Consider the following 57,671-nt stretch of genomic DNA (forward strand, 5'->3'; position numbering starts at 1 on the left):
AGCTGATCCAGAAACAAGATATCAAGATCTACCCAAACCCTGTATCTGATTATGCCTACATAGAAATAGGTATGCAATTCCAGAATGCAGATATTTTGGTGTATGACATGGGTGGAAGACAGCTTCAGACGGTGAAAACTAAGAATAAGGTGACCAAAATTAATACCCAGTCGTTAGTTCAGGGGGCTTATCTGGTGGTGATTAAAACCGATACCAATAAAACAGCGAGTGCAAAACTGATCAAAAAATAAAAACTAATTATGAAGAAAACGAATTATATAAAAGCCCTGGGCCTTGTCCCTGTTTTTTTAGGGGCACTGGTCTACGGACAGGCAGGCGTAGGAGAAGCTGTTACTACCCCTATTGCCTCACCATCTATGGCTGCAATGTCACAGTATTCTGATGTGCCAATGTCTCTGGCTACTGGATTACCGGATATCGGGATTTCCCTTTCTGATGCTCCGACTTCAGGTGGGGTGAAATGGCCGCTTGGGTTAAGCTATAATGCAAGAAGGACAGATAATACCGAAGAACTGGCGAGTGATGTAGGCCGTGGATGGTCATTTTTCGGAGCAGGAGTGGTTTATAAAAAAATTGTCATGGGTCTGGACGAATGTTATGACAATGCAGGGGCTATGTATTATCAAAAAAATGAGTTTGATGATCTTTACTATTATAATCTGCCAGGGCTTTCAGGAAAGTTCAGAATCAAAAGAGACATAGCCACTAATACTTTTACATTAGTGAACTTAGTGCCCAACGGAGCTAAGATAGAATATGTGAGAGACAGCAATACATCAACTTTTAAAGCAGATAGTTTTACGATAACAGCAGATAACGGATATAAATATTTTTTTGATAAACCGGATCTAGGAAGGTACGATTGCGGAATAGATAATCTTATCATTATGGAATATAAACCGGCCTATTACCTGACCAAAATTTTATCTCCGATAGGGGCTGAGGTAGCCGTATTTACCTATGATGAAAAGACAAAATATAAGGAAAACAGTACAAATTATCTTATATTCCTTCAGAATAAGCTGAAAGCCATCACCAGCAGAAGCGGGCAGACGGTTTTTAATTATTCATATGATGAAACGCTGGAAGGCAAAAAAGAGAGCGATAAAACAGCCAGTGATCCGTACAGCCTTCAGAAAATTATTTTTAAAAATCCTGCGGGAGAAGAACTGTCTTCTTATGTATTTAACTATACCATGGTTTCAAAAGGTAGTGGTATTTCAAATAAAGAAAGGGTTCTTAATTCTGTGTTCAGAAATGATAAAAACAACAGTCCTGTTGAAAAGAACAGTTTTGTATACAATGAATCTTCCGGTTTAGGACCTCTTAAAAGAATAATTACCCCTTCTGGCGGAGTTACGGAATACAACTTTGAAAATGGAGAGGTTTATTTTAACTTTAATGATCCTTATTATTTACACTATCTGACTGTAACATGGGATATTATTAATCCAGAAATACAATACCGGGAAGGAGTAGGCAGCGGGCCGGTTGATACCAATGAGACTTTGCAGTACAATTTTACAGTACCCGGGGATCCTTCAGAGAAAAGGTACTTTAAATTTATTTTTCAAATTGATGAGTATAGCTATCCTCTGTCTCCTGAAATTCCGGGTGTTCCTCCAAAACCAAGAAAGGACAAGCTTAAGGTTACCCTGAAAAGAAACGGGGAAATTATCATTCCTTCTTTTACCATAACTGCAGAGTTCTATAAGGAACAAAATATCAATGGTTATCCCGGAAATTATACCATTGAATTGGAGTCAATTGAAGGGGCTGCAGGAAAAGGAGAGTTTGGAGCATCTGTGATAAAATTACGTCCAGGTCCGTTTAGAAATGCAAAACCTTCAGGCCAAACCAGAATTAAAAATATAAAGTATTATAAAAATACAGCTGCTGCCAGTCCGGATAGGACGGTTAATTATGATTATGAATCTGTTGAGCAGTCTAACAGTACAAGTGGTTATCTGTACGAAAATGAAAGAGAAGATGAAGGAGATTTTATAAACGGGTATATCATCCACAGAAATGTAAAAGTCTCAGAAACAGGCAAGGGATATGTACGTCACTACTTTAGAACACCGGATGATTACCCTAAGTATCAGACCGGGGGAACAGTAGGAACTCCGCAATATTTCTGGCCTTATTACAATGTGACTAAAAGCGGGTTAATGAGAAAGAAAGAAACCTATAATGAACAGAATACACTTTTGACAGAGGAGGTTTATGATTATGAACTCGATAATTATGTAAACGAAGAATATGATATGAGGTTTGGAGATAAGACTACTTCAAAACCTGCTTACATTAAAAAGAATATGATCACCGCAAAAGCATTTTTTCCCAATAACGGTATGTTGGAGTCCAGTTCAGAAACCTGGATGAACACAAACCAGAAACCGTATTATACAAAAAGTACGGCAGATGGAGAAACCTCAGAACAGTTCATTACTTATCCTTCCGGGCAGGCAGGATACAGCCACCTGGTGACTGCTAATATGACAGGAATTCCTATAATAAACGAGGAAAAGAAAAACGGAAAAATGACCTCTAAATCGATAACCCATTACGAATCTCCATCTCTTCTTCCAACATCTGTCCTCGCGACCAATATTGCCGATGGCAGTACAAAGCAGAGCGCTTCTCTGGATGCTTATGACGACAAAGGAAATGTACTTCAGGTGACTTCTGCGGACGGGATTTCTACGACATTGATCTATGGCTATAACAAAACGCAGGTTATTGCCAGAATAGAAGGAGCAAAATATAATGATATTAAAAACAACTCACTTATTACCACGGCTATTGCTGCATCAGACAGCGATAATACCAACCCGGGATCAGAAAGTGCGTTGATTACAGCTTTGGATAATCTCCGTATGGACAGTTCAATGACGGCATACAGAATTACAGCATATACCTATGATCCAATGGTGGGGCTTACCACAACAACGTCTCCGGATGGCCAGCGTGAAATGTATGAATACGACAGTGCCGGAAGATTAAAAACCCTGAAAAGAGCAGAAAAAGATGCTTCAGGAAATACCGTGTACAAAACGCTGAAAGAATACAAATACAACTACAAACCGTAAAATGATGAAAAGAATTTTAAGCCTGTTCGGGATATTGTCAGCGGTAGTTTTCTCTGCACAGAACAATCTCACCAATACCGAAAATTATACCTATACCAAAGAATGCCTGAATGCAGACTGTACCAAAGTTTCAGAAAGTGTACAGTATTTTGACAGCTTCGGCAGACCATTTCAGGCGGTCAGCATAAAATCCAGTCCTTCAGGAAAGGATATGGTACAGCATATTCCGTATGACAGTTACGGAAGAAAAGTAGACAGCTGGTTTCCTGTTCCCATGCCTACATCGGGCGGGGCAGTTCATGACACAGCAGCCGTAAAAAGCAATGCAGTGAGTTTGTATGGAGACAACCGTCCGTTTTCCCATACCGTATTGGATAATTCGCCACTAGACCGTGTTTTGCAACAGATTTCTCCGGGGCAGGACTGGCAGAACCATCCGGCAGCTTTTGCCTATGAAACCAACATCAACGGTGAAGTTAAAAAATATATGGTTTCTTCTTCCTGGACTGAAGGGAGAACAGAATCGGTACTCTCACTTCCGGGAAGCTATCCGGCTAATACCCTGACGAAAAATACCGTGACCGACCAGGATGGAAAAGTCTCTGTAGAATACAAAAACAAGCAAGGACAGCTGATTCTGGCAAGAAAAGGAGCGGGAACACCGGACGTCGCAGATACCTATTATGTCTACAATGAATTTGGGCATCTGGTCTATGTTATTCCTCCGCTGGCTTCGGCCTCAGGATCAGTATCTCAGGATACTCTGGAAAAGCTTTGTTACCAGTACCGCTATGATGGCTGGAATCGCCTGGTGGAAAAAAGACTTCCGGGTAAAGGCTGGGAATATATGGTGTATGATAAAGCAGATAAGCTGATTCTTACCCAGGATGCCAATCAAAGAACTTCGTTCAGCTGGATGATTTATAAATATGATGCATGGGGAAGGCCTATTTATACAGGAATACTAACGGCTAATAATACCAGACCAGGTATGCAGAGTCAGATTAGTGACACATCTGTTATTGAAAGCAGAAATACCACAGGACTCACGGCCAATGATATGACTTATTATTACTCCAATATGTATTGGGGACTGAATACCCTGTTATCAGTCACTTATTACGATTCTTATCCTCAGCAGTATGGTTTTAATCCTCCTTTTCCGTCAACGATTTTGGGAGAACCGGTACTGACTGAAACTCCTGATGCTGATGGAAGAAGCACCAAAGGTCTTCCGGTGATGAGCCTGGTAAAAAATATAGAAAATGACAGCTGGACAAAAACCTATACCTATTATGATCAAAAAGGAAGAGCAATAGGAACCTATTCCATCAATCATTTGGGAGGCTACACCAAAACAGAATCCAAACTGGATTTTGCAGGATTAACTCTACAAACCAAAGCCTATCATAAAAGACTGGCCACAGATACTGAGAAACTGATCACCCAGACCTATGATTATGATGCTCAGGGAAGACTGCTGGTACATAAGCATAAGATTGATAATAACCCTGAAGAGATTCTGAAGCAGAATACTTATAATGAACTCTCCCAGATTGTCAATAAGAAAGTAGGGGGAACCAATGTTTCATCTCCTCTGCAGAGCATTGATTACACCTATAATATCCTTGGCTGGCTGACGAAGATCAATGATCCTGCCAATCTGAACGGGAAGCTTTTCGGGTATGAGATGAAATATTTCAATCCTCAGAATACCACAAGCACCTCAGGGAAATATGGTGGGAATATTACAGAAATAGATTGGAAAACAGTCACAGATAATGTATTGAGAAGATATGATTATCAGTATGATGCCTTAAACCGGTTGAAAAAAGGAATATATTCTGAACCGGGTTCATCTGTTCCGCAGAATGACTTTTATAACGAGGCAATGAGCTATGATCTCAACGGAAATGTAAGTTCTCTGCAAAGAAATACTAAAGGAGAGGGAACAGCACAACAGATTGATAACCTTATCTATACTTACACCGGAAATAGGCTGCAGACAGTTGTTGATAATACTGGAAATTATATGGGCTATCCTGATAGTTCCGGCAGTGCGATTTCATATGACGACAATGGAAACATGACTGATCATATTGACAAAGGGATATTAGAGATCAAATATAATTATCTGAACCTTCCGGGGAGAATGAAATTCAGTACTACCTATGTAATCCGGAATAACGAAACAGGAGAAGATGAAACAAGAAATGTAAGATCGGAATATATCTACCGTGCTGACAGAACCAAACTTAGAAAGAAATACACTTTTGAATTTAGAAAAAATAATACAGAACGCACCAACACAACAGATTATCTGGATGGATTCCAGTATACCATCAATCATCTGAACACGGTCTCTCTGGATTTTGTTCCTACCTCGGAAGGATACTACGATTTTAAAAATAATAAGTATATTTACAACTATACCGATCAGCTGGGAAATGTACGGTTGAGCTATCAGAATAATGGCTCAGGAGCAGCAGTTCTTGAAGAAAACAACTATTATCCGTTTGGATTAAAGCATTATGGATACAATTCTACATCAGGAAACCCTGACTACCGATACCAATACAACGGTAAAGAGCTGCAGGATGATACAGGAATGCTTGATTATGGCTGGAGACAGTATATGCCGGAATTAGGAAGATGGAATGGGATGGATCAGCTTTCAGAAGCTTATCGTTCTTTTTCCCCGTATGCTTATGTTGTTAATAATCCTATAACATTAGCCGATCCTGATGGTAGGTTAAGTCAGGATTTTATGGACATGGTTAATAAATCTAGTCATGGAACTGTCTGGACAAACAGAGATGGGAACTTTTACAGTAACAGAGGAGGAGCAATGGATGGCTCAGGGCGTTCTCTAAATTCAATACAGGCAGCTAAAGAGAATGATGGAGGCGGTGGCTTTTGGGGAGGTATTAAAAATTTCTTTGGAAATATTTTTAGTAAAAAAGAAAAAGGAGCGGGTATTTCAACCTTTTTAGCTGGTGCAACAGTTAGTAGAGTTACCACTGGAATTGTTCAGATTGGTGAAGTAACTAATATAGGAGGAGCTTCATATTTGAAAGGCTTGGGTACAGGAGTTATCTCAACAGGAGCTATGACTTTAGGAGCTATTTTATACCCTACAATGATTGCAGAGCCGGAATTTGATTGGACAAGAAACTTTGACAAAACTATAGATGTACCGATAATTACAACGGATGTAAATAAAAACGGAATACTGTTATATAGAGGAGTTTCTTCTAATGCACATACTAAAACGCAAGCTATAATGTATAATGAAGCTTTATTTGGTATTGCCATTCCTAACGGTTTAAGACCTGGAGAAACTGCACATTGGGATATGGATGCTCATGCAATGGGTGATAATTATTCTGTTTTTACATCTTGGACGTTAGATTCGACTGTAGCAAGAGATTTTGCCACAAGTTATGGAACAGCATCAGGAGTTATACTTTCTAAAAGATTTAAAGTAGGTGTTAATGCTATCCCAAATATCTCTATTAATGCACAAAAAATGCAAGAAGGCGAATGGTTAATTTTTGGACCTGTAATTAGAGCTAATGTTCAACACATAAAACCTTAATTAATGAAAACAAAAGAAGAAGTATTCACTTTAATAAAAAAAACAGTTAATCTTCCTGGGGAAATTAATGATTACCAATTGAGGTTAAGTAGCGGTAGATTTGAGAGAGAAAATTTAATTGGAATATATAAAATAAGAAGAGGTATTGCGACTCGCCAAGAGAACTTTAAGCTTGCTGAGCAAATGAGTTTCTTACTTATTGGATTAGAAAATGATACAGGAATTCTATTAAAAGGTGCAAATATTTATGGTAAAAACTATTTTGGCATGTATTATTTAAGTGAGGATTGGAATAAAGTTATTGGATATTTAGAAAGTGAAGTTGATGAAAATGGAAATCTAATAAATTAATATGGAAGAAAGAGAAATAATTATAAAACAAATTGAAGAAAAATTATCAATTGAATTAAGACCAGAAAACATTTCCAAGATGAGCTTGGATGAATATAGAGATTTTATTATTTCTATGTTTGAGTATATAAATCTAAATATCTTTTAGCATCCTTAGACTTTAGAAAATTTGCAAACGATTTTGTATATAATTATGAAGATGATGGTTATGAAGATAATTGTGGCGAACGAGTAAGGTTTTTTATGGATGAATTAGCGATTTTATATACTTATCATCCACCATTTTTTTGGATTCTAACTTTGAGGATTTTAAGCATAAAATGAAAAAAGATATCTCAAAAGGTAATGGTTTATAAAAATGAATAGTGTATTAGATTTGGCAATGTTCCAAATATGTTGATATCCTGTATTAATAAACATTAATAAAGAAAATTTCAAATAAAATAATTAAAAACAGGTAATTATTTGAATTACCTGTTTATTTCAAATAGTCAAGATCAATTCATTAAATAATTATTAATGTCAAATACAGAAATAAAATCTCTGCTACGCAAAGTCTTCTGATTTTGATCCACTAAACAAACAACTGGGCTCTCTTGAAAAAGAAAGCCTGGTTTCTTATAAAAGGTCTTTAAATTCTTATTATTTGGACATAATAAGTGCATCCCCGTTCATCTCAGAAAATAATAGACTGTTTCATCTTTGAAACAGTCTATTTTTGGTAGAAAGAGTCATATTGGTAATATAATTTTAGAATAATGGTATATTTACAACTATACCGATCAGCTAGGAAATGTACGGTTGAGCTATCAGAATAATGGCTCGGGAGCAGCAGTTCTTGAAGAAAACAACTATTATCCGTTTGGATTAAAGCATTATGGATACAATTCTACATCAGGAAACCCTGACTACCGATACCAATACAACGGTAAAGAATTACAGGATGATACAGGAATGCTTGATTATGGCTGGAGACAGTATATGCTGGAGTTGGGAAGATGGGGAGTAATAGATCCTCTTGCAGAACAGATGAGAAGGCATAGTCCATATAATTACGCATTTAATAATCCTATAGAATTTATTGATTCCGATGGAAGACTTCCTTCTCGTTTAGCAAGCTTTTATGGTAAAAACTCTGCATTTAACTGGGAGTTTGATCCAACGACAAGTGTTAGTGGGCTTGCATGGAATGAAAGGTATTCAGGATCTAATTTTATGGCTGATGATGGTGCTATCGGATCTTTTATGTCATGCTTTACTAATAATAATAGTATTACAGGATTTACCGTTACAGGTTATATGGCAGGAGCTATGTTTCAGTCTATCATGGCAGGAACCTCGATTGATTCTATTCTTGGAGGGTTTAATTCTTTGAGGGATCAGATGATTAATGCAGGTATTGATAAACCGGAAAGTATAAAAGCAAGTTTTAGTGATGCAAATAAACTTTTAAATGCTGGAGTATTTGGTAATCTTAATAATATACTAAACTATGTGGCTAAGCAAAAAGAAGGTTCAAAAGTTTTTTTTGAAGAGACTAACAGAGATGATATTATTGGAAAATCTGAAGGATATAGGATATTACTTAATATGAGTAAAATAAATAATGTTTTATTTCTTGGTTATGTAATAGGACATGAAATGGTTCATTCAATTACAGACTATTTCAGCACGAGTTTTTACGAAATAGTTGGATCAAAAGGTAAAATTGCAAGTAATGCTTTTGGTTACTTTTCAGAATATGTTTCATATTCATGGGAAGAAGTAATGGGAAATTCGGCAATTTCTCCTAATGCAAAAGATTACACATATCGTGTACATGGCCCAAATGCTAAACAGGCAAAAGCGAGATATGAGCAAGTATCTATAGATATGGTTAATAATAATTTAATTCAACTACTTAGAATGTATAATAAATTTGTAAATATTTCACCAAAGTAATACTATGAGAAATCTATTCATAACCTTAACGTTCTTTTTTTATGCGACGGTTTTTGGACAAATTGAACTAAAAATTGTCGAGCTTAAAAAAGATTCATTAAAAAATGAAAAATTAGTTATAGAAATTAGAAATTTAACTAACAATTATTTAGCAGTACCTTTTGATCAAAAAGGATTTAAAGGATATAATTCAGAAGAATTATGTAGTGATCTTAAAATTTTAGACTATCCACATCGTTTTTTTGGATTAGCTTTAATCTTTAAAGATAAAAATGAGAGTAAAGAACCTATCCAGTCTTTGGTAAGGAGCTATCATGTAAATGACAAGGATGTTGTTATTGATAAAGTTGGATTAGAAGAATCTAAAACTAAAGATAATCTAACGAATTGGGGTAAAAATAATAAACTAAAAAGTCAAACCGAAATAGAAAGGAATTTCTACATCATGCATAATCTATTGCTTTTAGAACCTAAAGAAAAAATTAGAATGAATTTTGATTTAGATATTTTTGATATAAAACGGGGCGAAACTTCATTTTATAACTATTATATCCTTAATAATAATGAAGAGTATTCTCTTAGTTTAAAATTGTGTGCAGATAAATTTATATATAATTATCTGACTGTGAAGCAAAAACAGGAATTAAAAAAGTATAAATTTTTTAGTGGTATGATTGAAAGCAATACTGTTCCTTATCTTTTTTCATATGAATAGCTCTAATAGTTTATCCAGATAGCAAAAAACCACTGTGAATGCAGTGGTTTTTTTCGAACTTTCATATCTTTTTACTACCAATAACAGTCATTTTAGGAAGCACTGTTAGGGGGTATTTAGCAAGAGCATTGTTTCAATTCATCATGAGTGGGGTATCTTCTATTGATTCTATTCTTGAAGGATTTAATTCTTTGAGGGATCAGATAATTAATGCAGGTTTAGGGAGTAATCCTGAGAAAACGCAGGCAAGTTTTAATGATTGGGTAAAATTAACGGATAAAGTCCCTGAATTAAATAAGCTCTTTTCAAAAGCTCCTTCAGTGTTTATTCCGGTAACTGGTGAAAATTATTTAGGGCAACAGGATCCATTTACTAACAAAATAAGAATTAGTACTGACAAAATTGGTAATTTATTAGAATATGCTTACACAATAGGTCATGAAATGTTACATGTTTTTGATGATAAATATAATTATAAAAAGTATATCGATTTATTTTCTACGAATGATCGAGAATTTGAGAGAAATAGATATACAATCCCAATTTATATGCTTTTTAAAGAGTATAGAGGATATTCTTGGGAAAAATCATTAGGAAGAGATGTTGATGTTGACCGAACAATGAATGCATATAGAGTTAGATGGGCTCTTCCTCAAAAAACACTTGACTTTTTGAATAGTAAAATTAAATTTTTGTCAAACTTATTTATAAATCCATAGTAATGAGAAAACTTATTTATTTAATACTTTTTTACTCATCTTTTGCTTTTTCTCAAATTAGTTTAACCTTAAAATTTCTTGATAGAAGCTCTAAAGTTGATGAAAAACAACTTATAGAAATAATTATAAAAAACAACTCTCAAATCAATTATATATTGCCAATTGATACAACAGATTTTAAACCGTTCTATAATGGAGAATCTTGTGTTGATTTTGTTGATCAGGAAAGTTATAAGGACTTAATGTTAAAAGCAAATTTCGAAAACCAATCTGATAATGAAATATTAATGGCTATTCCTCAATTTAAATTAATGGGGAAAATTGATGAAAATGATAATCGAGTTATCATGGAATTAAAGAGAAGGGATTCTCTTAAAGATTTACAAAATAAAGAAGTAGATCACTGGAAGAGGGTTAATAGAATATTACAGAGCAACGATTGGGCTATTAAAAATAAATTTTTAATTTCAAATTTAATTTTTTTGAAGCCAGGACAAGAGTTTGTCTATCAAAAATATTTTACTCCTAAAAAAATTAATTCTAATCAAATATCTGGGACGTATGATTATTATAATTTGTTACCAAATGAGAGTTATAGCTTTTCTTTGATGTATTGTATTGACGAGAGAGTTTATGGATATTTAACGGAAAAACAAAAAAGAAAATTTAAAAAATTTAAATTTTTTACTGGAAGTTTCGAAAGTAATACCTTGAAATGGAAATGATTCTCGTAGATTAGATCTTAGTTACTTTGTACTGGTGCGTGTGTCCTGCTGCTCGAAGCTTCCTGACTTTGAGCTGCCAAATAAACAAATGGGTTCTCTTGTAAAAGAAAGCCCAGTTTCTTATAAAATGCCTTTCCTGCTAAATGCAAAAAGAATAATTTTCACATCTACAATTACAGGTCATCTGGGGAATGTCAGGTTAAGTTATACGGATGCAAACAAAGGCGGGATCATTCAGCCCAGAAAGTATCAGGCTATGAAATGTATAGGATCTCCGGCAGGAAATGTTTGTTATATAGATTGGAAACTGGAAGAGATTGTAGAAATGAATGATTGGAGTTGATGATCAAACACCACTCATATCGGAAAATAATAGGATCTTTTAAATGCGGGAATTTTAACAGTGGGGTTAGCTAGTATTTCCAGTAGCCGCTCCCTTATTTTTGCATATGGATTAGCTGACTATGCTTTTGACATAGGGGGAACAGTGGATGACAAATTTGGTGAAATCAACACAAATATCTATGATTAAATCTTTTATTAAACAATGGCTTTTTGTTAATTATTGTGGACAAAAAATTGGTCAATTTAAAGGGGCTGATTTGAGCGGAACGTTATTAAACGTAATGAATGTAAATATTTCATTTATTATTTATGGAATTTTTCTGGATATTTATATATTGTTGGGTTTTAGAAACTTTATAGTAATTGCTGTCATTGCAATTCCTTTTGAATTTTTAGTAACCCGAAAGCTAATTAAAAGGTATATAATGCCACTAATATCATTGAAAGAATTAAATGACCTATATAATTTGACCCCACGTTGGAAAAGAATTTTTTATTTTATTTTGGCAATTATTATCTTATTATGTAGTGTACTTAGTTTTTTCCTATTGATTATTAGTTTAAAATTCTTTTAGAGTTAGATGCCTTTTGGTAAAAAAGCCGAGAAGACAGTATGATAGAGTGTTTAAAGTACTCTGTCCAAGAGATAATTTCAATCAGCGTATTATACATACAATACGCTGGTTTTTGTAATTTTAGTGAGATCTAATGAAAGTTTGAACAGATTCAATATTTAAAATAGGAATTTATGAACAAAATAGAAATAAAAGGGAGTAAAGCGAAATTAGTAATAATGTTTATAGGAGCACTAATGTTTGTAATTTTAGGGGTATTTCTAATAATTAATCCGGAGATTTTTTCTTCCGTAATATTTAAAAATATAATATTTATACGTGTTATAGGGATTATATCAATAATATTTTTTGGGTTATGTTTTGTTTTTATACTAAGGATGTTGTTAATGAAAGAAAATAATCTTATCCTTGACAAAAATGGAATTACTGATAACTCTAGTTATTCCAGCGTAGGAATGATTGATTGGAAGGATATAACCTCTATAAAATCTATTGATGTTATGTCAACAAAATTTTTAATTATTAATTTAAAAGATCCTAATAAATACTTAATATCACAAAATAGTATTAAAAGAAAACTCTTAGAAAGAACTTTTAAAACTTATGGAACTCCTATTGCAATCTCTTCAAATGCATTGAAGTGTAGTTTTAAAGAACTTGAACAAATCATTTTGCAATTTTATAATAAATATAAGCATAATTAATATTTGTATTAAAGTAAGAAATTAATTTCTCAATGGTGAGTATTACAGCTCTGTCCAAAGAAAAGCAATAGACTGTTTCATTTTGAAGCAGTCTGTTTTTTCCAAAGGGTATTGTATGTACTAAAATTTAAAATAATAAAATACATTTACAACTATACCGATCAATTAGGAAATGTACGGTTGAGCTATCAGAATAATGGCTCAGGAGCAGCAGTTCTTGAAGAAAACAACTATTACCCGTTTGGGTTAAAGCATGAGGGATACAATTACACATCAGGAAATCCTGACCAATACAACGGTAAAGAATTACAGGATGATACAGGAATGCTTGATTATGGCTGGAGACAGTATATGCCGGATCTCGGAAGATGGAACGGGATAGACCAATTGGCAGAATCTTACTACCTGGCCAGCCCTTATGCGTATGTGTTAAACAATCCTATTTCTTTTATAGATCCTGATGGAAGAGCAGTGGAGCCTGTTGCGGACGGCTGGGAATTTATCGGACAAGACGTAGCACGTCTTTTCAATTATTTAAAAAGAGGAGGAAATGTAAAGTCACTTACCAATGCTTTGGGAAATTGGAACGGAAGCGGACGTGTAGATGATTTCTGGTCTTATTTTGGCTCCTGGTTAGCATGGTCATCAAATCCATATATGGGAGCTGGTGGAGCTGTTTATGCCACAGTGATTTCAGATGGAGCTAAGGGAGCTACATCAACGGACATACAGGAAATTGTTTTCACTAGAATCAAAGTTGCTGATGTTCAGAGTTTAGAAGATAGTTTCGCAGACACTCAAAAAGCATGGAGACAACCCGGAAAAGCCATGATGATGGACAGTATGTTTGACGTTTTGGGGATTTTAATCGTAAATAAAGTCGAACCGGAAACACAGACTCAAGCATTAGGAATTGCGGCATTAGCCGTTATCTTCGCTAAAGGAAGAGTTGCTCCAGGGATTATTAAAGCAGAGGAATTTATAACAGTACGACATCATACATCTACTTCAGCTGTTAAAGCTATTAAAAAAAGTGGTTCTATTAATGTTTCGTCACCAAGACCATTTGGAGTAGATGTTGAAATGGCTCCTTTTGTATATCCGCTAAATGTAAAACTAGGTCAAGCAAGTGGAGGTTATCTTGGTGGAGGATATATAGAATTTACAGTACCTAAATGGGGAGTTACTCCTACTCCTTTTATAGGAGGTGTAGGAAATTCTGGAAGAATTATGGTAGAAGGGCATATGTAATTGAATATAAGTACTTTGAATCCAAAATATGTTAAACGTTGGTGGTGGCCATTTTAATAAAAATATGAAAAAAATAAAATTAGAATATAACTTGTGTGTTTTTTTATTTGCTTATTTAAATCAAGCAGATTTATCATTACACAGAGCGGGATGGACAAGCATCAGAGAATTGAAAAATTTTTACTCAAATCAGGTAAATCCTAGAGAAGTAGGGCGATTTTTAATACTAAATGCTGATATAAATGAGAGTAAATTAGGATATTATTACGGAATAAAAGGATATTCTCTAAAAAAAATTATTCTTTCGCGGATAAATTTTATGTTTGGGTTTCCTCCTGTCTTCCTTAGCGAGGAAATTTATTATATATGCCAAAAATTGATGAATTTTGCAGAAATGCTTGAAAAAGATGATGTTCACCAGTTGGAAATGGAAAAATTAAGGCTTGAAATTTCAAAATTTTCTTTTGATATATTAAGGTATAAAATATCTTATAAGGATTATAGTGAAGCATTAAAAATTGAACATTATATGCAACATGATGGGCTAAAGGATATTAAAATAAAAGAGTTTATAAAAAGGCTTCCCGACTCATCTGTTTTTATAATGTATTTCAAAAATATTTGATAATTTTTTAATCTGTAGCTTAACGCTGATGCTGGCTTTGATAGTAAAAAATGTAGAGATTTTTTAGAGAAAAAGGAAATAATGATACAAACAGAAAAATTAAATAGTGCAATATTGGCAATCCAAGACATGATAATTCGTGCACGCAGTTTGGCTTATAAAAACGAATCATATGAGTTCTTAGCAGACTTTTTAGATGGTATAGAGTATCTTCCAGCCTTGATATTGGAGAAAGGAGATCAAACAGAATTATTTGAGCATTTTTTAGAAGAACTATCTACTAAATATAATTTTCCAGAGGTTTTTAATAAATATAAAAAATATGAGTAATGTAAGTGAATATTAAAGGTTGTTCAAAATGGAAATAATGTTATTTGAAAACCCACATAATTTATAAGTAAATAATTATGGAAATAACAACAGATATAAATAGAATCAATCAGATTTTGACTGAATATCAAGGTGATAAAGCGGAAATGTGGCTGTTTGATATTAGTCACATTAGATTAGCAATAAAAATATATTCAAAAAGAAAGGATGATGTTCCTTTTCTTGTAATGATAGGATGCAAATATATTAAGGGAACTTTTATGTTGGATAATCCGAAATTATCTGTGAAGAAGGATTTTGATACAGAAGGATCAGAAGTCATTTTCAAGATTATTGATGATGTTAGAGATTTTGAACTGATATCGACAGGAGGTATCGCTTTAGCTAAAGGAGTCGAATCAGAGTTTGGTGATTCATTTGAGGGGTTTTTATTAGAAAAATAAAAAATTCCAGATTAGATTATCATGAAGGGCTATTACTAAAAGTTCAAAACTCAAAAAATCAGGTAAGAGTATCAAAAAATACTCTTACTTATTTTGCTGTTATATATCAAACTAAAATCCACATTATAGAATGTTCAATAACTGAAATTAATAAAAAATAAAAAAAATGCATATTTTGTTAACAGTTTATTTGATGATAATTTTAATAGTAGATGCTTATGAAGTGTGGAATTACATGATTAATATCTCAAATGAAACAATTATATTATTTTTCACTTTATTGAATTTCAGAGAAAAGTAGGAAATAATGACATATCAATATTTTCAACATCTATATTTTTTACAATAATGCTATGGATGAATATCTTAACAGCATTAAATTTTATCCTTCTTAAAAATTATTATCCTACTAAAAATTATTTTATTCCTATTACATTGTTTTGTATTGGATTATTCTGGGTAATAAATAATTATTTAAGGAAAAAGAGGCATGAAAATTATGGTTTTCATACATCATTTTTAGGGTATTCATGTTTATTACTTTATATTATAATAAGCTTTGCTTTATTTGTATATAGTGTAGAACTGTTAAGATAAAAGATTAAGATATGAATTATAACCTCCTCTATAAAAACAAAACCCCGGAAAAGCCCTTAAACAAAAGAAAAAATCCATAATTTTGCGGCATGAGAATACTTTTCTATGCGTTTTTATGCTTTCCTTTTTCTCTTTTCTCACAGACGACGGCAAAGGTAGTTGGAATTTCAGATGGTGACACCATCACGGTTTTATTAGACGGAAACATTCAGAAGAAACTTCGGTTGGCAGAAGTAGACTGTCCGGAAAATAAGCAGCCATTTGGGAAAAATGCCAAACAATTCACCTCAGACCAGATTTTTGCTAAAAAAATCACTTTCACAGAAATCAAAACAGACCGATATGGACGTAGCATAGCCAAGGTATATTATGACAATGGAAAATACCTTTCCGCGGAAATTATTAAAGCAGGTTATGGATGGTGGTATTATACCTATTCAAAAGATAGTTTGCTCGGAAAAATGGAAAAATCGGCAAGAGTCCACAAGGTAGGTTTATGGCAGGATAAAAAAGCAATTTCTCCGTGGGATTACCGTAAAAAAAGACGTGAAGAAGCTCGTAAAAAACGTTTACAAAAACAAGCTGCAGAGCAATCTGAAAAGAAGAAAACAAAGTCATTGCCCAATTCTTCAAAACAAGATAACAAACCAAATCAGGTAATTTATTAGCTGAAACCCAATTTTCATCAATCCAAATGAGTCCTGTGAAATAAAAATATTAGTCAATAATCTTTATTTTGCAGAATATATTCAATAGAGGTGGACTTTAGTCCGCCTAAATGATAAAAAGACCATCCATTGGCTTTGGCCAAAACCTATACAGTCAATTTGTAAAATCCGCAATAAATTAGAACTCGTGCATCCGTGGCAATGAAATTTTTTAACTACAATAACACTTAAGTTTTTTTAAGAGACAAGCTCTACGTCGAGAAGTGCACTGCAATTTTTATTAACCATCGAATAAGAAATCTGCGCCATCTGCAAAATCAGCGAGCGATTTGAAAATAAAAAAATGTGTATTGGTGATATGTTTTTTTACCACGCAAAAATGAAATCCTTTAGTTTCCAAAAAAACAGCTGCAATTTAAAAGCACACACAAGTTCGATGCTTTATCCAATAATTATTAACCAAAGTTAAAAAGTTGATTTCGAAAAATTGTTATAAATCTGCTTTCAGGAGCCCAAATCCTGAAGAAGCCGGCTCTTTACCAAAAAGGCAGGAGAATATATTCTGAAACTCGTGAATATACCTGCATCTGATTGAATTTCCATAAATCTTCAGTCCTTCAAGAAACTTTTTTGAGCTAAGATCAATATCGTATTTTATAAACGGTTCTGGTCTTTCATATCGGATTCTTCGTTCCGAACTGTAGGTACATGAAAATCCAAGCCTTTCAAGCCATTCTTCCGTAATTTGAATCGGTTGAATAGAAACGGCTGGTACAGAGAGACTTTGGGAATTGTTTTCAATTTTCACAAAATAATCATGACTGATATTTTGGAAGATTTCAGTGATCGTATAAATCTGACTTTTGTACTCAACTAAATTTTTAATTTTAAGATCTGCTACATTCATGATACTCTGGATTTTTGATGGTGAAAAGTGCTCAGTATACAAGTGCAAATACTATGCCTCGCATTGGATTTAAAACCCTGTATTTAGTGAATGTTTTGTTAATTTTTATGACTCATATTTAATTATTTATTAAAATAAGTCTTCCTGCTCGTAAAAGATGGTCATTCCGGAAAAAATGAAATGTGGTAGCTATGTGGTATCTGTTATTTTGCTCTCAAATACTTGTTGTCAGATGCGAATAGAAATGAAACAGCTGCAGCAAAAATAATTACCCCTATGAAAAAATTCCAGGAGAAAGAATGGAGAAGATATCCCGTTCCGCTTCCCAGAATGCTGGAGCCGAAGTAATAAAAAAGCCAGTAAATAGACGTTGCAGAAGATTTTCCGCGTTTTGCCCGCAGAGCTGTCATCTGGCTGGCCATCGTATGAGCAGCAAAGAAAGCGAGCGTAAATAGCCCCAGACCGAAAATAATAATATAAATATTCTCAGAGAAAAGCAGTATCGCCCCTGCAAGCATGCATAGAATAGAACCCTTCAAAATAAGAGAAGAATCCAGTCGTTTTGAAAGTCTGCTGGTGATCATCGTTCCGAAAACCCCGAAAATATACATTAAAAATATAAATGCAATCACAAAATGATTAAGGTAAAACGGACTGCCTTCTAATCTAAAGCTCAGGTAATTGTATACACTGACAAAAGCACCCATCAGCAAAGCAGCAATACAGTACAAACGCAGCATATACGGATCTGTAAGAAACCGTTTCATCTGTTTTACCTTTAGAGAATAATCCATTTTTTGAGGATTGAAAAATCTGGAATCAGGAAATAGCTTCCAAAACACCAATCCAAGAAGTAAACTTTCTATTCCTATGATCAGTACAGCATTCCGCCATCCGAATTCTCCCGCTAAAATAGTTGCCAGTATTCTTCCGCTCATACCTCCGATTGTATTTCCACTGAGGTACATACTAATGGCAAGAGCTACCACAGATGCATGAACTTCTTCCGTAAGATAGGCCAATGCAACGGAAGAAACTCCGGACACAACAAAACCTTTCAGAAATCCTGCGGCAATAAGAAAACTCAGATCGGGAATCCAGGCAGAAATAATAGTAAGCAGGGCAGAGGAGATCAGGGAAAAGACCATCAGGTTCTTTCTTGAATAAGAGTCTGCTTTAAAAGCAAAAAAGAGCAAACCTACAGCCATCCCAATTGTAGAGGAAGAAACAAGAAGAGAACTGTCGCCGGCGGTGGTTTTAAAATATTCTGCAACCATTGGAAGCATCGGCTGAAAAAGATAAAGCTGGGCAAATACAGAAAGTCCCGAAAAGAAAATACAAAGTTTTATATACCGGAAACGGGCACTGCCTTTTTCTGCTTTTTCAGATGAATTCATGATCTTTTGAGTTATAAAAATACCGGGTTTTTATGATGAAATATGAATTCTGTAAAGTTGCTGATATTTTTTTAATTAAAAAAATGGAGTATTCAATAAGAGCTATTGGCAGAAACAATTATTATAAATGTCGCTGTATGGCCAAGTGAAAGAGGCTGGCCATACAGTTGCTGATGATATCATCGCCGGATTAGTGCATCATTTCATGAACTTTGATCAGTTCAGCAATATTAGAAATATTCAGCTTTTTGAAAATCCTTTTTTTATAGGTACTTACCGTAGACATCTGAATGTCTAGTTTATTGGAAATTTCAAGATTTCCGTATCCGTCTGCCAGCAGTTTGAAAATTTCATGTTCACGGGATGACAGCTTCTCTACAGGATTACTTTTTTTATTCTGAATGATCAGGCCGATCAGCTCTGCAGGATAATGATACCCTTTTTCTATGACTGACCTTACGGCTTCCCGGATCTCTTCTTCGCTGCTTTGCTTACTGAGATAACCTTCAGCACCTTCTCTGATGTACTGAATGGCAACATCTTTATCATATCCGGAAAATACAAGAATTTTAAGACTTTTCTGTATATCCTTAAGCTCAGTGATCATCCTTTTGTACTGGGTTCCGGGCATATCAATGTCCAGCAGAAGCAAATCATAATGACGTGCGGCCAATTGTTCCTTGACCTGTTCATAATTTTCTGCAAAATCAATGTCAAGCTTGGGATACGCAGACTCCAGTACCAAAGCAGTTCCGGCTCTTACTACATAATGATCATCAGCGATTAAAATTCTTTCATTCATATAATATTAGCTTTAATAAGAGTTATTTCAATAGAGTTCCTTTTAGAGATATCCGGAGTTGAAACTAATGGAAGTGTTACTTGATTAGGAATGGATTTCCAACTTTTAAAATCAAATTGATAGCATCCCATATTCTTTGAAATTTTGATCCTTCCTGCAGCTGGCTCTTCAGACATTTCCGTAGAGGTGGTTATTATGGCAATTTTTTGCCTGGTTTTAGAGGGTTTAAGACTAGTTATGTTGGTTAAAATATTTTTTGCGACATTCTCAAGAGCTATCCGGATAAAACCATACCTGTTCCGGACAAAAAACTTCGCCATGTTCAGCAAAAATTCGTTGTCTGTAATATACCGTGTAGAAGTATGACGCTGTTTGTAAATATTTGAAAATAATATTACAAAAAACAATGTCCGGGCTCTCAAATACATAAATGATCTATGTTTTTCCGTATGATCAGTACAGAAATCTGTTAATAATAGTCATTTTACAAGCCAAAGTTTTTTAAGTGTGGGAATTACTGAACGCATTTTTTCTCATAAATATTTCTATTTTTTGTGTTTTTGATTAAGGAGTTTTAGTTAAACACGTAAAATTAATAAAAATATACATATTAACTGCCATGGTATGGCTAATTTTGATATGAGTTTTATCTCCCCGAAAAGAGAGTAAATGAGATAAATTTTTCGTAAGAAAGAGATGTAGTTTCTTGAATAAGGTAAAAATGTGTTTAAGCTTTTCTCATTTTCAATGAATAGAAGAGATTTTTAAAACATCAATTGAAGAGCTGATAAAGCCTGAAATTCTGGAGCATTTAAAAATATACCATATACAGAATTCAAACGGAAGATATTCCCCTTTTTGTAATAAAAGTTCATGAAAAAAAACCTTGTGATAATTGTTTGTAAATGAATGATTTTCTTTGGTTTCCGAAAAGTTCACCATGTTCTTTTTTATTCTTATCTTTAATTTCATAGAGGAATTGTCTAAAAATATAAAGATGACAAAAATGAAAAGAAGTGAAGAAATCACAAGCCAGTATTTTGCTTTTCTGGATAAGCATATCCTTGAGGTTATGAATGGCGTTACTCCTGAATTTATGGAACTCAATGAAATTGCAGGACAGCTCGCTGTTTCCCATACCCATCTTACCGATACCATAAAAAAAGAAAAAGGAAGGCATCCTTGCTACTTTTATGATGAAAAGATTATTGATACAGCCAAAACTATGCTTGCCGGTTCTGACAAATCTATTGCCGAGATTGCGAGAATTCTTACCTATGATCCGTCTAATTTTTCCAAGTTCTTTAAAAAAATGACAGGCATCACCCCTGGAGACTTTAGAAAAATAAATAAAAATTCAGTTGAAAATAGTATTGGATAACCCTCTTTAAGGATGATTAAAATAAGCAGATAGACAGGGTTTTTTAGGTTTTTTCATCTTGTAGAGAAAAAAAGACAAAAATAATATTTTATAAATGAGGTGATTGTAATTGATAATCATCTTTTTTGTTATTTCTCTATTAATAGTGTTTTATGGTTGTCTTTTTTTTGTTAATTTAGGTTTCTTAAAAAGCTATCCAAACCATTAAAGCATAAAGTGAATTATTTAATAAAAATAAAATTATTTGATTATCAGATATTAAGCGGTTTTTTTTTTAAATGTTTATAAATTTAATGTAAATGTTAAATTTTAACAAGCTTTATTAATCATATATTTGTTTATTCAAACAACTAATACATAATATAAACAACATTAAGGATGAGTATCGATTTTACTACAGCAACTTTTAAAGATTTTGAGAATATTCCTGACTTTAATATTCTTCAAAGAGCAGAAGCCTTCAGTGATTTCCTGGATTATATGAAATCCAACGGTCGTATGCACTACAGGCTTAGAAATACCACAGGAACCAATGCTACATTAAATGTAAGTATTGCAGATCAGAACAAGCAGTATGTAAGTTTTGTTTCCAGTGATTATTTAGGGTTTACACAACATCCGAAAGTAAAGAAGGCTGCCATTGAAGGAATTGAAGAATATGGGACAGGTACAGGAGCAACTCCTCTTATCGGTGGCTATTTTGATTATCATTACAGATTAGAAAAGAAAATTGCTGAATTTTTTGGAAGAGAAGCGGATGAAGCAGTAGTATTTACAACAGGGTATACAGCAAATAGTGCCATGTTGCAATGTCTTATGAAAGGAGAAGATCTTGCTATTTTAGATATGGCAGTACATGCCAGCGTACATGAAGGATGTGCATTTACCAATAAAAAGACATTTCAGCATAATAATCTGGAACATTTGGAACACATTTTGAAGACATCAAAAGATCAGTACCGTACAAAGCTTGTCGTAATCGATGGTGTCTATTCCCAGGATGGTGATATTGCACATGTCAGAGAAATTTATGATCTTGTGAAAAAATATAATGCCTTTCTAATGGTAGATGATGTTCATGGGATAGGAGTCTTGGGAAAAACCGGAAGAGGGACACTTGAACTGACAGATATGTTAGATAAAGTGGACATTATGACAGGAACTTTAAGTAAAACTTTCGGAAATCTGGGAGGATATGTGGTTGCAAATAAAAAAATTGTAACTTTCCTTAAATTCCAGTCACGCCAGCAGATATTTTCAGCAACCGCAACACCTTCTTCAGCAGGAGTGATCAAAGCTATTGAATTGATCGATGAAGAACCGGAATGGAGAGAAAAACTTTGGAATAATATTAATTATTTCAAAAAAGGACTGGATGATCTGGGATTAGATACAGGAATTACCTGCTCGGCAGTGGTCCCTGTAAAAATCGGAGATCCGCACATAACAGGAGATGTAGGACGACTGCTTATGGAAAACGGGATTTACACCAATCCTATTATATATCCTGCCGTGTCAAGAAAAGATGCACGTATCAGAATGAGCGTGACGGCAAGACACGAAAAAGAACACCTTGATAGAACTTTAAATGTATTTGAAGATATCAACAAAAAATTGCATATAGCAAAAAAATAATAAATTATGCCTAGAAAAGTAGTGCAAGGTCCCATCAGGGATAAGGAGAAAACCAAACAGAAACTGCTTGCAGCAGTTGGTAAAATCTTGAGAGTAAAAGGATACTCAGGATTAAAAGTTAGTAAAATCGCTGCCGTAGCAGGATTTGATAAAAAACTCATCTATGAGTATTTTGGAAGTACAGATAAGCTTATCGATGAATATATCAGATCACAGGATTACTGGAGTAAAGTAAATCCGGAAAACGTAGATGTGGATCTTTCCGACGGAGGAAAAGAACTGACTAAAAAAGCTGTACTTGCTCAATTTGAAAGTCTTAAGAAAAACAAAGAACTACAGAAAATCATTCTTTGGGAACTTTCAGAAAGTAAGCCTATCCTTAGAAAACTGGTAGAACAACGCGAAGAAGCCGGAGAAATTCTGTTTGAAAATATTATTGATCCTTATTTTGGTGATAAAGCGCTCAGAACAAGAGCTATTATGGCATTGCTTGTTTCCGGAGCCTATTATCTGAACCTGTATACAGGGTACAATGCAAGCAAATTCTGTGGCATTGATCTGAAAAGTGAAGAAGGAAGAAAAGCTATTGAAGAGGCTATTGTTGAAGTGATTGATTTATCTTACCAGAAATAATGATGATTAAAAGTTTTCTTATTTGACCAAAATTAATTTTTTGTTGATAATTTGAAAACTTTAAATTTTCAAATTAAAACTATATTTCTTACTTTTGGCCAATGGAAAATTTTATCGTATCTGCAAGAAAATACCGCCCGCAGCAGTTTGATACTGTGGTAGGGCAATCCCATATTACGGATACTTTAGAACATGCAATTGAAGAAAATCAGCTGGCTCAGGCTCTGCTTTTCTGCGGACCTCGTGGTGTAGGTAAAACTACTTGCGCCAGAATTCTGGCAAGAAAAATCAATGAAAAGGACGGCTCCGTTTCAGAAGACGGCTTTGCTTACAACATTTATGAACTGGACGCGGCATCCAACAACTCCGTGGATGATATCAGGGAACTGATAGACCAGGTACGTTTTGCCCCTCAGGTAGGACAGTACAAAGTTTATATCATAGATGAGGTGCACATGCTGTCTTCTGCAGCCTTCAATGCTTTCCTTAAAACACTGGAAGAACCGCCGGCACATGCTATTTTTATTTTGGCTACCACAGAAAAGCATAAAATAATTCCTACCATTTTGTCCCGCTGCCAGATCTATGATTTCAAAAGAATCACTATAGAGGATATCCAGGGCCATTTAAGAAATATTGCTCAGAAAGAAAGCATTCAGTATGAAGATGATGCTTTATATCTGATAGCCCAGAAAGCAGATGGTGCTTTAAGGGATGCACTTTCCATTTTCGATAGGCTCTCAACCTTTTCCCAAAAGAATATTACCCTGGCCAAAGCAGCCGAGGTTCTTAATATTCTGGATTACGATCAGTATTTAAATATAGTAGACCTCGCCAAAGAAAATAAAATCCCGGAAGTCCTTTTTGCATTTAATGAAATTGTAAAAAGAGGTTTTGATCCTCATATTTTTATAGCCGGCTTAGGCAACCATTTCAGGGACCTTATGATGGCTCAGAACGCTTCCACCATCGAGTTGATTGAAGTGGGAGAGAGGACGAAGGCTAAATTTGTTGAGCAAAGCCAGAAATGGAATGCCCAACAGCTGATAGACGGTGTTGAGATCTGCAACCATGCGGATATTAATTATAAAAATTCCAAAAACCCTAGACTTACAGTTGAAATTGCACTGATGCAGCTGGCTTCTCTGACCGCTGGTTCAGGCGATACTAAAAAAAAAAATTCCTGATACTGGCTCCGTTTCTTCATGAGAAACTGGAAATAAAAACTCCCGAAAAAGCTCATGAGAAACGAGAAGAAAAACCACAACCAGCCGTTCAGACCGATGCTGTTCAGGAAACAGCAGTAAAAACAACGAAACCTTTATCAAGACAAGGAACAGCTTCTGGTTTCAGTATCAATTCATTTCTGAATAGAGAAGATGAAACAACCACTGAAGCAACAGTAGTCGTAAAAACTGACAATCTTCCCCAAAACCATTTTACAGATACAGATCTGCAGATGGCATGGAACCTTATGCTGAAACAGCTCCAGGCCAAAGACAGTTTCGCCTTCAATGCGGTGAAAGCCTTCAAATTGGTGAAGTCTGGTGAAAATCAGATTCGGGTTTTATACCCTTCAGATTCTGCAAAAGCTGAATTTGATAAGATCAGCGGGGAATTTTTCAACCATTTCAAAACAAAGGTACACAACCACGCTATTGAAATAGATTATCAGAGAGACTTCGAAAATCTGAAAGTAGAAGTGGTTACTAAAAGAAAAATATTTGAAAAATTCATCGAAAAAAATCCACTTTTAAAAGATCTTGATGATTTAATGAGGTTTGATTTGACATAATTTTTATATATTTGTCAAATATTTTTGTGAAAAATAACTTTTTGACAAAAGCAAATATAATCCGAAAAGGCTAAAACAAGACATTTTCAGAACAAAAGTGGAAAAAATATTCAACTTATCTCTGTCTTCTTTTACACCCGCTGATCAGTTTTTCAGCGGTTATTTTAGCTTTTCTGCTTTCTATTGTAGAAATTTCAGAACGTATTACCGATTTTATTGGTATTGCTAACTGAATTTCTTTCCAAAAAATACAGGTAAATTAAAGTCCTTTTGTTTTCCTGATTCCTTTAAAAATTTTGAACGGCATTTTTTGAAAAGAATTATAAAGTAAATTTTATAATGAAAGGACTATTGATGTAAGTTTAAAAAAAATATAAAACAATAAATTTAAAAATATGAATTTAAAAGATGTAAAAAACGAGTGGATCAACGGGCTCTCACAGCCATTGATGATTGCTGGGCCATGCAGTGCGGAAAGTGAAGCCCAGATGCTTGAAACGGCTAAAAGAATAAGAGAAACCAATGCCCAGGTACCTATATTCCGTGCAGGAATCTGGAAGCCGCGTACCAAACCAAACGGTTTCGAGGGAGTAGGAGTTATTGGTCTTAACTGGCTGAAAAAAGTGAAAGAGGAATACGGTTTCAAAACGGCTACAGAGGTGGCCAATGCCCACCACGTATTTGCAGCTTTGGAAGCAGATGTAGACGTTCTTTGGATTGGGGCACGTTCAACTGTAAATCCATTTACGGTTCAGGAAATTGCAATGGCTTTAAGAGGAACAGACAAACCTGTATTCGTTAAAAACCCGGTAAACCCGGATCTGGCCCTATGGATTGGTGCGTTAGAAAGACTTCTCGGACAGGATATTAAAAACCTAGGCGTAATTCACAGAGGGTTTTCAACGTACCAGAAAACAAAATACAGAAACAACCCGAACTGGCAGATTGCATTAGATTTCAAAAGTCAGTTTCCCAACATTCCGATGCTGATCGATCCGTCCCATATCTGCGGAAACAGAACAGGACTTGCCGATATTACACAGGAAGCACTTAACGTAGGATACCAGGGGGCTATTATTGAGACCCACTGCAACCCGGATGAAGCCTGGAGTGATGCGTCACAGCAGATTACTCCTGAAGTACTGGCGGAACTTATCGGAAACCTGAAAGTAAGAAATTCAGGACTTGCCGGTTTTGATAATGAAATGGGAAGACACAGAACTTTAATTTCTGATCTTGATTTTCAACTGATTGAGCTTCTTTCCCAAAGAATGAAGATTTCCGAGAAAATAGGTAAGCTTAAAAAAGAAAATGATATCGCGATCTTCCAGCCGGAAAGATGGAAGGTGATCACGGAATACGCTACTCAGAAAGCTAAAGAAACAGGGATGTCTCAGGAATTTATTGAGAAGGTATTTAAAGCCATTCATGAGGAATCTATTGAAGTACAGAATAATATCATGATCGACAGAGCATAATTGACAGATCACACAGTATAGTCTTTAGGGCTTAAGAGTCAGGAAAGTGGTGAAAAAGAAATGTTTTCATATCCCCGGATCTGTGCCTTAAGCCCTAATTTCTTATATTTGCATCCAGTATTATCTATGAAAGGAAAAATCATTAAATCAACAGGCAGCTGGTACCAGGTTCTGGAGCTTGAAACAGAAAAAATTTTCGAAGCCAGGATCAGGGGAAAATTCAAACTGATCAAAACAAGACTCACCAACCCGCTTGCTGTAGGAGATTTTGTAGAATTTCAGCTGGAGAAAGATGATATTGCATGGATTACTAAAATAGAACCGAGAAGAAATTATCTGATCAGGAAATCCGTAAACCTTTCAAAAGAGGCTCACATCATTGCATCCAATATAGATTTAGCCTGTTTTATTTTTACATTAAAACATCCGGAAACCTCATTAGGATTCCTCGATCGTTTTCTGGCATGCTGCGAAGCATATAACATTACCCCATTAATTCTGTTCAATAAAATTGACGTTTTAAATGAAGATGAAATTGAATTAGTGAAGGACATTGAATTTTTGTATCAGGAAATTGGCTATGAGACTTTAGAAATTTCTTCCTATTCCAAATTGAACCTTGAATTACTTCAGGATCTTCTTAAAGATAAAACCTCCGTATTTTTCGGGCATTCCGGCTGTGGAAAATCTACATTGGTGAATGCACTTCAGCCCGGGTTGAATTTAAAGACATCTGAAATTTCAGACTCTCACCTTAAAGGAAAACACACCACAACTTTTGCCCAGATGCACTTCTGGCATTTTGGAGGAAACGTTATCGATACCCCCGGTGTACGTGAATTTGCGATGATTGACATTGAAAAAGAAGAAGTTCAGCATTACTTCCCGGAAATTTTCAAAAAAAGGGAAGAGTGTAAGTTTCATAACTGCCTGCACATTAATGAACCTAAATGTGCTGTTTTAGCTTCTCTCGAAACCGGAGAAATCCAACATTCCCGCTATTCTACTTATATAAAATTGATGGATGAGGCTGAGGAGGCTTCCCAAAAATAATACCGATCATCTGGATAAATGTTTTTTGTTATCGTTAGCAAACGCAAAGCCGCAAAAGTATTTTTCATGCAGTATATATAAGTAAGGTGCAATTAAAAATCTGTGTAATCTGAGTTATCTGTGGGGAATATTTAACCACAACAGACACAAAAGATTAATACAAAAGCTATTTTTAAGTTTAAAAGCTTTGTGTATAAAAGTTCACATAAGCCTGAAAAAATCTGCGATTTTTATTGATGCTGAAAATGAATCTGTCTAATCCGCGAAATCATCGGGAGAAAAAAATACAAGAATCTGTGAGATCTTAAAAACACCAACAAAAATCTCTTCTAAAAACCGGTTAATGTAATTTGCCTAATTTATTCAATAGAGGTAGACTTTAGTCCGCCTAAACAATAAAAATCATCCCGGGTTCTGATAAAGTCTAGTAACAAATATGTAAAACAGGCAAAAAATCTGCTGGATCTACGAGAATAAAAATAAAAATCTGCTGAAAAATCTTTGTTTTTAAATCTACAAAAATATCTGAGCTATTAAAATAACTCTACTTTTTCATGTCATAAATTATGACAGGTAAGATCAATTTTCGGAATGTCGGTTTTTAATGAAAATATTTTTTTGAATTTTTTTTAAAAAAAATATTTATTTCATTCTTTGAAATAGAAGGAATACGCTAATAATATGATTTTTTACGGTTTAAAATTTTATCATATTCGTAAAAAATTACTTGAATTTTTACAAATAAAAAACCCAGCCGAAGCTGGGTAAAAACTAATAACCATGAAAACTCAAATTAAACATGAGAATCATAATAGAATTAACAATTACTGTGCCAAAGTTGATAACTCCATTTCTTAATAAAAGTTATTTTTATGTTAAAAAAAAATTAAAATAAAAATCAAAGATATTTTTTGTAATTTTGCGCCATTAAAAAAATATACATTTATGTCTAACATTACATTCACTATGATTAAGCCTGATGCAGTAGCAGACGGACATATCGGTGCTATATTAGGGAAGATTGCAGAAGGAGGTTTCAAAATTAAAGCTTTAAAATTAACTCAGCTTACTGTAGCTGACGCTAAAAAATTCTATGAAGTACATGCTGAAAGACCATTTTATGGTGAGCTTGTAGAATTCATGAGCTCTGGTCCAATCGTTGCAGCTGTTCTTGAAAAAGATAACGCTGTTGAAGATTTCAGAACATTAATCGGATCTACTAATCCTGCAGAAGCTGCAGAAGGAACAATCAGAAAAATGTTTGCAAGAAGCATCGGAGAAAATGCAGTTCATGGTTCAGATTCTAACGAAAATGCGTTGATCGAAGCTCAGTTCCATTTTTCAGGAAGAGAAATTTTCTAAGAAAATTCTTTTATAAAATAGAAACCGGAGAAACTTCTCCGGTTTTTTTTATGCCATAATGTCTGCGCTTGAGATATTTAGGAATCAATCTCAATTTTTAGCGGATAATTCCAGTCTTGAATTTTGTATATTTTTTTTGACTACTTCAATTTCAAGAAAAAGTATAATAAAAAAAATCAAGCTTATGCTAATTCTGTTTTTATACTTTACAGGTTGTTTTCAATAGCTTCCACCTTCTCCCTATGCAGGTCAACGGGTTTATCAAGCAGGATGGCAAGAACAGTCATACTTTTGTCAAACCTTTCTTTCGGAATATCAATATAAATGATCCCTGGTGTTTCACTCCAGTACAGCTTATTGTATATTTTATGATCCAGAATACTGCCTTCACCGGCTATCCTGATTCTGGCAATATTATTTTTGATTCCTTTTAAGGCAACAGGACCGGTAGGCGTTCCTTCTACAAACAGATAAATGGTCTGTCTGTCTTTTGAAAGAGCACTCATCCCTGAGTAATGTCCGCCAGGAAGCCCTTTTCCGGTTTCAAAAAGCGCTTCTGCATGTTTACTGATCCATTTCAGAGTTTCAGGATTGGTTTTGGGAGTTTTGGGAAGAGTCATTTCGAGTCCGTCATTGGTCAGCCCTGAATGATCCATAATATTGCTGCCATTATGAATAAGATTGGCAAGATCATACACCGCAGTTTTGGCATCTTTGTTTTCCAGAATATCCTTAACAGAGAAAGTGTCCTTTTCAAAATGATTAAGAAGAGTAGGCTTTTCACTAAAAATAAGCTGAACCGTTGTCACGTCCTGATCAAATTTTACCTTAGACAGATCAATCATCATCGTTGTATCGTTAGTAAAGTGGAAATTTACCTGAGAATTTTTATCCCCTACGACTTTTATAACCGATGGTTTACTGGCCAGGCCATACATTTTTACAAAATCTTTAGCCTCTTCCAGATAAAGAAATATAGATTTTTCATCTTCAGAAAATGCAGATTTTCCTTTATAATGCTCAAAAGGAATGCCTTGCCTGGTGCCGTATATAGCGTCTTTATTTTTTGTAGTCCATCTTCCGAGATTTTTTAAAATTTCGGTTTGTTCTTCAGGAATGGTTCCATCAGATTTCGGCCCGATATCCAGAAGGAGATTACCTCCCATGCTGATCACGTCTGCTAAGGTTCGGACAATCATATTAGGTGTTTTATAATGACTGTCGAACGGCTGGTATCCCCATGAATCATTCATCGTATAGCAAAGCTCCCAATAAGAGCTTTGGGGAGCTGCAACGGGAATTCCCTGTTCCGGAGTTTCATAATCACCATGATTGTTGAGCCTTGAATTAATAATAATATCAGAATTATACTTCTTTAAAAGGGCTAAGGTCTGCGGAGCTTTCCATTCTCCGGAAGAGTGCTCCCAATCGCCGTCAAACCATAATAAATCAGGCTTGTACTGTTGTGACAGTTCATTCAGCTGAGTTTGGTAATAAGAAACAAACTTATCCCATCTTTTAGGGTCGTTTTTGATATCATAACGCTTTTTTGTACGGGTATTGACGTCATAATATGGATGGCTCCAGTCTGGAAGAGAAAAATAGATCCCGGTTTTGAGTCCTGATTTTTTTAACGCGGCAACAAAAGGAGTTAAGACGTCTTTTTTGGCTGCAGACTGATGAGGAATCGTGATAGCCTTCTCAGCTTTAGAATTCCATAAAGAAATACCATCATGATGTTTGGAGGTAATAACGGCATATTTTGCTCCTGATTCCTGGATCATGCGAACCCATTCCTCCGGCTTGTAACCCGAGGCTGAAAAGCCGTTAAGCTGTTTCATATAATTTTCATGATTGATATAATTATTAAAAAAAGACCAGGACTCGGAGATACCATCAACTGAATAAATACCCCAATGGATAAAAATACCAAGTTTGGCATTTCTGAACCATTCCATTTTTTTTAGACCATCTGATTCAGACTGAGCATTGAAATGGCATGCTGATAGCATCAATCCTAAAAAAACAACTCCTGTTATCCTCTTTTTCATTTCTCTTTTTTATGCTAAAATAAATAAAGAAAAGCTAATTTTTTCGGATAAAGAAAGTAAATGTTATATTCATTAATAGAAGTATTGAATTTAAATATGAAAAGCTGAAATACTGAATAATAAAATATCGTATTTTTAACGAGATGATAAATGGAATACTTCTTGTAAGTTTCTTTAAAAAAAAGAATATGAAAATTCCAATGATAGTAATGGCGGGTTTATTAGCTGTGGGGGTATCTGCACAGACAACAAAACCAGTGAAAAAAATAAACAAGCCAGTTAAGAAAATTAAAAAAGCAGAAGCACCAAAACCGGTAAAAGCTGCCGAACCTAAAGTAATTGTAAAGAAAGATACTCTTCTTAAAAGAGGAGGATACTGCCCGGCCTGCGGAATGGGATAATTTATGAAAAAACCTCTCTTGGGACTGTCGATGATGCCGGAAGCAGATTTTGTTTCCGCAATACTTCCACTGTTGCAGGATCAGTCGGTGGCTGTGCTGGAATGGTCCTTTGATACGGTTGAACAAATGCATGAGCCGGAATGGCTCAGCGGTCTTTTGGATTTTTATGCCGAAAATAACCGTCTGTTGGGACATGGGGTATATTATTCGCTTTTTGATGCCCGATGGACAGAACGGCAGGAGGTCTGGCTTGAAAAACTAAAGCAGGAAATCCAAAGAAGAAAATACAATCATATTACGGAACATTTCGGTTTTATGAATACCGAAAACTATCATCAAGGCGTTCCCCTGCCGGTTCCGTTACATCCCAAAATACTACAGATTGGAAAAGACAGGCTGGCACGTTTACAGGCTGTCGTAGAAATTCCTGTGGGTGTGGAAAATCTTGCTTTTTCGTTTTCAGCAGATGATGTCAGGGAGCAAGGAATATTCCTTGAAAAACTGATTGAAGAAGTAGATGGCTTCCTGATTTTGGATCTTCATAACATTTACTGTCAGTCCTGTAATTTTGAGATTGATATTCTGGATATCGTTACCATGTATCCGCTTGAAAAAGTAAAGGAAATTCATCTTTCCGGAGGAAGCTGGCAGGAAAGTGTATACGGAAAAAAGCCAATCAGAAGGGATACTCATGATGATGCAATTCCTGAAGAGGTATTGGCTGTATTACCTGAAGTGCTTTCCAGGTGTCCAAATCTTGAATATGTCATTATTGAAAGGCTGGGACATACTATAAGTACAAATATAGAAAAGGAATCTTTTTTCAATGACTTTGTTAAAACTAAAAAAATAATTGAAGGTTGCTTGTTTCCAGCCAGAAAGAAGACTGTGTGGAATAGAAAAGAATATATTTCTCCGGAACCATTGGAGGATCAGTTACTGTATCATGAACAGACAAAACTGACAAGATTACTCCACGAAAACGGGGATATTGCGTTTTTTAAAAATGAAGACTTTAGTTATTTCAACGTGCAGAAATGGGATCCCGAAATGATAGAAACTGCCCGAAGTATCATCAAAAAGTGGAACCCATACTAATTCTTTGTACACCGTTAATCAAAAATAAATGAAAATGACAACCGTATTTTTAATAACTGCAACTGTACTTACGGCTTTAATTGCAGGGCTTTTCTATGCGTATTCCTGTTCTGTAGTTCTGGGATTGGGAAAACTCTCGGATTCAGAATATCTGAGAGCCATGCAGAGTATTAACCGGGAAATTCTTAATCCGGTATTTTTTGTGAGTTTTATCGGAGCAGCAATACTGCTTCCGGTGACTGCTTTTCTTTTTCGCGGACAGCAGCCTGCTTTTATCTTTCTTATGCTGGCGTCTGTGGCCTACCTGATTGGTGTATTCGGAGTAACTGTTGCCGGAAACGTTCCCCTGAATGATCTACTGGGTAAGTTTGATATTGCCGGATCATCTGCCGAAGCAGTGAAACAGATGCGCGAAACTTTTGAAAACAGATGGAACTTTTTGAACAATATCAGAACAGTTTTCTCTGTCATAAGTATCGTTCTGGCAGTCTGTGCCTGTATCTGGAATAAAGAGATTTAAAATGAATTCAGTAGAAATACGCAACTGATTAATTACGTATTTCTACGGATGCGTGGTATGTGTTTTTATGTTGAAATTTACATCAACAACAGTAATAGATTTAAGTATTAAAAGTTTAAAGCGTAAATACTGATAACCAACGAATTTCATATTCCACAGAGAAGAAAGGCAGTCCGGATGGGCTGTCTTTTTTCGGTCTTCTGTTTTTATTCTGCTTTAAATAGAGTGTAATAACCTGCCATAAACGGTGTTTTTCCTGTAAAGCAATCATTGGTTTATAGTGACCTTTGTCCTAATCATAATTAAAATTAAAACCAATGAAACATTTAGAAATTTTTTTCGGTACGAGATGGTTGTCTCTAAAAAAGTTTTACGCCCTATTAGCTCTTACAGCAGCATTCTCCATAACAAGCTGCAGCAAAGATGACGATGAGCCTATTCCCCAGCCAATAACCTATGCAGTAGAAAACCCTTTGGATAAATATCATGAAATGACAGGTTTTACAACAACAACGAATTTTATAAACTCTGGCGATTATGAATTTGGGCTTGCCTTCTCGGCCAATGTAAAAGGGAAAATCAGTGCAATAACTATTAAACTTCCTGATGTTAATCCGAATCTAAGAGTAACATTCTGGGATTATACCACTAAAACAGTACTAAGAACAGAAACAATTAATGTGACAGCTTCTAATACTTTGATTACGAAAAGTATTTCAGAATTGGCGTTGGAAAAAGATAAAAAATACGTGATCACAATGAATTCCAATGACTGGTATAAGAGATCAAAGCCGGATAATAGCAATGCTGCGTATCCCATCACTGCCGGAAATATCAAATTTTGGGAGTATAAATGGACGAGTGGTACGGCACAGGCATTCCCAACGACTACTTCACTGGATTATAACGGAGGTGATTTAAGCTTTAATTTTCAACAGGTAGACTAATAACCATATTTTTTCAAAGGAAAAGGCAGCTCAATGAACTGCCTTTTCTGTTTTTTATTCAGATTTTTTTTAGATCTTTAAAAGTTCAATGGTTCTTTCCGGGCTTTCTGTAGAAAATACAGCATTTCCGGCTACCAGAACATCGGCTCCCGCTTCGAAAAGCTTGGAAGCATTATCCAGATTCACGCCGCCATCAATCTCAATAAGAGCTGTGGAGTTATTGCTTAAAATAAGATCTTTTGTTTCCGCAATTTTCTTGTATGTATTTTCAATGAATTTCTGGCCTCCAAATCCTGGGTTTACACTCATTAAAAGAACAAGATCCACATCTGCAATAATGTCTTCAAGCATCAGCACTGGAGTGGAAGGATTCAGAACAACTCCTGCTTTTGCCCCTCTGCTCTGAATATGATGAATCGTTCTGTGAAGATGGGTACATGCTTCATAATGTACAGAAACAAGATCAGCACCATGGTCAATAAATTCATCCACATACTTTTCCGGTTCTACAATCATCAGATGAACATCAACAAATTTTTTAGCGTGCTGCTGAATGGTCTTCATAACAGGAAAACCGAATGAAATATTAGGAACAAATCTGCCGTCCATAACGTCAACGTGGAACCAGTCGGCTTGAGATCTGTTCAGCATTTCAATGTCTCTTTGCAGATTCCCGAAGTCTGCGGATAAAAGGGAAGGAGCAATAAGCTTCGTTTTCATTTTTACTTTTTATACTTTTACTTAGATTTCCAGTTTTTAAAATGGATTAACAACTAAAAAATAATACAGGAAAAAGCTTCCCAATACCATTGTTTCCATAATTGTTAACTTGATATTATTAATTTTAATAACCAATAATCGATCAATCATAAATAATCCTAAAGGCATGATGCTGAAAATTAATAACATTTCCTGAAGCATTTTGTATCCTGAACCTGTTTTTGGAGGATCAAACCACTTATATACTATTAAAAATACCACATAAATAAAAAAAGAGTACTTAAAAGGGTATTAAAGTTGGTTTTCAGATTATTTGATAAAAGATACTTTTCATTTTAATGATACTTCAGCTTCATCTCCGGATTGATCTTAAGAAGCGTTTCGTAGATCAGTTTGATCACATTGCCCACATCTTCTTTAGATACCATTTCTACCGTTGTATGCATATAGCGCAAAGGTAAGGAAATTAATGCACTTGGTACTCCGCCGTTGGAATGGGCGAATGCATCAGTATCAGTTCCGGTACTTCTGCTCGCTGCTGCTCTCTGATAAGGAATCTTTTTGCTTTTTGCGGTATCAATAATCAACTCTCTGATCGTGTGATGAATGCTCGGTGCAAAGAAAACTACAGGTCCGTCACCACATTTTTGATCGCCTTCTTTCTTCTTCTCAATCATAGGTGTTGTGGTATCGTGGGTAACATCGGTTACGATAGCAATATTAGGTTTAATGGTATCAGCAATCATATCAGCACCATACAGGCCAACTTCTTCCTGTACGGAATTGGTAATATACAGTCCGAAAGGAATCGTTTTTTTGTTTTCCTTTAAAAGTCGTGCCACTTCAGCAATCATAAAGCCTCCGATTCTGTTATCGAGCGCTCTGCACACAAAATAACGGTCGTTCATTTCAAAGAATTCATCCGGATAAGTGATCATGCAACCTACATAGATTCCCATGTCTTCGACTTCTTTCTTCGTAACAGCACCGCAGTCGATGAAAATATTTTCAATTTTTGGAGCTGGTTCGTTCTGGTTGGTTCTGGTGTGGATTGCAGGCCATCCGAATACCCCTTTCACGATTCCTTTTTCACCATGAATGTGAACTACTTTCGAAGGTGCGATCGTCTGGTCAGATCCTCCGTTTCGGATCACATAAATAAGCCCGTCATCCGTAATATAATTTACATACCATGAGATTTCATCCGCATGAGCTTCAATAACGACTTTAAACTCAGCCTCAGGATTAATGATCCCATAGCAGGTCCCGTAATGATCTACTTCAATTTTGTCTACATAAGGTTTAATGTAATCCATCCAGACTTCCTGGCCTTTATGTTCGTATCCAGTTGGAGATGAGGTGTTTAAGTATTTTTCTAAAAATTTCAAAGATTTCTTTTCAAATTTCATAAAAAGGAATGATTTTTGCGTTTAATTTTTGTTATTATAAGTGTAAAAATAATGAATTTTAGCAAGATTATCTGCCTTTTTATCTTCTTTTTTGGGATCAGTGTTTTTGGTCAGAAGGATTCTATCATTGCGAAACCACTCAATCAGTACCCACCTGAATCCTTAAAAGTAGATGAGTTTGGTAATAAATATTACTATGACGAAAAGCAGAAGGTAAAGATATTTGAAGTGAATGGTGAACCTGTTGTAGAGCTGGATGAATTGGTTTTGGTCAATAAGCCGAGATTCAATAACCAATTGGATAAAAATTATTATTATTTCCTTAATAAAAAGCTGTACAGAGTATATCCTCTTTTTATAACTGCTCTGCAGCAGTACAGAGATATACAGGCTGATATGAATGATATGGACAGCAAGGCTAAAAGAAAGTTTGTAAGAGAAAGACAGAGTATGCTTGCCGATCAGTATGAAAAACAATTGCGGGACCTTACTACAACAGAAGGGCAGGTATTTGCCAAGCTGATGAACAGAGCAACAGGTAAAAACGTATATGAGATCATTAAAGAGCTTAGAGGTGGATGGAGTGCCTTCTGGTGGAATGTAAAAGGAAAGATGGCAGATATTGATCTGAAAGACCAGTATAATCCGCATAAAAACAGAACGGATGAGTTTGTAGAATCCCTGCTTCAGTCCAACTGGAATTCCGGCTATTTGCAGCCCTATCCGGGAGCCAGCGATTTTAAAACCAAAAAATAATAAAAATTCCTGTAAACATTTACAGGAATTTTTCTTTTAATTTATCGAATACAATTTTATCTATCGGCAGTTGAAAAGGATTATCCGGCTGATCAATATCAATCCATTCCGTTCTTTCAATGCAGGGATCCAGGATCAGGAAATCTTCTTCGGTGGTAATATTCACTATATAATACATGGTAAGAAGCTGTTCGTTGTCTCTGAAACGCGACACCAGGAAATCTTCCTGCGTATAAAAATGCTCAACAACTTCTATCTTCACATTTAATTCTTCATCAAACTCACGGTGAAGACATTCAAGCACTCCTTCGCCAAACTCCAGTCCGCCGCCCGGAAATTTCATTAAAGGTTCACCGGCATACTCTTCAAATAAAGTCAGTACTTTTTTATCTTTTACAGCACAGGCATATACCCTAATATTGATCTTGTCAATCATATATAATGTTTTGTATAGCTAATGTAAGGAAATATGTGGAAAAGACAAAGACGAGAACGGGCAAAGCCAATCATATATTTATTTTCTGATCTTTTACCTTTTCATCTTATTTAACCTCAATTCGGGATAAGAATATCTGATGGATGCAGGTTTGAAGCTGGATGATGGAAGAGGGAAGTTTTGAAAGTCACTAAGAACAAATATTGATCTGTTTTTATTTAATTTGATTTTCTGGTAGCTTTCAATACGTATAACTAAAAGTAACTTCCAGCCTCCTTCTTCCATCTTCCAACCTTTTACATTTTAACTCCTTAACCCGAACTCCTCAGGTTATTTAGAGTTTCACAGCATTAATCATCTCTCTCTTCCCGGGAGGTCCTTGTTTTTTCTCTACATTAAAATTAAGCTCCTGAAGAATTCTTCTAACGCTTCCTTTAGAAGAGTAGGTTGTTAATAGTCCGTTAACGGCCATTTTGTCGGAAACCATTTCAAACAGGGGTTTTTCCCAAAGGTCTGGCTGCACTCTTGCTCCGAAACAGTCAAAGTAAACAAGGTTGATTTTGGGCAGATCTATGTTTTTCAGATCGAAGAAATCACATTCTATCTTTTTTAAGTTAAAACCACTAATGATTTCTACTGACTTTTCCCACTCTGCCAGATGAATTTTCTGATAAATATTTTTGAACTCTGGGTTATCAAAAAGTTCAAAATAAGCTAAATCATTAACTTCGGATTCATTTATGGGGTATTTTTCAAGTGAAAAATAGTTGATGACATGATTTTTGTCAGTTTTTAAATATTCATTAATTGTCACTAAAACATTCAAACCTGTTCCAAAACCGAGTTCTAAAATATTAATTTCACAATCATTTATTAAATTTAATCCATTTTTGATAAACACGTGTTCTGCTTCCTGAAGGGCTCCGTGATGAGAATGATAGTTTTCATTTAAATCATTGATAAACAATGTTTTGCTTCCGTCGTTTGTGGTCTTAATCTCTCTTTTCAAGCTATTTTTTGGTCAAATTTACTCTAAAATTTTTATATTTAGAAAATTATATTAAATTTGTAGAACATCGTAAAAATTTTATAAAATGATAATTCAAAAAACTGAAAACTCCAGAATTTCTACATTCAATCCTAACGATTTTTCATTTGGAAGTACTTTTATTGATCATATGATTATATGTGAGTATGAAAATGGAAAATGGGGTGATGTAAAATTAGTTCCTTACGGTCCGATACCATTTACACCTGCCATGATGGGAGTAAACTATGGACAAGCTTGTTTTGAGGGTATGAAAGCCTACAAAGACAAAGACGGGCAGGTTTTCCTTTTCAGGCCTGAAAAGAATTTTGAACGTATCAACAAGTCAGCGAAACGTCTTGCTATGCCTGAAGTAACTGAAGAAATGTTTTTAGACGGATTAAAAGCATTAGTAGATATCGACAGAGACTGGATCCCACAAGGTGAAGGAATGTCTCTATATATCAGACCTTTGATCTTCGCTACAGAAGAAGCTTTGAAAGCAAGAGTAGCTAATAAATATATGTTTGCCATCGTAGCAACTCCAGCGAAGAGTTATTATGCGGAACCTGTTTCTGTAAAAATCTCTGACCACTACTCAAGAGCGGCCAACGGAGGGGTAGGTTCTGCTAAAGCTGCAGGTAACTATGCTGCTTCTTTCTATCCAACACAGCTGGCTATTGAAGAAGGATATGAGCAGATTATCTGGACTGATGATGCTACCCACGAATATTTCGAAGAGAGTGGAACAATGAATGTATTCGTAAGAATTAATGATACAATCTATACACCGCCAACTTCTGAGAAGATTCTTGACGGGGTTACAAGAGACAGTTTCATTCAATTGGCTAAGAAAAGAGGTATTGAAGTGAAAATTGAGCCTGTAGCTGTAAAAACAGTAATCGAAGCTCAGAAAAATGGTACTTTGAAAGAAGTTTGGGGAGTAGGTACTGCTGTAGTAACTACGGTATTTCAGGCTTTAGGATATGAAGGTGTGAAACTGGAACTTCCTAAATTATCTGATGAAGAAAGTTATGCTGCTATTCTTAAAAAAGACCTGGTAGACTTACAGAACAACCTATCTGAAGATCCATTCGGATGGAGAGTGATGGTAGACCACGCTCTTGAAACTGTTTAATTTTAATTGAATAAACATACAGAAGCCGGGAAATTCCTGGCTTTTTTTATTTGACTCATTTACTTTGTACATTTCTCCTTCAAGTTTTGTAATTGATTCCCGAAATGTGTATTTTCGCAAAAGTTTATGAAAAAATTACTCTTCATATCAGCAGTAAGTCTGTTAAGCTGTAACAGGAATGCGCAGACGGCTCACCCTCCTGTAGGAGGTGTTTTAAGCCAGAAAGACCTTGATGTTTCCAAGAACAGGATGAAGAACCTGAATACCATTGAAAGGGGACAGATCCAGGACTGGATCAGTGGTCAGTCTGTGAAATATTTTCCTACACAGCTTAATTACTGGGTAACTGTAGAAGGTTTTGATCAGAGAGAAAAAAGAGCCGATGAGACTTTTATTTCTTATTCTTATGATCTTTATGACTTTGATCAGACGAAGATCTATGATGAACCTTTTGTGAGAAGAGAAGCCAGATTCGGGCATTTTGATGAACTGAAAGCGGTAGAGAATGCTTTGCGTTTTATGCGTGATGGGGAGGAAGTAACGCTTTTGGTACCATCTTCACTGGCTTACGGAACCTTTGGAGATGAAAAGAAAATAGATAACGATATACCCTTAATCATAAAATTAAAAGCGCTATAAATAATGAAATTGTTTAACAAGAATATAATTCTGGCAGCGGCAAGTATTTCGCTGATGAGTTGTACCCCAATTTATAAAAAAATGAACGTAGACAAAGAAACTTTCGAAGGTCTTAATAACGGACTTTATGCAAATCTTCAGACTTCTAAAGGAAATCTGATCGTGAAGTTTGAAGACAAAAAGGCACCAGTTACTGTAGCCAACTTTATCGGGCTTGCAGAAGGGAAAATTGACAACAAAGCTAAGGCTAAAGGAGTTCCTTATTATGACGGAACAATCTTCCACAGAGTAATCAAAGATTTTATGATTCAGGGAGGTGACCCTCAGGGAACAGGAATGGGAGACCCTGGATATAAATTTGAGGACGAAAAGAATGACCTTAAACATACAGGAAAAGGAATCCTTTCTATGGCTAATTCAGGTCCTAATACCAATGGCTCTCAGTTCTTCATCACTGAAGTGGCTACTCCTTGGTTAGACGGAAGACATACGATCTTCGGAAAAGTGGTGAAAGGAGATGATGTGATTGATGCTATTGCCAACGTGGAAAAAGGCGCTCAGGATAAACCTAAAACTGACATTGTATTAGAAAAAGTTTCTGTATTCAGCAAAGGTGACGAGTACAAAAACTACGATGCAGCAAAAACGTTCAACGAAGGAAAAGCGAAAATTGCTGAAAACAACAAAGCTTTTATTGCTAAAGAAGAAGCAGAAAAAAAGAAAAAAGAAGAAGAATTCAAGGCCAACCAGGAGAAAATGGTAGAAAACCTGAAAGCAGGTATGCAGAAAACGGAATCTGGTCTTTACTATAAAATCACAAAAACGGCAGACGGTAAAGCTCCAAAGGCAGGAGATAACGTATCTGTACACTATGCTGGTAAATTAGTAGACGGTACTGAATTTGATTCTTCATTCAAGAGAAACGAGCCTATCGAAATTCCAATCGGAATGGGAAGAGTAATCAAAGGATGGGACGAAGGAATTCTGTTGCTTAAAGAAGGTGAAACTGCTACTTTACTGATTCCGCCTGCAATGGGTTACGGAGAAAGAGGAGCAGGAGGAGTTATCCCGCCAAACGCATGGTTAATCTTCGATGTTGAGCTTGTAAAAGTGAAATAATTGCACACTTTATCATATAAAAGCCGTCCGGAAGGATGGCTTTTTTGTTTTGGGAAGGTAAAATTTATTGATGAAAAAACATTACTTTCGTGTACAAAATCTACACATGAAAAAAATCCTCTATACGCTCCTGACGTTTTCTACCATTACATTTTCCGCTCAAGGAAAGAAATTCTTTGAAAGCGGAGAAGTAAAGCTGCAGGCTCCGATAGAGAAAATCAATATGAAATTCGCATACGATCTTCCTTTTGTACAGGTGATGATCAATGGAAAACCATACAACTTTTTGTTTGATACCGGTGCACCCACTGTGATCTCTTCTGCTATTTATGAAGAATTGGGTCTGGAGAAAAAGCATTCCAGTAAAGTAAAGGATTCCCAGAAAAATAAACAGGAACAGATCTTTACTATTCTGCCGGAAATGATTGTAGATAAAGCTGTTTTTAAAAATGTAGGAGCTATTGTCATGGATTTCGGGGCCTCAGAATTAAGCTGTTTTAAAATGGATGGTATTTTGGGAGCCAACCAAATGGCCAAGCTTGCCTGGAAGGTTAATTATGAGGGAAATTCACTGGAAGCAGCAGAAAATCTTTCACAGTTTGATCTGACCGGGTATGATATTGTAATTCCCTTCGATCCGAAAACCCAGAAAACACCAATTATTAAAACTAAAATTTTAGATAAAAAAACAGAACTGACCTTTGATACTGGTTTTTCAGGAAGGCTTAAAGTAGGAGAGAACAGCTATGATCCGAAAAAAGCAGGACAAAGTGTGGAAGTTTACGGAACCAATTCTGTAGGAGCTTATGGAGCAGGAAAGCCAGCATCTGGCTATATTTTCAGACTACCGGAACTCGCATTGGGAAATAGAAGTTTTGCCAATGAAATTGCCAATACCGGAGGTTCAAACTTAATCGGAAATGACTTTTTCAAAAATTTTGTTTTCATTCTCGACTGGTCCGGAAATAAAATCTACATGAAACGCATTAAAAATGAAACGATCAGGCTGGAGTCTTTTGGGTTCGGATATCGCTTCATTGATGCTAAGCCAACGGTTGCTCTGGTATATCAGGAAGAGAATTTTCCATTGAGAGTTGGTGATTCTATCATCAGTATCAATGATGTGAATCTTGATAACCTTAATAAGGAAAGCGCCTGCTATTATTTCCTCAACAAGGCGGAAAAAGGGCAGAATGTAATTGATCTGAAAATAAAAAGAGAAGGAAAAGTGATGGAAATGAAATTGGAGAAGAAGGAATACCTGAAGGGATGAGAAGGAAAGATAGAGGTTCGGAAATAAGCGAAGCGGCTTTGTTTATCCTTTAAAAATACAGCATCTTATACATCTTTGTCTGTCTTTGTGATCAATTAAAAAATTAATTATGCTCTGCACCTGATTCATTCTAACCGATAAATAATAAAATAAAAACCCCGTTCAATAAGCTTGAACGGGGTTTTTTCAGTAAAATAAGAATTAAAGTTACAGATTTCTGCCTTTGTTCATTCTTGATGAATAATTTATTTTTCCGGCTAAGGAGCTGATGAATATCAATCCAAAGCCTAAGTAAGCCGCAAATGCGGTCAGATAAACAATTAAGCTGTTAAAACTTGGGTTGGTAGCGTATACCAGTACCGAAAAAACAGCAAAGCTCAAAAGAAGCACAAGGCTCCAGATGTGCATTTTTGCAGCATCTTCATTTCTCTTAAAAATCATTTCAAAAAAGTCTCTCATCATTAATCACTTTTTAAGGGTTATACATCTTTTTTCCGTTCTTCCATAGAACGGTCCGGAATCGATTTCCGTTATTTATCAACAGGCTTATGATCATGGTGAACTCGGCTAAGGTCACGATCTCTAAGACAGTATGATTATTTCGTACCAAGGTAGCTTAATGCTTCCTAATTATGTTAAAAGCAATATTGAATCAGTATGGTGATTCATGAGCTTTATGATACCGTACACAGCATTCATCGTAATGGAATTGATAGTTAACTATCTTTTCCTGTGCATACGGCATCTAAAGAAAAAGGATCATATAAAAATATAGGAACCGCCTTAATCTGGCCCAGCGGAAACTGAAATTCCGCAGAAAACCTTTTTCATCGTTGTGTTTTAACAATTTTTTTTCATTGTTTTAGTAGCTAATTTCATGCCAAAGTGATTTTTTTTGCCTATATTTATTTTAATTAACTTTAAATATCATAGGTTTAAGTACAATATATAATGACTTTTGAAAGTATAAAAGAGGATATAAATAATTCTTTGGGAAGTCTTTTAACGCACGCAAAAGACTGCTCTTGGAATACAATTTCTCCCAATATAGGTTTTATTGTGTCTGACTTTAATGAGTTTAAGGGGGCCAATTCTTTTGAGAGGAGTATGTCGAGGAATAAGGTGAATAATTCTAAGAAATTATTATCGTTGGAATCTGCTGTTGAAATGTTGAAGAAAGAGTATGATGATCTTTATGATATCAATTTATATATCTTCAGAGCATTCAGAAATGAAACGATTATTGAGATCCAGTATTACAGAAAATCAAATTTTGAGCCTGATTATTTTGAAACGGTAAAGGATAGCCAACCCATGCTTCATGCTAAAATAGCTTTGCCTTCTTACGCTTCAGAAGGTGGGAAATTTGATGTCAACTGGGAATCTGGAGGAGGTTTCAGACATGCCTGGAAAAGTTTTCTTTATCAGTTTAAATACAAAAGAATGATGAAAGAATTAAAAAGGTAGTGAGTATTTTAGTTTATTTGGATGCGATTTTTTATTTGCTCGCAGATTGCGCAGGTCAGGCAGATTTTCGGAGCAAAATGTGCTTAGATAAATCATTCTCGCATAAGATTAAAATCACTTTTTTTTGATGCCAAAAATAAATTTGTGCTATCAGCCAAATCTACGAGAACACATGTAATTCTTAGAATTTATTCAATAGAGGCGGACTTTAGTCCGCCCAAATAATAAAAAACAATCCATTGTCTTTAGCCAAAACCTATAGAAATCTGTTTGACTGAGCATTAAAAAAATCAATTATAAAGAAATTGCGTTCAAACAAATCTAGATATATTTGAACGCAATTTAGCTAAAATGGCAATTTACCAGTTCTTATCAATCATATAAATAAGCTGTGTCATCGCAGATGCTCCTAAAAGAAGTTCTCTGCGGTTTACCTTTTCAAAAGTATCTTCTTCCGTATGATGAATGTCAAAATATCTCTGAGAATCCGGAACAAGTTCTGCTGTTGGTACCCCCATCTGCTGAAGCGGAGAGATGTCTGCTCCTGAATATACACCTTCAAAATTATAAACACCGTAAGGGAAGAATAATTTTGTCCAGCTTTTGATCTGGTTTCTTTTGGCATCATCCATTTCTAAAGCAATGCCTCTTGGGGTAAAACCTCCTGCATCAGACTCTATGGCAAAAAGATGTTTTTCATTTTTCTCTTTCACTGTTTTTCCGTACTGAAGACCACCTTTTAAGCCATTTTCTTCATTGGCAAAACATACTGCTCTGATGGTATGGTTGTTCTGGATACCCAGTTTTTTGAAAGTTCTTAATACCTCAATACTCTGTACAATTCCGGCTCCATCATCATGAGCCCCTTCGCCTACATCCCATGAGTCAAGATGTCCACCTACAACAATCACGCTGTTGTCTTTTTTACCGGTAATTTCACCAATAACGGAGTGGGAGAGCTTTTCACCCTTCATTCCGCAATTGGAATTAAGCTTGGCGGTAACTTTCTGTTTTTTCAATAATGCTTCCAGTTCGTCGGCCGTTGTGTTCCCGATTGCAGCAGCCGGAACTTTGGTGATCTTGTCTTCATAGCGCATGGCCCCTGTGTGAGGTACGTCATCAAATGCGGAGGATAAAGATCTGATAATGGCAAATTTCCCACCTTTTTTAGCGGTTAAAGTAGCTGCATTTACTCTGTATTTTGCGGCATCACCATACCCTCTGAAGGTTTCTACAAAAGACTGGCTGAAGGGGTAGTTGAAAAATACAATCTTATCTTTTACCTTTTCTGCCGGGAGTTTTTCATATTCCTCCATAGATTTCACCATGATGATCTCTCCAGATACATCTTTTCCGCCCGTACCTTCAGAATTTCCAAGGGAAAGCATTTTCAGGCTTTTCCACTTTCCGTCTGCGGCTTTAATGTGTAATGATTCTTTACCTCTTTCCCAGACCGGAACCATCACTTCCTGAAGCCATACTTTATCAGCTCCGGCCTCACGGAGTTTCTGTTCAGCCCATTTTACGGATTGGTCATAAGCTTTGGAGCCACTCAAACGGTGTCCGATGTTTTTAGTCAGATCTCTCAGATCTTCATAACCTTTCCCATGGTTCAATATCTCTATGGAAATTTTACTGAATTGTATGGAATCTTCCTTAGACTGGCCGAAAACAGCCATTCCAAAAATTAATAATGAGGTTCCTAATATCTTTTTCATTGTTACCAATTTTTATCAATCATATAAATAAGTTGTGTCATCACTTTAGCGTCGGCAGTTATTTCGGATTTTTCATATTACCAGTTTTTATCAACCATAAAAATCATTTGTGTGATTACAACGGCTCCAAGAAGAAGTTCTCTTTTATTCACTTTGTCGAAAGTATCCTGTTCAGAATGATGGTAATCGAAATATCTTTGAGTATCTACAACAAGTTCTGCTAAAGGAATATCCTGTTTTTTCAAAGGGGAAATATCCTGAACGGCATCGGTTTGGTCGAAATCATAAACGCCGTAAGGAAGAAAATATTCTTTCCAGGGATAAACCAGTCTTCTTCTCTGTGGTGACATATCTAAAGAAAATCCCCGTGGAGAATAACCTCCGGCATCTGTTCCTAAGGCAAATACATGCCTTTCTTCTTTCTTTTTCACATAAGCAGCATACATTTCGCGGCCCTGTCCTCCGTTTTCACTGTTGGCAAACAAAACTACCCGGATGGTGTGATTGTTTTCATATCCAAGGGCTTTCAATGTTCTTAAAACTTCGATACACTGAACAACCCCGGTTCCATCATCAATAGCGCCTTCACTAATATCCCACGAATCAAGCTGAGCGCCTAAAACAATGACTTTAGAATCTTTTTTACCCTGAATTTCAGCAATAATATTTGGATTTGTTGCATCTCCTTTTGATTCTGCGGTCATGTTGATTTTAGCCGTAACTTTCTGCTTTTTTAATGTTTTTTCCAGCTCATCTGCTGATCTTACCCCTATTGATAAAGCAGGAATTTTAATTTTGTCATCAGGTTCATAATAAATCATTTTAGCATGAGGGGTATCATCATTCGCTGTTGTTAATGATCTTATAATTAATGCTTTTGCACCGGTTTTAGCAATAACGGAAGCAGAAATCAATTTTGATTTTGCAGTAAGTAAATAGGAGTCGCTGGTGTTGATGATTTTCGGGTCCATAGGCACGTTCACGAAAACTATTTTGTCTTTTAACTGGCCTATTGACATTGCATTAAGTTCTGACGTTGAATTTATTAAAACAATTTCCCCTGTCAGATCCTTTCCACCTGTTCCTTCAGAGTTTCCGAAAGAAAGCATTCTGATATTTTTCCAGTCTCCATTTCCTGTTTTTATCTGTAAAGATTCTTTTCCCCTGATCCAGACAGGAGCTTTGGCCTCTTGTCTCCAGATCATATCAATACCAATTTCTTTGAACTTTTTTTCTGCCCATTCTACTGCTTTGGCATAGCCGGGAGTAGCGCTGAAACGCGGTCCGACCCCTTTTGTGAGCTCTCCAAGGTTATCATAAGCCCTGCCATTGGTCATGATCTCGTCTGAGATCTTTTTAAATTCGTCGTGGTAATTTAATTTTACAGGAATTGATGTTCTACCGGCAGGTTTTTTCTGTGGTTTTTTTTGAGAAAATAAAAATCCACTCAAAAAGAGTGGAAGTATAATGAAGATTTTTTTCATTTTTTATTTACCTTTCTTTTTCCGATGATAAAAGTAGGGAAAAAATAGGAATTTATTAAGGTTTCATGTCATACATTAACAGTGCTGTAACCAATTTCGGTTCAATGAATGTACATTTTGGAGGCATGCTGAGTTTCAGATCTGAAATTTTAATCATATCGTTGAAACTTACAGGATAGATTCCGAAGCCTACCTTGCCTTCACCGCTTTCTACCTTTTCTTTTAAAATATTGATTCCCTGAATGTTTGAGGTTCCTTTTACATAGGTAATCTTTTCAGAACTGTCAGGATCTTCTATTTTCAGGACGCTTTTAAAAATATATTTATCAAGCAGGTGGTGATCCAGATTGTCCAGAGACATTTCCTTTGAACGAAGATCGTGCTTAACGTGAAGTGAATAAAACTTACCATCCAGATACATTGAAATATGGAATTTTTGTGAAGGAAAGTATGATGCCTCACCCTTTTCATGGATCAGGAAGTACTCTTCCAGCTTTTTTAAAAATTCTTCGCTTGAAAGACCATTCAGGTCACTCAGAATTCTGTTGTAATCATGGATCTTGATCGATTGGTTGGAAACAATAAAACTGTAAACGAAATTATATGCCTCTGTTCCGTTATGTTTTTTATTCTTTTCTTTATGATGTTTGGCGTTCAATGCTGTAGAGCCAATCCTGTGGTGGCCGTCCGCAATATAGAATGAATCAATCTGATCGATCACTTCTTTGAACTGCTGAAGTTTCAGGCGGTTATCTATTCTCCAGATTTTATGTCTGATCCCGATAGAATCGACATGGTTGAAAATAGGAACGTTTTTTTCCTCATGATTCATCAGAAGCTCAATCTTGGAATTGGAAGGGTAGGTAAGGAGCACAGGTTCTGCCTGCAGGCTTACTTTTTCCAGATAATGAGCCAGCTTTTCTTTTTTCTGAGGAATGGTGCTTTCGTGTCTTTTGATCTTTCCGTTCCAGAAATCTTCAATACTGGCAAGCCCAAGCAAGCCTCTGAAAATTTGTTTGTTGGGATAGATCTGCTCATAAAGATAGTACGCAGAATTGTCCTGAACGAGTTTTTTATCATCCAGAAGCTCTTCAAATGTAGAACGGATCTTTCGTAAGTTCCGGTCGATATCTTTGGATTTACTCACAACATATGGTTTTATCATATTGATGTAAGTATTCTCTATCTGAGCTTTCTCCGTAATTTCCTCCTGAGTAAAATTATCCAGAGGGTGGGTAGGGAAAGTGCTCTCAAGGTCTTTATGAGGTCTTATTCCACGGAAAGGTTTGAAAATAGGCATATTTATCTTATAGTTTCTTTTTGTAGCTTAATAATTTGTTCCGCAAGTTCAGCACCGATTTTTTCCTGTGCATCCACTGTATTTCCGCCTATGTGAGGGGAAAGGGATAATGCAGGATTCATCAGTAAGGGAAGTTCCGGGCTGGGTTCGTTTTCAAAAACGTCCAGTGCTGCTCCGGCTACTTTTTCCGACTCGATGAAATCAATCAGTGTTACTTCATTGATCACTCCGCCTCTTGCAGTGTTTACAATGTAGACTCCGTCTTTCATTTTTTCAAACTGAGGCGTGTCTATGATATATTCGCTCGTCTTTGGAGTATTGATGCTGATAAAGTCTGTGTCTTTAAGAAAAGCATCCATATCATTGGTGGAAGTAATCTCAAAGTTGAGGCTTTGTCCGTCAAAAAAATCCAGGGTAAGCTTTTTTGTTTTCGGGTTCTTGGTAAGTACTTTGATCTTCATCCCTAAAGCTATACCTATTTTCACAACTTCCTGTCCAATGCTTCCGAAGCCAATTACTCCCAGTGTTTTTCCTGAAAGTTCATAAGCTTTGCTGAAAGATTTTTTCATTGCATTGAAATGAGTTTCTCCTTCCAGCGGCATCAGCCTGTTCGATTCATGAAGGAATCTTGCCAGTGCAAAAAAATGTCCGAAAACAAGTTCCGCTACTGATTTTGAAGAGGCTGTAGGAGTATTGATCACTTTAATCCCTTTGCTTTTGGCATACTCTACATCAATATTATCCATTCCGATACCTCCACGTCCGATAATCTGCAGACCAGGACAGGCATCAATCAGATCTTGTTTTACTTTCGTTGCGCTTCTCACTAAAAGAACATCTACGTTATTTTCATTAATAAAATTAATAACGTGATCCTGGGCCACTCTGTTAGGCAGAACTTCAATTCCTGCCTCTTTAAGTGCCAGTTCTCCTGTTTTTGAGATTCCGTCGTTTGCTAAAACTTTCATGTGTTATTGGATTTAAAGATTGAAAAATTTAATTATTTAAAAAATTTAAATCGGGCCGCAAATTAATAAATTTAAATGAACTGCCTTAAATCTTTCAATCTTTGAATTTTTTTAATGCTTAAATAATTACCTAATCGATTTCATAACATCCACCAATACCTGTACGCTTTCAATTGGTAGTGCGTTGTAAAGGCTGGCTCTGTAACCTCCCAGACTTCTGTGTCCGTTCAGTCCGCTGATTCCTGCAGCTTTCCAGGCATTGTCAAACTCTTCTTTTTTGCTCTCGTCTGTTAATTTAAAAGAAACATTCATCAGAGAACGGTCTTCTTTTACGCAGAAGGTTTCAAACAATGGATTACTGTCTATTTCATCATATAATAATTTCGCTTTGGCTTCATTTCTCTCTTCAGCAGCAGCAATTCCTCCGTTTCTCTCAAGATACTGTAAGGTAAGAAGAGATGCATAAATTGGGAATACCGGAGGGGTATTGTACATGGATTCTTTAGAAATGTGCTGCGAATAATCCAGCATGGAAAGCATATTTTCTCTTCCTGTTTTTCCAAGGATCTCTTTTTTTATCACCACAAGGGTTACGCCCGCAGGTCCCATATTTTTCTGAGCTCCGGCATAGATAAGGTCGAATTTTGAAAAGTCGAGTTGTCTTGAGAAAATGTCAGAACTCATATCACATACCATCAGCGTATCTACTTCAGGGAAAGATTTCATCTGGGTTCCGTAAATCGTATTGTTGGAGGTGCAGTGGAAATAGTCGTACTCCGAACCTACAGTATAATTTTTTGGAATGAATGAATAGTTTTCTTCTTTGGAAGAGCCTACCACATCAACAGTTCCTAATTTTTTAGCTTCTTTAATGGCTCCTGCTGCCCAGGTTCCGGTGTCCAGATAGGCTGCTTTACCGTCTGTTTTCAAAAGATTGTAGGGAACCATTGCAAACTGCATGCTGGCACCGCTTCCTAAATAAAGAACTTCATAATCATCTCCAAGGTTCATCAGCCTTTTTACGATAGCACGTGCTTCATCCATTACCGCTACAAAATCCTTGCTTCTGTGGGAAATTTCCAAAAGGGAAAGTCCAATTCCATTAAAATCAAGAATGGCCTGTGCCGATTTTTCGAATACCTCCTGAGGTAAAATGCATGGTCCTGCGCTGAAATTATGCTTTTTGCTCATAGTGTTGTTTTTTGGTTGTGCAAGAACAGACTTGCGGTTTCATTATTAAAATTTTACTAGATTTCTTGATATTTATAGTAAAAAAAACCGTCTCATCGTCATGAGACGGCGTTTTTTATTCACCGTGTAAAAATGCTTTTTTATTAAGCAGGGCTTCTTCTGATTCTACATGATCCTCATCCGGAACGCAGCAGTCTACAGGGCATACCGCAGCACACTGAGGTTCTTCATGGAACCCTTTGCATTCCGTACATTTGTCGGTAACAATGAAATAAACATCATCACTTACCGGTTCCTGTGGATCATTGGCGTCAACCGTCAATCCCGAAGGCAGTGTTACAGTTCCTTGAAGGGTAGTACCTTCAGAAGCTTTCCAATCTACGGCTCCTTCATATATTGCATTATTCGGGCATTCCGGCTCGCAGGCCCCACAGTTAATGCATTCATCAGTTATTTTAATAGCCATCGCTAATTTTTTTTAAATTTGCACAAAATTACAAAATATTCCCCAATTGTAAAGTAATTATGAATACCGAAAATCAAGTTTTAGGACTTATTAAGTTAAGTGACTATATAAAAGCGTTTCTGACAAAGGATCAGAACAATGAGAATGAAAGTGATGCAGAATTTGAATTATTGCTGAAAAAATCGGAAATTGAGAATCCGTGGTTTACTCTTGATAATCAGAAATTTGCCTTTAAGCAGTGGACAGAACTGCTTACGGAAGAAAATATCAGTGCCTGGCTTAAAAATTATTCAGTTTCAAAGAACCCAAAAAGAGTAGGGCTTATTTTGGCCGGAAATATTCCTTTAGTAGGATTTCATGATGTGATCTCTGTAGTATTGAGCGGTAATATTCCGGTAATTAAACTGTCTTCAAAGGATAAATACATGATTCCGTTTCTGTTGAAAAAATGGAATGATTTTTCAGGAGGGCTAGTTTCGTTTGAACTGGTAGAAAGGTTAGAAAATTTTGATGCGGTAATCGCTACCGGAAGCAATAATACGGCAAGGTATCTTGAATATTATTTTAAAGATCATCCAAGTATCATCCGTAAAAACAGAACCTCAGTTGCGGTATTGAAAGGTGATGAGACCAATGAAGAACTGCAACTTCTGGCGGAAGATATTTTCCGTTATTTCGGATTAGGCTGTAGAAATGTGACCCGTATTTTTATTCCACAAGATTTTGTGATTGACCGGCTTTTTGAAAATTTCTTACACTTCCAGGATATTATTCATCATAACAAATACGCGAATAATTATGATTATAACAGAGCGGTTTACCTTCTGAACCAGGATAAGTTCTGGGATAATAATTTTGTGATGCTAAAAGAAGATGATAAGCTTTTCAGTCCTCTTTCTGTAATCAATTTCAGCAGATATGCTTCTTTGGATGATGTTAAAAGATTTATAGCTGAAAATGCGGAAAATATTCAGTGTATAGTGGCTAAAAATGAACTGGGATTAGATTCTGTTTCATTTGGGGAAGCGCAGCATCCAGCCCTGGATACCTATGCTGATAATGTGGATACAATGAAATTTTTGGAAGTGGTATGATTTTTCGTATCTTAACTCACTTATTTCACCCAATAATAAAATAAAACTTATGAAAAAATTATTTTTAGGACTTGCACTGGCTGCTGCTCCGTTTATGTTTGCTCAGAAAGTAGCGGGCGTAACGGTTGAACGTCCCAAAAAAGAAATACCAACTGAGCTGAGTAAAGATAAGGCTAAGATGTTTAATGAGAACCTTATCAAATTTCTCGATGCAGTAAAAGTATCAGACCGTAAGGTTATAGATGCTATGCTTTCTGATAAAGTGAAGCAGATTGTTACTGATGATGTCCTTAAAAAAGTAAAAGAAGGCATTGATTATACTAAAAAGCTGGAAATTCTGAAAGCCGGATATTATGTAACAGGGGATAATGAAGCCTATCCGAATCTAAAATATAAATATGCAGGAGATTCGTCCAATAAAGAAGTGGTCAGTGCGATATTTGAAGAAGATGGGAAAATTCTTGGGGTAATGCCCATGAATAATAAATAATTTATTTTTGATACAAAAAAATATTAACTATGATGACAGATTCTTTAGTCGCTCATTCCTCGGAAGTGGAAAAAGCAGACTTTTACAGGAAAACGTATTTACACGTTGCTTTATCAGTCCTTGCGTTTATCGGGATTGAAACTATTCTATTAAAAACCGTTCCGGCAGAGCTTATTGCTATGATGTTCGGACAGAAATATACCTGGTTACTGATTATCGGAGTATTCTGGCTGGCTTCTATTCTGGCTAATAAATGGTCTCTTGCACAGATCAGATCTACGCAATATTTAGGATTAGGATTTTATATTGTACTTGAAGCAGTGATCTTTTTACCCTTGATCTATATTGCTGTTAATACCGCAGGGGTTAACGTAATCTTTCAGGCGGCTATGCTTACCATTTCTATGTTTGCAGGGCTTTCACTGGTTGCTTTTATGTCAAAAAAAGATTTTTCTTTTTTGAGAAATATAATTGTTATCGGAGGTTTTATCGCCATTGGACTGATTGTAGCGGGAGCTATTTTCGGATTTAATCTTGGTCTTTGGTTCTCCGTAGGAATGGTGCTTTTGGCTTCTGCCAGCATTTTATATGAAACCAGTAAGCTTAAAAATACCTATACAACAGGGCAGTATGTAGGAGCATCTTTACAGTTGTTCGCATCTATTATGTTGCTGTTCTGGTATATCCTGAGAATTTTAATGAGCAGAAGAAGCTAATTTGAGAAATAATGAGCTGAAGGTCTCATTTTTTTCATAACTTAATAATATAATCCTGATGATTTTCATCGGGATTTTTTCTTGCCACAGATACACGAATCTTTTACTAATATGCAAATGATGGCTGTCTGATTTATTTTTCTAATTATATGTTATCTTGTAAATTGATCAGTAATAAACTTTTCAGCCTGGGTAAAAAATCTGCACCATCTGTCAAATCTGCGAGCTATTTTTTCGACGCAAAGTTTTTTGCTGAGAATTTTTGATTTTCTTGCGCCCTAAAAACATTATCATAATTAAAAACTTTTAGGTCCCTTAGCGTTTTCCAATAAAAAAAATCTGCTCAATCTGCCAAATCAGCGAGGTATTTTGTTCGATTCAAAGCTAAAGGGAGTAGAGTATGAGATCAATCCTGCTGATCAATGTAATTAAATGATTGGATTGTGTTATTTGTGAAGAAATTATAACCCTTGTCTTCAGGAACCCAAAAAATCCTGATGGCAATTCATCGGGATTTTATTGGAACAATTGGGTTTTTCAGAAATTGTGTTTTATGGATGTTTTTAATTATTAAGTCTCTAATAATCAAAATTTATTTGTCGATTGAGCCCAGTACTTTCTGTGCAAAAGAGTTTAAGGCATCTTTTTCGCTCATTCCGTTCTGTACATTAGCGTGTACTTCTAAAGCACCGCAGATATTGGTAATTAATTCTCCTGCTACATTAAGGTCTTCTTCACTGGTTCCTCTGAATTCGCAGAAGCTTTCCAGTACCTCTAATGTTTTCTCAAGATTCTCAGGAGTCTGATTCTGATAAAACTGTCTGATTACGGGTAACTTCATTATGATAATTCGTTAAAAAGGTTAATTAAACTTTCTGCCTGGTTAGATTGTACTTGGTTAACCAGCTCTCCGTTTTTAAAAATAGCAAACGTCGGAAGGTTGTCTACTTTAGCCAGTTTTCTGCTTTCAGGAAGTTTTTCTGCATCTACATATAAAAACGGAATGGCTTCGTTTTCTGATGCTAATTTTTTGAATTTAGGCTTCATGATTCTGCAGTTTCCGCACCATGTTGCGCCATATTGAACAACTACTTTTTCGTTGTCATTTACGATATTCTGTAATGTATCTTCAGTTAATTCTGTGTACATAGGTTAAATTTTAAGAATTAAAATTTAACAATGTAACAATTGAATAGTGTATCAATGTACCAATAAAAATATCTATTGCTACAGTGATGCATTGTTACATTGTTAAATTACTAGATTGTTAAATTGATTTTAGTTCTTAGCTAAGTATTCTGCTGTAGAAGTTCTGTCTGCTTTCATTGCATCTTTTCCCTCTTCCCAGTTAGCAGGACAAACTTCACCGTGCTTCTGAACGTGCGTGTAAGCATCGATCAATCTTAAGAATTCCTTTACGTTTCTTCCTAATGGCATATCGTTTACAGCCTCGTGGAAGATTTTTCCTGTTTCGTCGATAAGGTAAGTAGCTCTGTAGGTTACATTAGAACCTGTGAAAGTTTCCTCTCCATCTTCATTGTATTCGAAATCCTGATCTACGATTCCAAGGATATTTGCTAATTGTCTGTGAGTATCAGCTAAAAGCGGGTAAGTTACTCCTTCAATACCTCCGTTATCTTTTGGAGTGTTTAACCATGCAAAGTGTACTTCATTCGTATCGCAAGAAGCTCCGATTACTTTGGTGTTTCTTTTTTCGAATTCACCTAAAGCCTCCTGGAAAGCGTGAAGCTCAGTAGGACATACGAAAGTGAAATCTTTCGGATACCAGAATAAAAGAACTTTTTGTTGGTTGGAAGTAGCTTCTTCAAGGATGTTGATTCTAAGATCGTCACCCATTTCAGACATTGCATCAATTGTTACATTTGGGAATTTTTTTCCTACTAAAGACATAATTTTCTGTTTTTATATTTAAATTTCTGTTGCAAAGATAAAAATATTTCATCTATCAATCAAGTTAATATTGATAAATAAAATCTATAATTGTTTTTGACGGTAAAATATGAAAAAAGCCCTGATTTCAGGACTTTTCTTTTATATTTTAATACCCAAATATTTCATTGAGATTAAGCTTTTTAACTTCACCGAGTTTTTTCATATCGGCTTCGTTTACTTTATCTTGTGAAGCAACCAGACAATAGGTGTAGCTTTTACCTTTCATCTCTTTGTCATGGAAAGTATTGATGTCAGTAAAAGAAAGCTTTGGAGCCTGCTCGTATACATTCTTTCTGATATCGGAATTATTTCCAAGCTTCTGAGCTTTCAGATAAGAGAAGATGATACCGTCCTGGGTAATTCTTTCGGAAGCAATCGATTTTTTCAATCCGCTTTTTGCTGTTTCAAATAACTGCTCAGACTTTGGAAGAGTAGTTAAAAGCTCATTCATGGCTGTTGTAGATTCGTTGAATTTATCAGCCTGAGTTCCTACATAAGCCATTACAACATCTTTGTCTTCTTTCTTACCCGGAAGTGCAAAATAAGAATAAGTTGAATAAGCCAGTGCTTTAGACTCTCTGATTGTCTGGAATACAATAGACCCCATTCCGCCTCCGAAATAGCTGTTGAACAGGTTAACGGTAGGAGTAATGGATGAATTATACTGATCCGCGTTTCTTACCCAGAAAACTTCAGCCTGTACCATGTCGTAGTGAGCGAATAATACCTTGTTTTTATCCGTTGGGATCTGAACAAAAGTTTTTGTTTTAGGCAAGTCTTTCAAAGAAGCAGGAAGCTTATGAACCGGAGTTAAAGAAGCTACCACCTCATTTCCTGATTTCGGTCCATAATACAATACTCTGTGTTTGAAATTGAAAAGATCATGAAGAACATTAATCAGGTCTTCGGCTTTCAATGCGTCAAGTTCTGCATCACTTAAGACGTTATTGAACGGGTTTTGAGGTCCGTACTGAGCATAGCTTCTAAGTCCCGCCATGATCGTCCCTTTATTCTGCTTGGCATTGGCTCTTGCTTTTTTAAGTCTTGCTTTGTAAGCATCTAAAGCTTTCTGATCTGTCTGGCTGTTTTTAATCAGGTCTTCGAAAAGAGCGGCTGTTTTTTCAAAATTTTCATTCAGACCTTCAAGAGATACATACGTTTCTTCATTTCCGGCGATTACGTTAAAGCTTGATGCCAGTTTGTAGAATTCTTTACTGATTTCTTCTGAAGACTTGTTTTTCGTACCCAGATACTGAAGATATTCTGCTGCAAGAGGAAGGATTTTGTTGTTCCATTTTCCGGAATCGAAGTGATAATACATTCTGAACAGAGCATTATCTGTATTTTTTACAGAAAGTACATCTACGTTTCCTAGCTTATTTTTGGCAATATCTTTATCATAGTTCAGCCATATCGGTGAAATTGCATTTTCCGGCATTTCATCAATCTTCTTAAGGAAAGGAGACTGGTCTTCTCTGTTTACTGTAACAGGGGTAATCGTTGGCTTGTCTACTTTTACAATACTCTTGTCTTCCCCTTTTTTCTTATAAACAGCAACGTAATTGTTGTTTTGAAGGTATTTAGAGGCGAAATCCATAATGTCTTTTTTCGTCAGCTTAGAGATTTCGTCTACATATTCTAAAGAAACCTTATGGTCAATACCAGAAGTAAACTCATCCATCAGAATGCCTGCTCTGGAAGAATATTTTTCATCCTTCTGGATAATGTTTTTCTTTTCATTATTAACAATAGACTGAATAAGATCATCAGAGAATTCTCCTTTTCTCAGCTTATCTATCTCCTGAAGAAGAAGTGCTTTCACTTCATCCAGAGACTGTCCTTCAGTGGGTCTTCCCTGGATAAGCAGGACAGAATAGTCTTTTAAGGCATAAGCAGAGGCAAAAGCGGACAGTAATTTTTGTTTTTTAACCAGATCCAGGTCAATTAATCCGGCTTGTCCGTTAGTCAGCATATTTCCTACAAGATTAAGCAATCTCGCATCTTTTGTTGTTGCGCCCGGAAATCTGAAGCCTAACATTACGTTTTCAGGGTTAGGGCCTACTACTTCTTTTACAATAGGAGAGGTAATTGGTTTTTCCTGGCCTATCTTATATTCAGGGATTGCTTTGGTCTTCATAAATGAAAAC

The 57,671-nt window shown here is 35.7% G+C and carries 58 protein-coding genes and 1 pseudogene (1 of these 59 running past the window's edge); 38 read left to right on the forward strand and 21 right to left on the reverse strand.

Annotated elements, in window-relative coordinates; genetic code table 11:
* The 17 genes and pseudogenes from J2Y40_RS15405 to J2Y40_RS15485 all read left to right on the forward strand — a co-directional run.
* Positions 1-251, forward strand: a 251-nt coding sequence (locus J2Y40_RS15405; protein WP_309999891.1) for a T9SS type A sorting domain-containing protein, incomplete at its 5' end; no start/stop codon positions are given.
* A gap of 9 nt (positions 252-260) precedes the next feature.
* The gene (locus tag J2Y40_RS15410; RefSeq protein WP_309999893.1) at positions 261-3,113 is read left to right on the forward strand and encodes a hypothetical protein; all 2,853 of its coding nucleotides are present in this window, start codon (positions 261-263) and stop codon (positions 3,111-3,113) included.
* A gap of 1 nt (position 3,114) precedes the next feature.
* Positions 3,115-6,711 carry a DUF6443 domain-containing protein gene (locus J2Y40_RS15415; RefSeq protein WP_309999894.1) on the forward strand — a complete coding sequence of 1,199 codons (3,597 nt, stop codon included), beginning with the start codon at positions 3,115-3,117 and terminating at the stop codon, positions 6,709-6,711.
* 3 nt (positions 6,712-6,714) lie between these two features.
* Positions 6,715-7,062, forward strand: a complete 348-nt coding sequence (locus tag J2Y40_RS15420; protein WP_309999897.1) for an enoyl-CoA hydratase — start codon at positions 6,715-6,717, stop codon at positions 7,060-7,062.
* 1 nt (position 7,063) lies between these two features.
* A complete protein-coding gene (locus tag J2Y40_RS15425) occupies positions 7,064-7,210 on the forward strand; it encodes a hypothetical protein (protein ID WP_309999899.1) in 147 nt (48 codons plus the stop codon).
* A gap of 614 nt (positions 7,211-7,824) precedes the next feature.
* Positions 7,825-8,163 (forward strand): annotated as a pseudogene (locus J2Y40_RS15430) (RHS repeat-associated core domain-containing protein); the annotation flags it as partial.
* Between the two features lie 844 nt (positions 8,164-9,007).
* Positions 9,008-9,718: a hypothetical protein gene (locus J2Y40_RS15435; protein ID WP_309999901.1), complete on the forward strand. Its 711-nt coding sequence runs from the start codon at positions 9,008-9,010 to the stop codon at positions 9,716-9,718.
* 38 nt (positions 9,719-9,756) lie between these two features.
* Positions 9,757-10,437, forward strand: a complete 681-nt coding sequence (locus J2Y40_RS15440; RefSeq protein ID WP_309999903.1) for a hypothetical protein — start codon at positions 9,757-9,759, stop codon at positions 10,435-10,437.
* Positions 10,438-10,439: 2 nt separating this feature from the next.
* Positions 10,440-11,162, forward strand: coding sequence for a hypothetical protein (locus J2Y40_RS15445; RefSeq protein WP_309999905.1), 723 nt, complete (start codon positions 10,440-10,442; stop codon positions 11,160-11,162).
* Positions 11,163-11,250: 88 nt separating this feature from the next.
* A complete protein-coding gene (locus tag J2Y40_RS15450) occupies positions 11,251-11,505 on the forward strand; it encodes a hypothetical protein (protein ID WP_309999907.1) in 255 nt (84 codons plus the stop codon).
* Between the two features lie 181 nt (positions 11,506-11,686).
* Complete coding sequence (locus J2Y40_RS15455; protein ID WP_309999908.1) at positions 11,687-12,082, forward strand: hypothetical protein; 396 nt, start codon at positions 11,687-11,689, stop codon at positions 12,080-12,082.
* Between the two features lie 173 nt (positions 12,083-12,255).
* Entirely contained in the window at positions 12,256-12,786 is a 531-nt protein-coding gene (locus tag J2Y40_RS15460; RefSeq protein ID WP_153391726.1) for an STM3941 family protein, read from the forward strand.
* 180 nt (positions 12,787-12,966) lie between these two features.
* The gene (locus J2Y40_RS15465) at positions 12,967-14,037 is read left to right on the forward strand and encodes an RHS repeat-associated core domain-containing protein (protein WP_309999912.1); all 1,071 of its coding nucleotides are present in this window, start codon (positions 12,967-12,969) and stop codon (positions 14,035-14,037) included.
* Between the two features lie 64 nt (positions 14,038-14,101).
* Positions 14,102-14,662 carry a hypothetical protein gene (locus J2Y40_RS15470; RefSeq protein ID WP_153391729.1) on the forward strand — a complete coding sequence of 187 codons (561 nt, stop codon included), beginning with the start codon at positions 14,102-14,104 and terminating at the stop codon, positions 14,660-14,662.
* Between the two features lie 81 nt (positions 14,663-14,743).
* Positions 14,744-14,992: a hypothetical protein gene (locus J2Y40_RS15475; protein ID WP_153391731.1), complete on the forward strand. Its 249-nt coding sequence runs from the start codon at positions 14,744-14,746 to the stop codon at positions 14,990-14,992.
* 77 nt (positions 14,993-15,069) lie between these two features.
* Complete coding sequence (locus tag J2Y40_RS15480) at positions 15,070-15,435, forward strand: hypothetical protein (protein WP_153391733.1); 366 nt, start codon at positions 15,070-15,072, stop codon at positions 15,433-15,435.
* Between the two features lie 686 nt (positions 15,436-16,121).
* Positions 16,122-16,700, forward strand: a complete 579-nt coding sequence (locus J2Y40_RS15485; protein WP_309999914.1) for a thermonuclease family protein — start codon at positions 16,122-16,124, stop codon at positions 16,698-16,700.
* Between the two features lie 490 nt (positions 16,701-17,190).
* Here the strand turns inward: J2Y40_RS15485 and J2Y40_RS15490 are convergent, their stop codons facing one another.
* The 4 genes from J2Y40_RS15490 to J2Y40_RS15505 form a co-directional block, all read right to left on the reverse strand.
* Complete coding sequence (locus J2Y40_RS15490; protein WP_153391737.1) at positions 17,191-17,607, reverse strand: hypothetical protein; 417 nt, start codon at positions 17,605-17,607, stop codon at positions 17,191-17,193.
* Positions 17,608-17,810: 203 nt separating this feature from the next.
* Positions 17,811-19,004 (reverse strand): MFS transporter, encoded by a 1,194-nt coding sequence (locus tag J2Y40_RS15495; protein WP_309999916.1) that lies wholly within the window; start codon positions 19,002-19,004, stop codon positions 17,811-17,813.
* Positions 19,005-19,194: 190 nt separating this feature from the next.
* On the reverse strand, positions 19,195-19,806 hold the full coding sequence (locus J2Y40_RS15500; protein ID WP_309999917.1) for a response regulator transcription factor: 612 nt from the start codon (positions 19,804-19,806) through the stop codon (positions 19,195-19,197).
* Positions 19,803-20,126 carry a hypothetical protein gene (locus J2Y40_RS15505; RefSeq protein ID WP_309999919.1) on the reverse strand — a complete coding sequence of 108 codons (324 nt, stop codon included), beginning with the start codon at positions 20,124-20,126 and terminating at the stop codon, positions 19,803-19,805. The genes J2Y40_RS15500 and J2Y40_RS15505 overlap by 4 nt, the downstream gene beginning before the upstream one ends.
* Before the next feature lie 677 nt (positions 20,127-20,803).
* Between J2Y40_RS15505 and J2Y40_RS15510 the strand changes: the two genes are divergently transcribed.
* The 8 genes from J2Y40_RS15510 to J2Y40_RS15545 all read left to right on the forward strand — a co-directional run bounded on the left by J2Y40_RS15510 (position 20,804) and on the right by J2Y40_RS15545 (position 29,143).
* Entirely contained in the window at positions 20,804-21,187 is a 384-nt protein-coding gene (locus J2Y40_RS15510) for an AraC family transcriptional regulator (protein WP_153391744.1), read from the forward strand.
* A gap of 378 nt (positions 21,188-21,565) precedes the next feature.
* Positions 21,566-22,822, forward strand: coding sequence for an aminotransferase class I/II-fold pyridoxal phosphate-dependent enzyme (locus J2Y40_RS15515; protein WP_153391746.1), 1,257 nt, complete (start codon positions 21,566-21,568; stop codon positions 22,820-22,822).
* Positions 22,823-22,828: 6 nt separating this feature from the next.
* Positions 22,829-23,455, forward strand: coding sequence for a TetR/AcrR family transcriptional regulator (locus J2Y40_RS15520; protein WP_153391748.1), 627 nt, complete (start codon positions 22,829-22,831; stop codon positions 23,453-23,455).
* Between the two features lie 101 nt (positions 23,456-23,556).
* Entirely contained in the window at positions 23,557-24,642 is a 1,086-nt protein-coding gene (gene dnaX, locus J2Y40_RS15525) for a DNA polymerase III subunit gamma/tau (RefSeq protein WP_153391750.1), read from the forward strand.
* Positions 24,643-24,914: 272 nt separating this feature from the next.
* Complete coding sequence (locus tag J2Y40_RS15530; RefSeq protein ID WP_153391752.1) at positions 24,915-25,250, forward strand: hypothetical protein; 336 nt, start codon at positions 24,915-24,917, stop codon at positions 25,248-25,250.
* A 395-nt stretch (positions 25,251-25,645) separates the two neighbouring features.
* Entirely contained in the window at positions 25,646-26,728 is a 1,083-nt protein-coding gene (locus J2Y40_RS15535) for a chorismate mutase (RefSeq protein ID WP_153391754.1), read from the forward strand.
* A 126-nt stretch (positions 26,729-26,854) separates the two neighbouring features.
* Positions 26,855-27,781 carry a ribosome small subunit-dependent GTPase A gene (gene rsgA, locus J2Y40_RS15540; protein WP_310000435.1) on the forward strand — a complete coding sequence of 309 codons (927 nt, stop codon included), beginning with the start codon at positions 26,855-26,857 and terminating at the stop codon, positions 27,779-27,781.
* Positions 27,782-28,726: 945 nt separating this feature from the next.
* A complete protein-coding gene (locus J2Y40_RS15545) occupies positions 28,727-29,143 on the forward strand; it encodes a nucleoside-diphosphate kinase (protein WP_048507564.1) in 417 nt (138 codons plus the stop codon).
* 206 nt (positions 29,144-29,349) lie between these two features.
* Here the strand turns inward: J2Y40_RS15545 and J2Y40_RS15550 are convergent, their stop codons facing one another.
* Positions 29,350-31,194 carry an alpha-L-fucosidase gene (locus tag J2Y40_RS15550; RefSeq protein ID WP_153391759.1) on the reverse strand — a complete coding sequence of 615 codons (1,845 nt, stop codon included), beginning with the start codon at positions 31,192-31,194 and terminating at the stop codon, positions 29,350-29,352.
* Positions 31,195-31,382: 188 nt separating this feature from the next.
* Here J2Y40_RS15550 and J2Y40_RS15555 point away from each other — a divergent pair, with 188 nt between their 5' ends.
* Genes J2Y40_RS15555 through J2Y40_RS15565 form a run of 3 tightly spaced genes read left to right on the forward strand, consistent with a single transcriptional unit; the run spans position 31,383 to position 33,213 of the window.
* Positions 31,383-31,595, forward strand: coding sequence for a hypothetical protein (locus J2Y40_RS15555; protein ID WP_153391761.1), 213 nt, complete (start codon positions 31,383-31,385; stop codon positions 31,593-31,595).
* 3 nt (positions 31,596-31,598) lie between these two features.
* On the forward strand, positions 31,599-32,693 hold the full coding sequence (locus J2Y40_RS15560; RefSeq protein ID WP_153391763.1) for a DUF692 family multinuclear iron-containing protein: 1,095 nt from the start codon (positions 31,599-31,601) through the stop codon (positions 32,691-32,693).
* A 34-nt stretch (positions 32,694-32,727) separates the two neighbouring features.
* On the forward strand, positions 32,728-33,213 hold the full coding sequence (locus J2Y40_RS15565; RefSeq protein ID WP_309999927.1) for an anthrone oxygenase family protein: 486 nt from the start codon (positions 32,728-32,730) through the stop codon (positions 33,211-33,213).
* 115 nt (positions 33,214-33,328) lie between these two features.
* On the opposite strand, the gene J2Y40_RS15570 is transcribed toward J2Y40_RS15565, so the two are convergent.
* Complete coding sequence (locus tag J2Y40_RS15570; RefSeq protein WP_153391767.1) at positions 33,329-33,484, reverse strand: hypothetical protein; 156 nt, start codon at positions 33,482-33,484, stop codon at positions 33,329-33,331.
* Positions 33,485-33,530: 46 nt separating this feature from the next.
* Between J2Y40_RS15570 and J2Y40_RS15575 the strand changes: the two genes are divergently transcribed.
* Positions 33,531-34,160 carry a hypothetical protein gene (locus J2Y40_RS15575; protein ID WP_309999931.1) on the forward strand — a complete coding sequence of 210 codons (630 nt, stop codon included), beginning with the start codon at positions 33,531-33,533 and terminating at the stop codon, positions 34,158-34,160.
* Positions 34,161-34,229: 69 nt separating this feature from the next.
* Here J2Y40_RS15575 and rpe read toward each other — a convergent pair whose 3' ends face one another.
* Together rpe and J2Y40_RS15585 are read right to left on the reverse strand one after the other, a co-directional pair.
* Positions 34,230-34,880, reverse strand: coding sequence for a ribulose-phosphate 3-epimerase (gene rpe, locus J2Y40_RS15580; RefSeq protein WP_153391771.1), 651 nt, complete (start codon positions 34,878-34,880; stop codon positions 34,230-34,232).
* A 335-nt stretch (positions 34,881-35,215) separates the two neighbouring features.
* Positions 35,216-36,289, reverse strand: a complete 1,074-nt coding sequence (locus J2Y40_RS15585; protein WP_153391773.1) for a M28 family peptidase — start codon at positions 36,287-36,289, stop codon at positions 35,216-35,218.
* Between the two features lie 51 nt (positions 36,290-36,340).
* On the opposite strand from J2Y40_RS15585, the gene J2Y40_RS15590 reads away from it, so the two are divergent.
* Positions 36,341-37,045, forward strand: a complete 705-nt coding sequence (locus J2Y40_RS15590) for a DUF4294 domain-containing protein (RefSeq protein WP_153391775.1) — start codon at positions 36,341-36,343, stop codon at positions 37,043-37,045.
* 19 nt (positions 37,046-37,064) lie between these two features.
* Here J2Y40_RS15590 and J2Y40_RS15595 read toward each other — a convergent pair whose 3' ends face one another.
* Together J2Y40_RS15595 and mnmD are read right to left on the reverse strand one after the other, a co-directional pair.
* The gene (locus J2Y40_RS15595) at positions 37,065-37,481 is read right to left on the reverse strand and encodes an NUDIX domain-containing protein (protein ID WP_153391777.1); all 417 of its coding nucleotides are present in this window, start codon (positions 37,479-37,481) and stop codon (positions 37,065-37,067) included.
* 334 nt (positions 37,482-37,815) lie between these two features.
* A complete protein-coding gene (gene mnmD / locus J2Y40_RS15600) occupies positions 37,816-38,490 on the reverse strand; it encodes a tRNA (5-methylaminomethyl-2-thiouridine)(34)-methyltransferase MnmD (RefSeq protein ID WP_153391779.1) in 675 nt (224 codons plus the stop codon).
* 85 nt (positions 38,491-38,575) lie between these two features.
* Here mnmD and J2Y40_RS15605 point away from each other — a divergent pair, with 85 nt between their 5' ends.
* From J2Y40_RS15605 to J2Y40_RS15620, 4 genes are all read left to right on the forward strand, one after another.
* On the forward strand, positions 38,576-39,646 hold the full coding sequence (locus J2Y40_RS15605) for a branched-chain amino acid aminotransferase (RefSeq protein WP_153391781.1): 1,071 nt from the start codon (positions 38,576-38,578) through the stop codon (positions 39,644-39,646).
* Positions 39,647-39,772: 126 nt separating this feature from the next.
* Positions 39,773-40,285, forward strand: coding sequence for an FKBP-type peptidyl-prolyl cis-trans isomerase (locus J2Y40_RS15610; protein WP_309999939.1), 513 nt, complete (start codon positions 39,773-39,775; stop codon positions 40,283-40,285).
* Between the two features lie 81 nt (positions 40,286-40,366).
* Positions 40,367-41,404 carry a peptidylprolyl isomerase gene (locus J2Y40_RS15615; protein WP_231128786.1) on the forward strand — a complete coding sequence of 346 codons (1,038 nt, stop codon included), beginning with the start codon at positions 40,367-40,369 and terminating at the stop codon, positions 41,402-41,404.
* 106 nt (positions 41,405-41,510) lie between these two features.
* Complete coding sequence (locus J2Y40_RS15620; protein WP_309999941.1) at positions 41,511-42,677, forward strand: retropepsin-like aspartic protease; 1,167 nt, start codon at positions 41,511-41,513, stop codon at positions 42,675-42,677.
* 207 nt (positions 42,678-42,884) lie between these two features.
* Here J2Y40_RS15620 and J2Y40_RS15625 read toward each other — a convergent pair whose 3' ends face one another.
* Positions 42,885-43,139, reverse strand: a complete 255-nt coding sequence (locus J2Y40_RS15625; RefSeq protein WP_153391787.1) for a hypothetical protein — start codon at positions 43,137-43,139, stop codon at positions 42,885-42,887.
* A gap of 489 nt (positions 43,140-43,628) precedes the next feature.
* Here J2Y40_RS15625 and J2Y40_RS15630 point away from each other — a divergent pair, with 489 nt between their 5' ends.
* Positions 43,629-44,144, forward strand: coding sequence for a hypothetical protein (locus J2Y40_RS15630; protein ID WP_309999945.1), 516 nt, complete (start codon positions 43,629-43,631; stop codon positions 44,142-44,144).
* A 359-nt stretch (positions 44,145-44,503) separates the two neighbouring features.
* Here the strand turns inward: J2Y40_RS15630 and J2Y40_RS15635 are convergent, their stop codons facing one another.
* From J2Y40_RS15635 to J2Y40_RS15660, 6 genes are all read right to left on the reverse strand, one after another.
* Complete coding sequence (locus tag J2Y40_RS15635) at positions 44,504-45,862, reverse strand: M28 family peptidase (RefSeq protein WP_309999947.1); 1,359 nt, start codon at positions 45,860-45,862, stop codon at positions 44,504-44,506.
* Between the two features lie 77 nt (positions 45,863-45,939).
* The gene (locus J2Y40_RS15640) at positions 45,940-47,346 is read right to left on the reverse strand and encodes a M28 family peptidase (RefSeq protein WP_153391792.1); all 1,407 of its coding nucleotides are present in this window, start codon (positions 47,344-47,346) and stop codon (positions 45,940-45,942) included.
* A gap of 55 nt (positions 47,347-47,401) precedes the next feature.
* Positions 47,402-48,646: a DUF1015 domain-containing protein gene (locus J2Y40_RS15645; protein WP_153391794.1), complete on the reverse strand. Its 1,245-nt coding sequence runs from the start codon at positions 48,644-48,646 to the stop codon at positions 47,402-47,404.
* Positions 48,647-48,648: 2 nt separating this feature from the next.
* Entirely contained in the window at positions 48,649-49,614 is a 966-nt protein-coding gene (locus J2Y40_RS15650) for a D-2-hydroxyacid dehydrogenase (RefSeq protein ID WP_153391796.1), read from the reverse strand.
* Positions 49,615-49,740: 126 nt separating this feature from the next.
* Positions 49,741-50,805, reverse strand: coding sequence for a 3-phosphoserine/phosphohydroxythreonine transaminase (serC, locus tag J2Y40_RS15655; RefSeq protein ID WP_309999950.1), 1,065 nt, complete (start codon positions 50,803-50,805; stop codon positions 49,741-49,743).
* Positions 50,806-50,920: 115 nt separating this feature from the next.
* Positions 50,921-51,271, reverse strand: a complete 351-nt coding sequence (locus J2Y40_RS15660) for a 4Fe-4S binding protein (RefSeq protein WP_062699046.1) — start codon at positions 51,269-51,271, stop codon at positions 50,921-50,923.
* A 59-nt stretch (positions 51,272-51,330) separates the two neighbouring features.
* Here J2Y40_RS15660 and J2Y40_RS15665 point away from each other — a divergent pair, with 59 nt between their 5' ends.
* From J2Y40_RS15665 to J2Y40_RS15675, 3 genes are read left to right on the forward strand one after another with little or no spacing between them, the layout of a single operon-like run.
* On the forward strand, positions 51,331-52,365 hold the full coding sequence (locus J2Y40_RS15665) for an acyl-CoA reductase (RefSeq protein ID WP_309999953.1): 1,035 nt from the start codon (positions 51,331-51,333) through the stop codon (positions 52,363-52,365).
* A gap of 49 nt (positions 52,366-52,414) precedes the next feature.
* Positions 52,415-52,855 (forward strand): peptidylprolyl isomerase, encoded by a 441-nt coding sequence (locus J2Y40_RS15670; protein WP_185151920.1) that lies wholly within the window; start codon positions 52,415-52,417, stop codon positions 52,853-52,855.
* Positions 52,856-52,884: 29 nt separating this feature from the next.
* Positions 52,885-53,571, forward strand: coding sequence for a Bax inhibitor-1 family protein (locus J2Y40_RS15675; protein WP_309999956.1), 687 nt, complete (start codon positions 52,885-52,887; stop codon positions 53,569-53,571).
* Between the two features lie 592 nt (positions 53,572-54,163).
* On the opposite strand, the gene J2Y40_RS15680 is transcribed toward J2Y40_RS15675, so the two are convergent.
* The 4 genes from J2Y40_RS15680 to J2Y40_RS15695 all read right to left on the reverse strand — a co-directional run.
* Positions 54,164-54,412 (reverse strand): DUF6952 family protein, encoded by a 249-nt coding sequence (locus J2Y40_RS15680; RefSeq protein ID WP_002980002.1) that lies wholly within the window; start codon positions 54,410-54,412, stop codon positions 54,164-54,166.
* Complete coding sequence (locus J2Y40_RS15685) at positions 54,412-54,720, reverse strand: co-chaperone YbbN (protein ID WP_062699051.1); 309 nt, start codon at positions 54,718-54,720, stop codon at positions 54,412-54,414. The genes J2Y40_RS15680 and J2Y40_RS15685 overlap by 1 nt, the downstream gene beginning before the upstream one ends.
* Before the next feature lie 129 nt (positions 54,721-54,849).
* On the reverse strand, positions 54,850-55,482 hold the full coding sequence (locus tag J2Y40_RS15690; RefSeq protein WP_153391806.1) for a peroxiredoxin: 633 nt from the start codon (positions 55,480-55,482) through the stop codon (positions 54,850-54,852).
* A 148-nt stretch (positions 55,483-55,630) separates the two neighbouring features.
* Positions 55,631-57,671, reverse strand: partial view of an insulinase family protein gene (locus J2Y40_RS15695; RefSeq protein ID WP_309999967.1) — the 3' portion only. It continues 899 nt past the right edge of the window; 2,041 of the gene's 2,940 nt are visible here — the last part of the coding sequence; its start codon lies beyond the right edge, outside the window; its stop codon occupies positions 55,631-55,633.

This window comes from Chryseobacterium sp. 2987, from assembly GCF_031456375.1.
In the GTDB taxonomy this organism is placed as follows: Bacteria; Bacteroidota; Bacteroidia; order Flavobacteriales; family Weeksellaceae; genus Chryseobacterium; species Chryseobacterium vaccae.

What these genes read in the sequence shown, in the direction of transcription:
- J2Y40_RS15410 (WP_309999893.1), top strand. Translation starts at nt 261, where the DNA reads ATGAAGAAAACGAATTATATAAAAGCCCTGGGCCTTGTCCCTGTTTTT.
- J2Y40_RS15415 (WP_309999894.1), top strand. Translation starts at nt 3,115, where the DNA reads ATGATGAAAAGAATTTTAAGCCTGTTCGGGATATTGTCAGCGGTAGTT.
- J2Y40_RS15420 (WP_309999897.1), top strand. Translation starts at nt 6,715, where the DNA reads ATGAAAACAAAAGAAGAAGTATTCACTTTAATAAAAAAAACAGTTAAT.
- J2Y40_RS15425 (WP_309999899.1), top strand. Translation starts at nt 7,064, where the DNA reads ATGGAAGAAAGAGAAATAATTATAAAACAAATTGAAGAAAAATTATCA.
- J2Y40_RS15435 (WP_309999901.1), top strand. Translation starts at nt 9,008, where the DNA reads ATGAGAAATCTATTCATAACCTTAACGTTCTTTTTTTATGCGACGGTT.
- J2Y40_RS15440 (WP_309999903.1), top strand. Translation starts at nt 9,757, where the DNA reads ATGCAGTGGTTTTTTTCGAACTTTCATATCTTTTTACTACCAATAACA.
- J2Y40_RS15445 (WP_309999905.1), top strand. Translation starts at nt 10,440, where the DNA reads ATGAGAAAACTTATTTATTTAATACTTTTTTACTCATCTTTTGCTTTT.
- J2Y40_RS15450 (WP_309999907.1), top strand. Translation starts at nt 11,251, where the DNA reads ATGGGTTCTCTTGTAAAAGAAAGCCCAGTTTCTTATAAAATGCCTTTC.
- J2Y40_RS15455 (WP_309999908.1), top strand. Translation starts at nt 11,687, where the DNA reads ATGATTAAATCTTTTATTAAACAATGGCTTTTTGTTAATTATTGTGGA.
- J2Y40_RS15460 (WP_153391726.1), top strand. Translation starts at nt 12,256, where the DNA reads ATGAACAAAATAGAAATAAAAGGGAGTAAAGCGAAATTAGTAATAATG.
- J2Y40_RS15470 (WP_153391729.1), top strand. Translation starts at nt 14,102, where the DNA reads ATGAAAAAAATAAAATTAGAATATAACTTGTGTGTTTTTTTATTTGCT.
- J2Y40_RS15475 (WP_153391731.1), top strand. Translation starts at nt 14,744, where the DNA reads ATGATACAAACAGAAAAATTAAATAGTGCAATATTGGCAATCCAAGAC.
- J2Y40_RS15480 (WP_153391733.1), top strand. Translation starts at nt 15,070, where the DNA reads ATGGAAATAACAACAGATATAAATAGAATCAATCAGATTTTGACTGAA.
- J2Y40_RS15485 (WP_309999914.1), top strand. Translation starts at nt 16,122, where the DNA reads ATGAGAATACTTTTCTATGCGTTTTTATGCTTTCCTTTTTCTCTTTTC.
- J2Y40_RS15490 (WP_153391737.1), bottom strand. Translation starts at nt 17,607, where the DNA reads ATGAATGTAGCAGATCTTAAAATTAAAAATTTAGTTGAGTACAAAAGT.
- J2Y40_RS15495 (WP_309999916.1), bottom strand. Translation starts at nt 19,004, where the DNA reads ATGAATTCATCTGAAAAAGCAGAAAAAGGCAGTGCCCGTTTCCGGTAT.
- J2Y40_RS15500 (WP_309999917.1), bottom strand. Translation starts at nt 19,806, where the DNA reads ATGAATGAAAGAATTTTAATCGCTGATGATCATTATGTAGTAAGAGCC.
- J2Y40_RS15505 (WP_309999919.1), bottom strand. Translation starts at nt 20,126, where the DNA reads ATGGCGAAGTTTTTTGTCCGGAACAGGTATGGTTTTATCCGGATAGCT.
- J2Y40_RS15510 (WP_153391744.1), top strand. Translation starts at nt 20,804, where the DNA reads ATGACAAAAATGAAAAGAAGTGAAGAAATCACAAGCCAGTATTTTGCT.
- J2Y40_RS15515 (WP_153391746.1), top strand. Translation starts at nt 21,566, where the DNA reads ATGAGTATCGATTTTACTACAGCAACTTTTAAAGATTTTGAGAATATT.
- J2Y40_RS15520 (WP_153391748.1), top strand. Translation starts at nt 22,829, where the DNA reads ATGCCTAGAAAAGTAGTGCAAGGTCCCATCAGGGATAAGGAGAAAACC.
- dnaX (WP_153391750.1), top strand. Translation starts at nt 23,557, where the DNA reads ATGGAAAATTTTATCGTATCTGCAAGAAAATACCGCCCGCAGCAGTTT.
- J2Y40_RS15530 (WP_153391752.1), top strand. Translation starts at nt 24,915, where the DNA reads ATGGCATGGAACCTTATGCTGAAACAGCTCCAGGCCAAAGACAGTTTC.
- J2Y40_RS15535 (WP_153391754.1), top strand. Translation starts at nt 25,646, where the DNA reads ATGAATTTAAAAGATGTAAAAAACGAGTGGATCAACGGGCTCTCACAG.
- rsgA (WP_310000435.1), top strand. Translation starts at nt 26,855, where the DNA reads ATGAAAGGAAAAATCATTAAATCAACAGGCAGCTGGTACCAGGTTCTG.
- J2Y40_RS15545 (WP_048507564.1), top strand. Translation starts at nt 28,727, where the DNA reads ATGTCTAACATTACATTCACTATGATTAAGCCTGATGCAGTAGCAGAC.
- J2Y40_RS15550 (WP_153391759.1), bottom strand. Translation starts at nt 31,194, where the DNA reads ATGAAAAAGAGGATAACAGGAGTTGTTTTTTTAGGATTGATGCTATCA.
- J2Y40_RS15555 (WP_153391761.1), top strand. Translation starts at nt 31,383, where the DNA reads ATGAAAATTCCAATGATAGTAATGGCGGGTTTATTAGCTGTGGGGGTA.
- J2Y40_RS15560 (WP_153391763.1), top strand. Translation starts at nt 31,599, where the DNA reads ATGAAAAAACCTCTCTTGGGACTGTCGATGATGCCGGAAGCAGATTTT.
- J2Y40_RS15565 (WP_309999927.1), top strand. Translation starts at nt 32,728, where the DNA reads ATGACAACCGTATTTTTAATAACTGCAACTGTACTTACGGCTTTAATT.
- J2Y40_RS15570 (WP_153391767.1), bottom strand. Translation starts at nt 33,484, where the DNA reads ATGATTGCTTTACAGGAAAAACACCGTTTATGGCAGGTTATTACACTC.
- J2Y40_RS15575 (WP_309999931.1), top strand. Translation starts at nt 33,531, where the DNA reads ATGAAACATTTAGAAATTTTTTTCGGTACGAGATGGTTGTCTCTAAAA.
- rpe (WP_153391771.1), bottom strand. Translation starts at nt 34,880, where the DNA reads ATGAAAACGAAGCTTATTGCTCCTTCCCTTTTATCCGCAGACTTCGGG.
- J2Y40_RS15585 (WP_153391773.1), bottom strand. Translation starts at nt 36,289, where the DNA reads ATGAAATTTGAAAAGAAATCTTTGAAATTTTTAGAAAAATACTTAAAC.
- J2Y40_RS15590 (WP_153391775.1), top strand. Translation starts at nt 36,341, where the DNA reads ATGAATTTTAGCAAGATTATCTGCCTTTTTATCTTCTTTTTTGGGATC.
- J2Y40_RS15595 (WP_153391777.1), bottom strand. Translation starts at nt 37,481, where the DNA reads ATGATTGACAAGATCAATATTAGGGTATATGCCTGTGCTGTAAAAGAT.
- J2Y40_RS15605 (WP_153391781.1), top strand. Translation starts at nt 38,576, where the DNA reads ATGATAATTCAAAAAACTGAAAACTCCAGAATTTCTACATTCAATCCT.
- J2Y40_RS15610 (WP_309999939.1), top strand. Translation starts at nt 39,773, where the DNA reads ATGAAAAAATTACTCTTCATATCAGCAGTAAGTCTGTTAAGCTGTAAC.
- J2Y40_RS15615 (WP_231128786.1), top strand. Translation starts at nt 40,367, where the DNA reads ATGAACGTAGACAAAGAAACTTTCGAAGGTCTTAATAACGGACTTTAT.
- J2Y40_RS15620 (WP_309999941.1), top strand. Translation starts at nt 41,511, where the DNA reads ATGAAAAAAATCCTCTATACGCTCCTGACGTTTTCTACCATTACATTT.
- J2Y40_RS15625 (WP_153391787.1), bottom strand. Translation starts at nt 43,139, where the DNA reads ATGATGAGAGACTTTTTTGAAATGATTTTTAAGAGAAATGAAGATGCT.
- J2Y40_RS15630 (WP_309999945.1), top strand. Translation starts at nt 43,629, where the DNA reads ATGACTTTTGAAAGTATAAAAGAGGATATAAATAATTCTTTGGGAAGT.
- J2Y40_RS15635 (WP_309999947.1), bottom strand. Translation starts at nt 45,862, where the DNA reads ATGAAAAAGATATTAGGAACCTCATTATTAATTTTTGGAATGGCTGTT.
- J2Y40_RS15640 (WP_153391792.1), bottom strand. Translation starts at nt 47,346, where the DNA reads ATGAAAAAAATCTTCATTATACTTCCACTCTTTTTGAGTGGATTTTTA.
- J2Y40_RS15645 (WP_153391794.1), bottom strand. Translation starts at nt 48,646, where the DNA reads ATGCCTATTTTCAAACCTTTCCGTGGAATAAGACCTCATAAAGACCTT.
- J2Y40_RS15650 (WP_153391796.1), bottom strand. Translation starts at nt 49,614, where the DNA reads ATGAAAGTTTTAGCAAACGACGGAATCTCAAAAACAGGAGAACTGGCA.
- serC (WP_309999950.1), bottom strand. Translation starts at nt 50,805, where the DNA reads ATGAGCAAAAAGCATAATTTCAGCGCAGGACCATGCATTTTACCTCAG.
- J2Y40_RS15660 (WP_062699046.1), bottom strand. Translation starts at nt 51,271, where the DNA reads ATGGCTATTAAAATAACTGATGAATGCATTAACTGTGGGGCCTGCGAG.
- J2Y40_RS15665 (WP_309999953.1), top strand. Translation starts at nt 51,331, where the DNA reads ATGAATACCGAAAATCAAGTTTTAGGACTTATTAAGTTAAGTGACTAT.
- J2Y40_RS15670 (WP_185151920.1), top strand. Translation starts at nt 52,415, where the DNA reads ATGAAAAAATTATTTTTAGGACTTGCACTGGCTGCTGCTCCGTTTATG.
- J2Y40_RS15675 (WP_309999956.1), top strand. Translation starts at nt 52,885, where the DNA reads ATGATGACAGATTCTTTAGTCGCTCATTCCTCGGAAGTGGAAAAAGCA.
- J2Y40_RS15680 (WP_002980002.1), bottom strand. Translation starts at nt 54,412, where the DNA reads ATGAAGTTACCCGTAATCAGACAGTTTTATCAGAATCAGACTCCTGAG.
- J2Y40_RS15685 (WP_062699051.1), bottom strand. Translation starts at nt 54,720, where the DNA reads ATGTACACAGAATTAACTGAAGATACATTACAGAATATCGTAAATGAC.
- J2Y40_RS15690 (WP_153391806.1), bottom strand. Translation starts at nt 55,482, where the DNA reads ATGTCTTTAGTAGGAAAAAAATTCCCAAATGTAACAATTGATGCAATG.